Origin of the sequence: Acinetobacter rudis (assembly GCF_031157835.1) — a bacterium.
Taxonomy (GTDB): domain Bacteria; phylum Pseudomonadota; class Gammaproteobacteria; order Pseudomonadales; family Moraxellaceae; genus Acinetobacter; species Acinetobacter rudis_A.
Window position 1 is genome coordinate 1 of sequence record NZ_JAVIDR010000001.1, and the last position, 57,671, is coordinate 57,671.

General features: G+C 38.0%; 53 protein-coding genes and 1 pseudogene. 18 read left to right on the top strand and 36 right to left on the bottom strand.

Annotation, left to right across the window (positions count from 1 at the left end):
- The first annotated feature begins 87 nt into the window (after positions 1 to 87).
- Both RFH42_RS00005 and RFH42_RS00010 read left to right on the top strand, forming a co-directional pair.
- On the top strand, positions 88 to 348 hold the full coding sequence (locus tag RFH42_RS00005) for a GNAT family N-acetyltransferase (RefSeq protein WP_374990800.1): 261 nt from the start codon (positions 88 to 90) through the stop codon (positions 346 to 348).
- A gap of 140 nt (positions 349 to 488) precedes the next feature.
- Complete coding sequence (locus RFH42_RS00010) at positions 489 to 1,223, top strand: nucleotidyltransferase domain-containing protein (protein WP_308973494.1); 735 nt, start codon at positions 489 to 491, stop codon at positions 1,221 to 1,223.
- Between the two features lie 105 nt (positions 1,224 to 1,328).
- On the opposite strand, the pseudogene RFH42_RS00015 reads toward RFH42_RS00010, so the two are convergent.
- A pseudogene (locus tag RFH42_RS00015) lies at positions 1,329 to 3,188 on the bottom strand (ExeM/NucH family extracellular endonuclease); the annotation flags it as partial.
- A 316-nt stretch (positions 3,189 to 3,504) separates the two neighbouring features.
- Entirely contained in the window at positions 3,505 to 3,711 is a 207-nt protein-coding gene (locus RFH42_RS00020) for a hypothetical protein (protein ID WP_308973495.1), read from the bottom strand.
- Between the two features lie 255 nt (positions 3,712 to 3,966).
- Between RFH42_RS00020 and trmB the strand changes: the two genes are divergently transcribed.
- The gene (gene trmB / locus RFH42_RS00025; RefSeq protein WP_308973496.1) at positions 3,967 to 4,683 is read left to right on the top strand and encodes a tRNA (guanosine(46)-N7)-methyltransferase TrmB; all 717 of its coding nucleotides are present in this window, start codon (positions 3,967 to 3,969) and stop codon (positions 4,681 to 4,683) included.
- Between the two features lie 138 nt (positions 4,684 to 4,821).
- On the opposite strand, the gene RFH42_RS00030 is transcribed toward trmB, so the two are convergent.
- The 4 genes from RFH42_RS00030 to RFH42_RS00045 form a co-directional block, all read right to left on the bottom strand.
- Entirely contained in the window at positions 4,822 to 5,604 is a 783-nt protein-coding gene (locus RFH42_RS00030; protein WP_308973497.1) for a Rossmann-like and DUF2520 domain-containing protein, read from the bottom strand.
- A gap of 35 nt (positions 5,605 to 5,639) precedes the next feature.
- The gene (locus RFH42_RS00035) at positions 5,640 to 6,650 is read right to left on the bottom strand and encodes a lysozyme inhibitor LprI family protein (protein WP_308973498.1); all 1,011 of its coding nucleotides are present in this window, start codon (positions 6,648 to 6,650) and stop codon (positions 5,640 to 5,642) included.
- 214 nt (positions 6,651 to 6,864) lie between these two features.
- Positions 6,865 to 8,109: a dihydroorotase gene (locus RFH42_RS00040; RefSeq protein WP_308973499.1), complete on the bottom strand. Its 1,245-nt coding sequence runs from the start codon at positions 8,107 to 8,109 to the stop codon at positions 6,865 to 6,867.
- A gap of 9 nt (positions 8,110 to 8,118) precedes the next feature.
- Positions 8,119 to 9,135, bottom strand: coding sequence for an aspartate carbamoyltransferase catalytic subunit (locus tag RFH42_RS00045; protein WP_308973500.1), 1,017 nt, complete (start codon positions 9,133 to 9,135; stop codon positions 8,119 to 8,121).
- Between the two features lie 203 nt (positions 9,136 to 9,338).
- On the opposite strand from RFH42_RS00045, the gene RFH42_RS00050 reads away from it, so the two are divergent.
- Both RFH42_RS00050 and rlmKL read left to right on the top strand, forming a co-directional pair.
- Positions 9,339 to 10,784 carry a cryptochrome/photolyase family protein gene (locus tag RFH42_RS00050; protein WP_308973501.1) on the top strand — a complete coding sequence of 482 codons (1,446 nt, stop codon included), beginning with the start codon at positions 9,339 to 9,341 and terminating at the stop codon, positions 10,782 to 10,784.
- Positions 10,785 to 10,930: 146 nt separating this feature from the next.
- A complete protein-coding gene (rlmKL, locus tag RFH42_RS00055) occupies positions 10,931 to 13,135 on the top strand; it encodes a bifunctional 23S rRNA (guanine(2069)-N(7))-methyltransferase RlmK/23S rRNA (guanine(2445)-N(2))-methyltransferase RlmL (RefSeq protein WP_308973502.1) in 2,205 nt (734 codons plus the stop codon).
- 64 nt (positions 13,136 to 13,199) lie between these two features.
- Here the strand turns inward: rlmKL and RFH42_RS00060 are convergent, their stop codons facing one another.
- The 3 genes from RFH42_RS00060 to RFH42_RS00070 form a co-directional block, all read right to left on the bottom strand.
- Positions 13,200 to 13,661 (bottom strand): hypothetical protein, encoded by a 462-nt coding sequence (locus RFH42_RS00060; RefSeq protein WP_308973503.1) that lies wholly within the window; start codon positions 13,659 to 13,661, stop codon positions 13,200 to 13,202.
- A gap of 154 nt (positions 13,662 to 13,815) precedes the next feature.
- Complete coding sequence (clpB, locus tag RFH42_RS00065) at positions 13,816 to 16,395, bottom strand: ATP-dependent chaperone ClpB (RefSeq protein ID WP_308973504.1); 2,580 nt, start codon at positions 16,393 to 16,395, stop codon at positions 13,816 to 13,818.
- 294 nt (positions 16,396 to 16,689) lie between these two features.
- Entirely contained in the window at positions 16,690 to 17,121 is a 432-nt protein-coding gene (locus tag RFH42_RS00070) for an OsmC family protein (protein ID WP_308973505.1), read from the bottom strand.
- Between the two features lie 151 nt (positions 17,122 to 17,272).
- On the opposite strand from RFH42_RS00070, the gene crp reads away from it, so the two are divergent.
- Positions 17,273 to 17,977: a cAMP-activated global transcriptional regulator CRP gene (gene crp / locus RFH42_RS00075; RefSeq protein WP_308973506.1), complete on the top strand. Its 705-nt coding sequence runs from the start codon at positions 17,273 to 17,275 to the stop codon at positions 17,975 to 17,977.
- A gap of 120 nt (positions 17,978 to 18,097) precedes the next feature.
- Here crp and tsaD read toward each other — a convergent pair whose 3' ends face one another.
- Positions 18,098 to 19,114: a tRNA (adenosine(37)-N6)-threonylcarbamoyltransferase complex transferase subunit TsaD gene (gene tsaD / locus RFH42_RS00080; protein ID WP_308973507.1), complete on the bottom strand. Its 1,017-nt coding sequence runs from the start codon at positions 19,112 to 19,114 to the stop codon at positions 18,098 to 18,100.
- 144 nt (positions 19,115 to 19,258) lie between these two features.
- On the opposite strand from tsaD, the gene rpsU reads away from it, so the two are divergent.
- Positions 19,259 to 19,474, top strand: coding sequence for a 30S ribosomal protein S21 (gene rpsU, locus RFH42_RS00085; RefSeq protein WP_001136722.1), 216 nt, complete (start codon positions 19,259 to 19,261; stop codon positions 19,472 to 19,474).
- 31 nt (positions 19,475 to 19,505) lie between these two features.
- Positions 19,506 to 19,952, top strand: coding sequence for a GatB/YqeY domain-containing protein (locus RFH42_RS00090; RefSeq protein ID WP_016656868.1), 447 nt, complete (start codon positions 19,506 to 19,508; stop codon positions 19,950 to 19,952).
- Positions 19,953 to 19,955: 3 nt separating this feature from the next.
- Here RFH42_RS00090 and RFH42_RS00095 read toward each other — a convergent pair whose 3' ends face one another.
- From RFH42_RS00095 to RFH42_RS00150, 12 genes are all read right to left on the bottom strand, one after another.
- Positions 19,956 to 21,398: a M48 family metalloprotease gene (locus RFH42_RS00095; protein WP_374990796.1), complete on the bottom strand. Its 1,443-nt coding sequence runs from the start codon at positions 21,396 to 21,398 to the stop codon at positions 19,956 to 19,958.
- Between the two features lie 301 nt (positions 21,399 to 21,699).
- A complete protein-coding gene (locus tag RFH42_RS00100) occupies positions 21,700 to 22,668 on the bottom strand; it encodes a 2-hydroxyacid dehydrogenase (protein ID WP_308973508.1) in 969 nt (322 codons plus the stop codon).
- A 140-nt stretch (positions 22,669 to 22,808) separates the two neighbouring features.
- Positions 22,809 to 23,480 (bottom strand): hypothetical protein, encoded by a 672-nt coding sequence (locus tag RFH42_RS00105; RefSeq protein WP_308973509.1) that lies wholly within the window; start codon positions 23,478 to 23,480, stop codon positions 22,809 to 22,811.
- A 133-nt stretch (positions 23,481 to 23,613) separates the two neighbouring features.
- Entirely contained in the window at positions 23,614 to 25,503 is a 1,890-nt protein-coding gene (locus RFH42_RS00110) for a M48 family metalloprotease (RefSeq protein ID WP_308973510.1), read from the bottom strand.
- Positions 25,504 to 25,609: 106 nt separating this feature from the next.
- Positions 25,610 to 27,151: an amidophosphoribosyltransferase gene (gene purF / locus RFH42_RS00115; RefSeq protein WP_308973511.1), complete on the bottom strand. Its 1,542-nt coding sequence runs from the start codon at positions 27,149 to 27,151 to the stop codon at positions 25,610 to 25,612.
- A gap of 24 nt (positions 27,152 to 27,175) precedes the next feature.
- Positions 27,176 to 27,763 carry a CvpA family protein gene (locus RFH42_RS00120; RefSeq protein WP_308973512.1) on the bottom strand — a complete coding sequence of 196 codons (588 nt, stop codon included), beginning with the start codon at positions 27,761 to 27,763 and terminating at the stop codon, positions 27,176 to 27,178.
- 6 nt (positions 27,764 to 27,769) lie between these two features.
- Positions 27,770 to 28,777 (bottom strand): quinone-dependent dihydroorotate dehydrogenase, encoded by a 1,008-nt coding sequence (locus tag RFH42_RS00125; RefSeq protein ID WP_308973513.1) that lies wholly within the window; start codon positions 28,775 to 28,777, stop codon positions 27,770 to 27,772.
- Positions 28,778 to 28,867: 90 nt separating this feature from the next.
- Positions 28,868 to 29,350 (bottom strand): type II secretion system protein GspM, encoded by a 483-nt coding sequence (gene gspM, locus RFH42_RS00130; protein WP_308973514.1) that lies wholly within the window; start codon positions 29,348 to 29,350, stop codon positions 28,868 to 28,870.
- Positions 29,350 to 30,492 carry a type II secretion system protein GspL gene (gene gspL, locus RFH42_RS00135; protein ID WP_308973515.1) on the bottom strand — a complete coding sequence of 381 codons (1,143 nt, stop codon included), beginning with the start codon at positions 30,490 to 30,492 and terminating at the stop codon, positions 29,350 to 29,352. Before gspL ends, gspM begins: the two co-directional genes overlap by 1 nt.
- A gap of 37 nt (positions 30,493 to 30,529) precedes the next feature.
- A complete protein-coding gene (gene sixA / locus RFH42_RS00140; RefSeq protein ID WP_308973516.1) occupies positions 30,530 to 30,985 on the bottom strand; it encodes a phosphohistidine phosphatase SixA in 456 nt (151 codons plus the stop codon).
- 148 nt (positions 30,986 to 31,133) lie between these two features.
- The gene (locus RFH42_RS00145) at positions 31,134 to 32,204 is read right to left on the bottom strand and encodes an NAD(P)H-dependent glycerol-3-phosphate dehydrogenase (RefSeq protein WP_308973517.1); all 1,071 of its coding nucleotides are present in this window, start codon (positions 32,202 to 32,204) and stop codon (positions 31,134 to 31,136) included.
- A 73-nt stretch (positions 32,205 to 32,277) separates the two neighbouring features.
- Positions 32,278 to 32,853: a nitroreductase family protein gene (locus RFH42_RS00150; protein WP_308973518.1), complete on the bottom strand. Its 576-nt coding sequence runs from the start codon at positions 32,851 to 32,853 to the stop codon at positions 32,278 to 32,280.
- A gap of 255 nt (positions 32,854 to 33,108) precedes the next feature.
- Between RFH42_RS00150 and RFH42_RS00155 the strand changes: the two genes are divergently transcribed.
- On the top strand, positions 33,109 to 33,492 hold the full coding sequence (locus tag RFH42_RS00155; RefSeq protein WP_308973519.1) for a hypothetical protein: 384 nt from the start codon (positions 33,109 to 33,111) through the stop codon (positions 33,490 to 33,492).
- A gap of 104 nt (positions 33,493 to 33,596) precedes the next feature.
- On the opposite strand, the gene RFH42_RS00160 is transcribed toward RFH42_RS00155, so the two are convergent.
- On the bottom strand, positions 33,597 to 35,300 hold the full coding sequence (locus RFH42_RS00160; protein ID WP_308973520.1) for a M61 family metallopeptidase: 1,704 nt from the start codon (positions 35,298 to 35,300) through the stop codon (positions 33,597 to 33,599).
- Between the two features lie 171 nt (positions 35,301 to 35,471).
- On the opposite strand from RFH42_RS00160, the gene RFH42_RS00165 reads away from it, so the two are divergent.
- Positions 35,472 to 36,746 carry a D-alanyl-D-alanine carboxypeptidase family protein gene (locus RFH42_RS00165; protein ID WP_308973521.1) on the top strand — a complete coding sequence of 425 codons (1,275 nt, stop codon included), beginning with the start codon at positions 35,472 to 35,474 and terminating at the stop codon, positions 36,744 to 36,746.
- Positions 36,747 to 36,955: 209 nt separating this feature from the next.
- Entirely contained in the window at positions 36,956 to 37,441 is a 486-nt protein-coding gene (locus tag RFH42_RS00170; RefSeq protein WP_308973522.1) for an FKBP-type peptidyl-prolyl cis-trans isomerase, read from the top strand.
- A gap of 72 nt (positions 37,442 to 37,513) precedes the next feature.
- On the opposite strand, the gene yaaA is transcribed toward RFH42_RS00170, so the two are convergent.
- Positions 37,514 to 38,287, bottom strand: coding sequence for a peroxide stress protein YaaA (gene yaaA / locus RFH42_RS00175; RefSeq protein WP_308973523.1), 774 nt, complete (start codon positions 38,285 to 38,287; stop codon positions 37,514 to 37,516).
- Between the two features lie 128 nt (positions 38,288 to 38,415).
- Between yaaA and RFH42_RS00180 the strand changes: the two genes are divergently transcribed.
- Together RFH42_RS00180 and RFH42_RS00185 are read left to right on the top strand one after the other, a co-directional pair.
- The gene (locus tag RFH42_RS00180) at positions 38,416 to 39,075 is read left to right on the top strand and encodes an alpha/beta hydrolase (RefSeq protein ID WP_308973524.1); all 660 of its coding nucleotides are present in this window, start codon (positions 38,416 to 38,418) and stop codon (positions 39,073 to 39,075) included.
- Positions 39,076 to 39,294: 219 nt separating this feature from the next.
- A complete protein-coding gene (locus RFH42_RS00185; protein ID WP_016656888.1) occupies positions 39,295 to 39,489 on the top strand; it encodes a hypothetical protein in 195 nt (64 codons plus the stop codon).
- A gap of 335 nt (positions 39,490 to 39,824) precedes the next feature.
- Here the strand turns inward: RFH42_RS00185 and RFH42_RS00190 are convergent, their stop codons facing one another.
- The 4 genes from RFH42_RS00190 to RFH42_RS00205 form a co-directional block, all read right to left on the bottom strand.
- Positions 39,825 to 40,181: a hypothetical protein gene (locus RFH42_RS00190; protein WP_308973525.1), complete on the bottom strand. Its 357-nt coding sequence runs from the start codon at positions 40,179 to 40,181 to the stop codon at positions 39,825 to 39,827.
- Between the two features lie 124 nt (positions 40,182 to 40,305).
- Positions 40,306 to 42,552 (bottom strand): bifunctional prephenate dehydrogenase/3-phosphoshikimate 1-carboxyvinyltransferase, encoded by a 2,247-nt coding sequence (locus tag RFH42_RS00195; RefSeq protein ID WP_308973826.1) that lies wholly within the window; start codon positions 42,550 to 42,552, stop codon positions 40,306 to 40,308.
- Positions 42,553 to 42,561: 9 nt separating this feature from the next.
- Entirely contained in the window at positions 42,562 to 43,671 is a 1,110-nt protein-coding gene (gene pheA / locus RFH42_RS00200) for a prephenate dehydratase (RefSeq protein WP_308973526.1), read from the bottom strand.
- 215 nt (positions 43,672 to 43,886) lie between these two features.
- Positions 43,887 to 45,236, bottom strand: a complete 1,350-nt coding sequence (locus RFH42_RS00205; RefSeq protein WP_308973527.1) for a dicarboxylate/amino acid:cation symporter — start codon at positions 45,234 to 45,236, stop codon at positions 43,887 to 43,889.
- A 415-nt stretch (positions 45,237 to 45,651) separates the two neighbouring features.
- On the opposite strand from RFH42_RS00205, the gene RFH42_RS00210 reads away from it, so the two are divergent.
- The gene (locus tag RFH42_RS00210; protein ID WP_308973528.1) at positions 45,652 to 46,650 is read left to right on the top strand and encodes a glycosyl transferase family protein; all 999 of its coding nucleotides are present in this window, start codon (positions 45,652 to 45,654) and stop codon (positions 46,648 to 46,650) included.
- Positions 46,651 to 46,718: 68 nt separating this feature from the next.
- On the opposite strand, the gene RFH42_RS00215 is transcribed toward RFH42_RS00210, so the two are convergent.
- From RFH42_RS00215 to RFH42_RS00225, 3 genes are read right to left on the bottom strand one after another with little or no spacing between them, the layout of a single operon-like run.
- Entirely contained in the window at positions 46,719 to 47,246 is a 528-nt protein-coding gene (locus RFH42_RS00215; RefSeq protein WP_308973529.1) for a hypothetical protein, read from the bottom strand.
- Between the two features lie 21 nt (positions 47,247 to 47,267).
- On the bottom strand, positions 47,268 to 48,575 hold the full coding sequence (locus RFH42_RS00220) for a glycoside hydrolase family 19 protein (RefSeq protein WP_308973530.1): 1,308 nt from the start codon (positions 48,573 to 48,575) through the stop codon (positions 47,268 to 47,270).
- Positions 48,568 to 48,987 carry a hypothetical protein gene (locus RFH42_RS00225; protein WP_374990732.1) on the bottom strand — a complete coding sequence of 140 codons (420 nt, stop codon included), beginning with the start codon at positions 48,985 to 48,987 and terminating at the stop codon, positions 48,568 to 48,570. The genes RFH42_RS00220 and RFH42_RS00225 overlap by 8 nt, the downstream gene beginning before the upstream one ends.
- Positions 48,988 to 49,055: 68 nt before the next feature.
- Here RFH42_RS00225 and RFH42_RS00230 point away from each other — a divergent pair, with 68 nt between their 5' ends.
- Positions 49,056 to 49,751, top strand: a complete 696-nt coding sequence (locus tag RFH42_RS00230; RefSeq protein ID WP_308973531.1) for a hypothetical protein — start codon at positions 49,056 to 49,058, stop codon at positions 49,749 to 49,751.
- Between the two features lie 96 nt (positions 49,752 to 49,847).
- Here RFH42_RS00230 and RFH42_RS00235 read toward each other — a convergent pair whose 3' ends face one another.
- Together RFH42_RS00235 and RFH42_RS00240 are read right to left on the bottom strand one after the other, a co-directional pair.
- On the bottom strand, positions 49,848 to 50,114 hold the full coding sequence (locus RFH42_RS00235) for a YeaC family protein (RefSeq protein WP_308973532.1): 267 nt from the start codon (positions 50,112 to 50,114) through the stop codon (positions 49,848 to 49,850).
- A gap of 2 nt (positions 50,115 to 50,116) precedes the next feature.
- On the bottom strand, positions 50,117 to 51,022 hold the full coding sequence (locus tag RFH42_RS00240; protein ID WP_308973533.1) for an NAD(+) kinase: 906 nt from the start codon (positions 51,020 to 51,022) through the stop codon (positions 50,117 to 50,119).
- A gap of 185 nt (positions 51,023 to 51,207) precedes the next feature.
- On the opposite strand from RFH42_RS00240, the gene mrcB reads away from it, so the two are divergent.
- Positions 51,208 to 53,580: a penicillin-binding protein 1B gene (gene mrcB, locus RFH42_RS00245; protein ID WP_308973534.1), complete on the top strand. Its 2,373-nt coding sequence runs from the start codon at positions 51,208 to 51,210 to the stop codon at positions 53,578 to 53,580.
- Between the two features lie 114 nt (positions 53,581 to 53,694).
- Complete coding sequence (locus RFH42_RS00250) at positions 53,695 to 54,246, top strand: tetratricopeptide repeat protein (RefSeq protein ID WP_308973535.1); 552 nt, start codon at positions 53,695 to 53,697, stop codon at positions 54,244 to 54,246.
- Positions 54,247 to 54,254: 8 nt separating this feature from the next.
- Here the strand turns inward: RFH42_RS00250 and RFH42_RS00255 are convergent, their stop codons facing one another.
- Positions 54,255 to 55,160, bottom strand: coding sequence for an NUDIX domain-containing protein (locus tag RFH42_RS00255; RefSeq protein ID WP_308973536.1), 906 nt, complete (start codon positions 55,158 to 55,160; stop codon positions 54,255 to 54,257).
- 131 nt (positions 55,161 to 55,291) lie between these two features.
- Here RFH42_RS00255 and hemP point away from each other — a divergent pair, with 131 nt between their 5' ends.
- Positions 55,292 to 55,462: a hemin uptake protein HemP gene (hemP, locus tag RFH42_RS00260; protein ID WP_016656909.1), complete on the top strand. Its 171-nt coding sequence runs from the start codon at positions 55,292 to 55,294 to the stop codon at positions 55,460 to 55,462.
- Between the two features lie 95 nt (positions 55,463 to 55,557).
- Here the strand turns inward: hemP and RFH42_RS00265 are convergent, their stop codons facing one another.
- Both RFH42_RS00265 and RFH42_RS00270 read right to left on the bottom strand, forming a co-directional pair.
- Entirely contained in the window at positions 55,558 to 56,916 is a 1,359-nt protein-coding gene (locus RFH42_RS00265) for a sensor histidine kinase (RefSeq protein ID WP_308973537.1), read from the bottom strand.
- Between the two features lie 7 nt (positions 56,917 to 56,923).
- Positions 56,924 to 57,592: a response regulator transcription factor gene (locus tag RFH42_RS00270; RefSeq protein WP_308973538.1), complete on the bottom strand. Its 669-nt coding sequence runs from the start codon at positions 57,590 to 57,592 to the stop codon at positions 56,924 to 56,926.
- Positions 57,593 to 57,671 lie beyond the last annotated feature (79 nt).

The following is a 57,671-nucleotide window of genomic DNA, read 5'->3' on the forward strand; positions in this document are numbered from 1 at the left end:
CAACCTTGGTTGAATTATATGGCGGTGATGATTATTTAGATGAAGAACTAATTTCAACCATATAATGCAAATAGCCAAAATAAAATTATTGCGGCCAGTATTGGTTTTAAAAAACCTTGGAATCAAGGCATAGAATACTACATTGATGAATTTTTTATTCACCCTGATTATCAAGGTTTAAAAGTAGGTTCAAGACTGATGCAATATATTGAAAAAAAATGTCAAAATGAACAACTTAATGCCATTATTTTAAATACTGAACGAGGGTATCCATCGGAGCTATTTTATAAAAATAATCAATTTACTGAACATGAGGGCTTGATCATAATGTCAAAATCAATTGAATAGATCAGAAACAATTAATACCTTTTATAACATTATTCCAGATTAGTTAAACATCAAAAATTTACCCTTATGTATTTTCAATTTTTCAAAAGCTACAACATGTAATATAGTTAGACTTAATTTATTGTCGCTGATGAATATATTTGAAAAATACAATAATTCAAAACACCTTTAAACCCGTGCTTGAAGATGTTATTCAAGCATGTGTACTCACATATCATCAAGATGTGCATAGTATTTATGTTTATGGGAGCGTAGCTAAAGGAACAGCTAAAATTGGCTACTCCGACTTAGATATTTGTATTTTATTTAAAGTAGTAAAAACTGAACAAGAACAACAACTAATTGAAATACAGCAAAAAATATTAAAAAAATACGCTTTCCTACCCAAAATTGATTTCGATATAGGTTATGTTGATGAAGTATTACTTGAAAAGAATGAACTCTATTGGGGAGCATGGATCAAGTTTTTCTGTGTCAATATATACGGGAAAGATTTATCTTCAAATTTTACACAAGTTGTAATAAGCCCTAAAGTCATACAATTAATAAATTCTGGTTATGAAAAAGAAATTTCACAATATCTGCTCACTCTAAAACATAATAAAAAAGATAAAATAGAGTTACTGAATATTAAAAAATCATTAATTAAAAGAATGATTCGCTTATTACCATTAACACTAAATCAGCTAGATATAACAACATGGCCCCTTAGTATTGAGGAAACAATAAAACAAGCCATTCAAGCACACCCAGAGCAAAAAAATGATATTCTTTATTTAAATGAACAATTAAATAGTAACAATATGGCAGATTCCATTTTAATAAAGAATTTAACCGATATTTATATATGGATTGTAGAGCATATTATTGAATAAACACTTCTCTATATTATAAATTCAGTATTAAAAAAAGATGGTCATGTTATAACGATCAAAAGTTTGATGAGCTTAATGTCATTTCACTAAGCTCATCTCGGCTTATTAATTACGTCGGCGCCAAACTGCCAATCCAAGTAGAGTTGCCAATCCGAGTAATGATGTTAACCCCATACTACCACCACCACTTTTTTCTGACTCTACCTCTTGAATTGGTTTTGCTGGATTAAAATCAAAATCTACAATAACAGGGTCATGATCTGATGATCGATAAGCATCAGCTTGATAGAAAGCTTCTATTTGCTCCTCACTCTTATAATCATGCTCATAACTTAATGCTGTCGGCTCATCTGCATTAATCGCCCATGTAAATGCTCTCTTCACAAAAGGGTAAAGGTTTTCATCGCTAATTGCATGGTCAAGATTACCTGCTCCACCATATCCCTCAGCATCAGATGAAACACCAAAAACATAACTATATGCTGTCTGACCTTGACCAATTTTTTGATCATTTAATAAGACCTTATAGTTGGCCTTTTCAAAGGCCAATATTGGATCTTCTTTCGCATAACTATTCATATCACCTAAGATCAGAAAATTAGGTTTGTCTACTTGAGTTGGATTTTTAGCTATCCATTGAATTTGCTGTTGTACTGCTTTTAAACGTGTTGGATTCCAACAACTTTGGCCATCTCGTTGATCTTGATCTATGCCTTCCGCCCCTTTACATCCCTTAGACTTTAAGTGATTTGGCATTACAGTAAAGATCTTTCCACCATTTATTGCTTGAAAACTTTGTGCCATAGTTACGCGATTTTTTTCTGATTGATCATCAAAAATTGCCGTTGTTCCCACAGGTTTTACCCGTTTAACATTATAAATAATCGCAACTTTAATGACATCAGAACCTAAATGTTCCACATTATTGGGCACAATATAACGCCAATCTACACCTAGGCTACGTGTTAAATATGCAACTGCACTTTTATCATCATAGCCATTATTTGCAATTTCCATCAAAGCATAAACATCTGCATCGATACTTTTCATTGCACTCATAATTTTGGCATGTTGCTTATCAAACTCAGCTTGGCTTTTTGCACCGCGCTCTGTTGGAAAACCATTACGGCCATTGTCATAATTCAATACATTAAAGGCAGCAACACGTAATTGTTGATCATTTTTTGCAGCTATTGCGGGTCGTGGATTATGAGTACTTAATATCTCAGGCGTTTTACCTGTAATAGGTTGAATCCGCCATGCGTCGTAACGATACTCTAAGATCCCTTCAACATTTTTAAGTTCATAACCTGTTCTTAATGTATTTTTCGCACTAAAATTTGTTGGTAACCAAGGTGTTTTATTTTGCTTACTAAACCCATCATCTAAAATTATTTTAGATAATAAATTTTGTTTCGCTAAATTGGTGGCTTCTGTAGATTTAGCTGGAAATAAATTCGTTGGAATATATAGGCGATTTAAGCTTAACGAAAGCTCTCCAAAGCGAGCATAATTGTAGTTTTCACTCACAGTTAAGGTTTGTGGTAATTTAACCAGCATTCCCTGATAACGTCTTGGTACATGACCTGTCTCGGCATCTAAACTTGTAAAAGGTAAATTTAAATCGAGTGGTTTAACCCAACTTTCTACTGCCTGATTACAAGAAATTGGATCTTGTGTAAGGTTATCAAGCTGTAATTGGTTTTTGTATAAACTTAATCGGCCATTTAATATAACCTCATCACCAGCTTTTCCACCCTTAAAGTTACTGTTATTAGGTATATAAACAAATATCGCATTACTTAAATTTGTTTTTGCTTTGTTGTCTGGTGTCTGTAAATAAAATCCCGAGAAACCATCTTTATAACGATAATCCGCTGTTACCACCCCACGGACAGTATAACGTTGCCCTTGTTGTGAGGTTTGTAAATCAGCAATGCTGGTATCTCGACTACTACAACTTAGCGGCGCATTCTCAGCAGCTCTTGCTTGCCCCATCTGATTCGTCGTTTTAACATCTACACTTTGAGCAAACATCTGCTGAGCTTGACTCGAAAAAGAAGCACCCAGCATGATAAAACTTAATGCTAATTGATGTAATTTTAATGCTTTCATAATTTTAAACTAAATTGTTTGATGTCAAATTAACATAATTCTATAAAATGACATGGCCATGAAGTATTTATGACAATCTATTTCACATCCCCCTATCATCAATCTCATTCAGCTTTAAAAACTACAAATTAATCTCTAAGACAAATCAGAGATCATCAGCATGAGGCTATTGTCTTTTTTGTATATCTTCAGCAATTCGTCTATTTCTTTCTATATCTCTTAAACCAGCTTCAGCATTTTTTTGGGCTTCCCACCTTTTCCATTCCTCAACATTATTGTTTTTTACCACAGAGTCTTGATAATAACCCGTTGGCTCAGATAGTGCACAAGCGCTTAAAACCCCAAACGAAATAAAAATAAATAGGTTTTTCATATATTGCTTACTCCCAATGGGCAAATCATCTACATATATTTGTTAAAAATGATCTAAATGCTCAAAATTCAACTTTTTTCTTTGATCATTCTAATATAGGTACAAAATCTTTTATTTGGTTCGTTACATTTTTATTAAAATTGCCCCTCGCCCTAAACAATATTGTTTTATGCCGCATTAGATAAATCTGACAGGGTTTGACTTCGTTCCGTAAAGAATTAAAATAGCGCTTTTAAAAATATATAGCTCCTCGATATGTCAAATGATCACCTAGAAGCGCAGCCAGTAGAATTGGAACATTTGCCTGAACAACGTGAAATTGTAACGTTCATGCGTCGATCTTCTCCGCTCAACACTTCTCAGCGATCTGCGCTTGAACAATACGCCCACCTTATTTTGCAATATCCAGTAGCAGATGTGCGTCAACATTTCCCTCACCCAGAACGCCCTTTAACAGTCGAAATTGGTTTTGGTATGGGACGTTCCTTGGTACTGATGGCTAAGGCCAATCCTGAACGTAACTTTGTTGGCATTGAAGTGCATATTCCAGGTATTGCACAGTGTGTCTATGAAGCAGGTATGGCTGAATTAGACAACCTACGTGTATTAGATGCCGATGCAATTCAAGTACTTAAAGAGATGCCGGACAATAGCATTAATTGTGTACAACTCTACTTCCCAGATCCATGGCAGAAAAAACGTCACTTCAAACGCCGTTTTGTAATCGATGAGCGTATGCAATTGGTTGAACAAAAACTTGAACTTGGTGGTACTTTCCACGCTGCAACCGATTGGGAACCTTATGCCGAATGGATGCTTGATGTACTCGACAACCGTCCTGCACTAGAAAACCTAGCAGGTAAAGGCAATAGCTATCCTCGTCCAGACTGGCGTCCACAAACAAAATTTGAACGTCGTGGTTTAGAGGAAGGCCATAAAATTAATGACTTTATCTTTAAGAAGATTAAGTAATTCGAATTATTATTCACATTTTTCATGTTCAAAATCTTATTTCACCCTGCATGTAGTCAGGGTGAAATAGTGATTCATTCGCGTTTGACTAACTTTATTTTAATCATTTTTCTGCACGTTCAATTCAATATCATCTAATCAGTCATCACCATGATGACGACGTATAATCGCTTGACTCATTAACTGATATATTATGGCCAAATCAGGGCGTTGGGCTTGATCTAGTAGCTGTTGATGTAAAGATAAAATATTGTCATCCTGACGAACAGCTGGCCCTGTCTGCATTTGTTGTGGTGAATGCTGTGTTGCTTTAGTTGCTGTCTCCAACATCAACGGATACAGCAATTGAAAATCAACTTGGGCACTGTCTAATAGTTGGGCAGCAGCATCATAGCAGTAGTTGGTAAAATTGCAGGCAAAGACTGCTGCCAAATGCAAGCTTAAACGTTGCTTAGAATCATAACAATACACACGAGCACTCAAAGCAGCAGCAAGAATTTTTAAAAGCGCTAAGTCATTTTGATGAGCAGCTTCCAATAATAGTGGGGTTGTCGACCAATCTACTTCACGTTCTAAACTAAAGCTCTGTAAAGGATAAAATACACCAACACGTGTCAACAAAGAGCCAAACACATCAATGGAAGTACTCCCCGATGTGTGTATGACCAGTACATGTTGCATATGTACGGGTAAAGCCTGTACGACAGATTGAATGGCTTGATCACTTACAGCAATAAAAAGCACATCAATCGTATTATCTAGATCGTCTAGATGACTAATGGCCTTAGCCTCAGCAATTTGGGCAACACGTTCAGCATTTTCCAAGGTAGGACTCATAACCTGTACAATCTGATGTTGATTGCACAATCCTCGTGCCAAGTGGCTTGCCACTCGGCCTGCACCAATAATACTAATTTTCATGTCTTACTCTAAAATGAATATTACAAATTATTCAATTAATTGAGTAACTCTTCACGGCGTTCGATGGTCTTTTCAATAAAACACTTATCATACTGCATTGCTTGATTCTGCTTACGCATGTCAGCAGTCCAATAATCTGCTTGCTTTTGATAAGTTTCTTTTTCGTGATCCCTCAAATCGTAAACATCTCGTTGTGATATCACTTTACATTCCACATCACGTTTTTCGAACCATTCTTTCTGCTCTTGTTTAAGCGCTTGGCGTATATCTACACTCAAGCTTTCCCACGTTTCATTTAAGAACTCAACTTGACTGGCTTTTTCAACGCTTAACTCTTTTTGACGAATATTCATCGCAGCTTGAGCCAATGCTTGTTGTTTATTATGCTCAGCATCATTTTCTTTTTCAGAATCACGGATAGTTTTGTTTTCTTTGGCATATGAGGCAAATTGTACAGCCTTCATAACCATGAAACTTAAACCATTAAGTACTTCATTTTGTGAATCCATATGCAAACGATAACCATCTTTATCTGTTTTAGTGAGTTCATATTTAAGTGGGCCACTCAATTTATTCTCAGACATATGTACAGAAGCTCCGCCAGCTTCTAAATAGTCTTGTAAAGTCTGATTCTCCTCACATTCCTCACAGTCTTTATTATGTTCGGCAAAAGCATTTGTTGCCCGTTGTTGTAATCCCTTTGGTAAATTAATCACCAATTGTGCTTCACAACTTAATTTTGTTGCATCTTTCGCTTCAGTGGTTACTGTACGAATTTCAGTAACATTAAACTTTAAATTCTGATTGATTGTTCGAAGGAGTTGTTGATCCGCTTCATAATAATGACTTTCACGTAAATCACGATCAACCTGTTTTACATATTGTTCATTTAATTGCTTCTGTAGGCTTGTGATATTTTCAGGGCTAGTACAGCTCCATGCTGTTGCCACTTCTTCAGTTTTGTCTTTTTTATTTTTAAAATAATCACAACCAGAAAGTAACATCCCTGAACTAATCAATAATACAGCTGCTGCTTTATTTTTCATCTCTTACTATCACTAGATCCAATTTTGCTTTATTTAAGCAAATTTAACCTTAATAATCGAGAATATTTGTCTAAATAATAACGCTATTTTCAGTATTTACCTCAAAATTCAGTATAAAAAATCACCCGATATAAATACAAACTATCCGTATTTATATCGAGTGATTATAAATCTCTATCATTAATAGATTAGAGATATAGACTAAAAATCTATTTTAGGCTTTATTATCCACAAAGACTGCGATGACTTTACCCTGCAGTTCTTGGTGAATTAATGGAGTATTCTTACCATGGGACAAAATCGAATTTTTATCCAAAGTCCACTTCATTTCTGGATCAACCAATACCCAACCCGCTTCTTTTTCCCAACGCTGTTGCATATTCGCCACACGTGCTGCGGATAAACTAACTTTTTCAACCCATTGTAATGGCGTCAATAAACCTTCACGTACTAACTGAACACCTAACGCAACATAGCTATCAAATGCACTAATACCAGGTTCAGTTTCTGCAAATGGCGCCAACTTCGCTGAGGCACTTAATGGTTCATGATGCGTACAGATTGCATCAATTACACCAGATTGAACTGCTTCACGTAAAACTTGTTTATCTTGTTCAGAGCGTAATGGTGGACGTACATGAGCAAGAGAGTTAAAACCATCAATTAATGTGTCAGTTAAATGCAGCTGATGCATCGCCACATCACAGGTCACAGCTAAACCCTTCGCTTTTGCAGCTTCAATTAAAGCAACCGAAGCACCACAAGACAATAAACCAAAGTGTGCACTTACACCAGTTGCTTCAACCATCAACAAATATTTGGCAATTGCGATAGTTTCTGCCAACGGCGATATCATTGGTAAACCCTGACGTGAAGCAATGAAACCTTCGTGTACACAGCCATCAGTCGCAATTTGTGCTTCTTCTGCATAGAACACGACAGTCAAGCCCAAACCTGCTGCATATTCTAAGGTACGCAGTACCACATCATCATTTTCAAAAGCAGCATTGGCATTAGAGACCGCACCACATCCGCCTTTTTTAAGTCCCGCCATATTTGATGGCTGCTTACCATTTAGGCCTTGTGTTTGTGCACCAATGACTTGTAAATAAATGCCCCCATCTAACCATGCTTTTTCCACTAAACCATGTACCAAAGCACCGTTATCTTGTACGATCGGTTTGGAATCTGGCGGTGTAAAAACGTGCAAAATACCATTTTCACGCGCAGCACGCCCTTCCGAAACTAAAGTACCATGTTGTTGCTGACCTGGTTCACGTAAACGCGCACAAAGATCTACCATGGTTGGCATTAACCATTTACCTTGACCATCAATCTCTGTACTAATTTCAGTTGTAGCTTCAACAACACAACCGTTTTGCAGATAAATATCTTGGACTTGATCGCGTTGTAATACAGGGTCCAATACACGAACATTGCTAATTTTTACTGTAGACATGACGATCCTTTATACACTAATAGCTTCAATAAGACCTTTTTCTTGCAATTGGCCTTGCATTGACAATGCCAATACTGCCATACGTACAGCAATACCATTGGTCACCTGATGTAAAATCACCGATTGAGGGCCATCGGCAATACTTGAATCAATTTCCACACCACGGTTCATTGGACCTGGATGCATCACAATACACTCAGGTTTAGCAAGAGCTAAACGTGCTTGGTTAAGGCCAAACAGTTTATAAAATTCAGACTGTGAAGACAGTGCTGGTGAATTTATACGTTCATTTTGAATACGTAAGGTAATAATTACATCACAGTCACGAATGCCCTGCTCCATATTATTAAATAAGCGAACACCTTCACCATATTCACTAAAACCAAAAGGAAGCAATGTATTTGGCGCAATAACACGTATGTCTGTACAGCCCAAAGTCTGTAATGCAGCGACATCAGAACGTGCCACACGTGAATGTTTAATATCACCAATAATTGCAACACTAAGTTGCTCAAATGGTTTTTTAGTTTCACGGCGAATAGTCAACATATCCAACATTGCTTGAGTTGGATGCGCATGACGCCCATCGCCTGCATTAATAATCGCAATATTGGGGCACACGGTTTCAGCAATGAAATGTGCAGCACCAGATGATGAATGTCGTACAACAAAAATATCGGCTGCCATTGCTTCAAGATTCCACAATGTATCACGCAAAGTTTCACCTTTTGATGTACTTGAACGTGCAATATCAATGTTAAGTACGTTAGCTGACAAACGTTTTGCTGCAGCTTCAAAAGTAGTACGTGTACGTGTAGAGTTCTCAAAGAACAAATTCATCACGGTGTGGCCTTGTAAAATAGGCGTAGTCACCAGTTGATTTTGATCATTAATAAAGGAATGGGCGGTATCTAGAATTTTTGTCAGGGTCTGTTTGGAAAGCCCTTCGATGGTCAAAAAATGTTTCAACTGACCATATTGATTGAGTTGAATCTGACTCGGAGTATGCAATGCAGCCACGTGCATGAGAGATTCCTGATCTGTTAAGTTGAACTATTATACAGAGATTCACTTCAAATGCTCGCTTATGTTTTAGCCAGTTATGCAATACCTAGCTAGAATGCATAATGCTTGAACATTCTTGATACATTACAATAAATCAAAATAATTACGACCATAATATTTCATGTTAGTTTAAACAAGATGCCTGATTTAAAGCTATTTTCATTATGCCGCCTTTGCAACTTATTTGGTTTAGACAAGACTTACGTATACATGATCATGCTGCTCTTTGGCATGCTCGCCAAGCGGGTCCATGTATTGCCTTAGTCATACTTAGTCCTGCTCAGTGGCAACTGCATAATGACGCTACAATTAAAATCGATTTTTATTTAAGACAACTTAAGGCACTTCAGCAACAATTGCTCTTACTTAATATTCCTTTAATTATTGAACATATTGACTATTGGCATAATGTTTCCCCATCCTTACTTATATGGCTCAATAAACTCAATATTCAGAATGTACATGCAAATATAGAATATGGTGACAATGAACATCATCGCGATCAATTCATCTCTGAGCATCTTGCCCAGCACAAAAAAACACTCTTTCTCTATCATGATCGCAGCATATTTCAGGTAGGAAGTATATTAAGTAAATCTCAACAGCCCTATAAAGTTTTTGGTGCATTTAAAAAGACTGTCTACGAGCAACTGAATATTTGCTTGCCACAATGTTTCCCTAGCGTTGATTCACAACATCAACTTCAACTCAATTGCACCCTGCCTAATAAGATTCCCACTCTAACTGAACTCGGTTTTAACGATATTGCTCCAGAACAACAAGCGTTATGGCCGATTACTGAAGGCTATGCATGGAAAAAACTAGATGATTTTATTCAGCATGATGTTTTAGATTACGATCAAACTCGTGATTTTCCAGCCGCCCAAGGCAGCAGTCAATTATCCCCCTATTTAAATATTGGTATCCTCTCTGTTCGACAATGCTTACATGCTTTGTTTTCATCTAGTCATGGTCAATTTCATCTACGCCATCATGGTCAGCAAATTTGGTTAGACGAACTGCTTTGGCGTGAGTTTTATCAACATATATTATTCCACTATCCCCAAATTTCTAAAGGTAAAAGCTTCAAGCCTGAACTACAACAGCTAAAATGGCGTGAGGCTGAATCAGAGTTAATCGCTTGGCAACATGGACACACAGGTATCCCTATTGTTGATGCAGGCATGCGTCAATTATTGGCCACAGGCTGGATGCATAATCGAGTTCGTATGATTAGCGCCATGTTTTTAAGTAAAAATCTACTCATCGATTGGCGTTTAGGTGAACAGTGGTTTATGCAGCATTTAATTGATGGTGATTTAGCAGCCAATAACGGCGGCTGGCAATGGTGTGCATCTACTGGTGTTGATGCCGTACCATATTTTCGGATTTTTAACCCAATGACTCAGTCACAACGTTTTGACCCCCATGGTCATTATATTCGTCAATGGTTGCCTGAATTAAAGCATTTAGATAACAAAACAATCCATATGCCCTACCAGTATCAACCCAATATTCAATTAAATTATCCGAAACCTATTGTTGATTTAAAACAAAGTCGTTTACGCGCCATTGAACATTTTAGACTGCACGTAAATCAAATAAACTGACTTATTGATGACATGCAATTCTGCAACAATATACTGTCTGGCTTGTCTGAAAAACAAGCTAAGCCACCTTGCATAAAATGTTGCACAAGTTTTCCCCTTAAAAATACGTTAAAATAACTGATTGCTCAGCAGCTTTGGAAATTTACATGAACTCAAAACCGCGTTTATCAACCTATTGGGTGACCTGTGCGGATGGATTAGAAAACCTACTCCAAGAAGAAATACATGATTTAGGGGTCAGTGAGGTTGAGCGTTTTCCAGGGCGCTTAGTATTTAAAGGTACGCTTGAACATGCCTATAAAATCTGCATGTGGTCACGTTTAGCTTCACGTGTATTGATGCCAATTCACAGTGTAGAAATTGAACGTACTCATGACGCACGTGATGTCGCAGAAGAGCTTTATGAAGCCGCTATTGCTTTTGATTGGTCATTGATTTTTTCTGCCCAAAGTACTTTTGCCATTCGTTTGCATACTGAACGTGAAATTAAAGTGAACACCCAGTTTGCAACCTTACGTGCCAAAGATGGTGTAGTTGATGCATTTATGGATGCTGTAGGACGCCGCCCAAGTATTGATACTAAAGCTCCAGAAATTACACTCTTTGTCCAAGCGGGTAAAACTGAACACCATTTCTGTCTTGATCTGTCTGGTGATTCTTTACATAAGCGTGGATATCGTCGTTATATGACGGATGCGCCAATTAAAGAAAACTTAGCTGCTGCAATCTTGATGCGTATAGGCCTCGCTAAAAAACGTCCTGATATTTTTGTTGACCCAATGTGTGGTTCTGGTACGTTCATCATTGAAGCTTTAATGATCTTAACTGATCGTGCACCTGGTCTAGTTCGTCGCTTTGGTTTTAATGGTTGGCAAGGTCATGATCATGAACTTTGGATGAATATTAAAGCTGATGCTGCTACACGTCACCAACATGCACTAGAACAAACACTACCTGCTTTTTATGCTTTCGATGCAGACTGGGAAGCAATTAAAGCAACCAAACAAAATATTATTGCTGCTGGTTTTGAATCGGTACTCGATCATATTAAAATCGAAGAGCGTACTTTAGCCGATTGGCCTGATTTTCATACTGAAAATAAAACAGCGGTATTGGTAACAAACCCACCATATGGTGAGCGTTTAGGTGAAAAAGCATCTAACCGTGCACTTTACCAAGGTTTATCTGCACGTCTACAACAATATTTCCCAAATCAAACCGTTGCTATTATTGCTGCTCAAGTTGAACAGGCGGATGTTTTGGCATTGCATGATCCTCAAACCATGCGCTTGATGAATGGTAAACTGCCTATTTATATTCGCTCTGGTGTGGTTAAAGCAGCAACTGTCGTAAAACCATGGTTAGAAACTTGGCAACCACAAAGCTTTGAGGCAATTGAAGGTGCTGAAGACTTTGCCAACCGCCTACAAAAAAATCTACAAAGCTTAAAAAAATGGGTCGTTAAAGATCAAGTACATTGTTTACGTGTATACGATGCAGATCTACCCGACTTTAATTTGGCAGTTGATATCTATGGTGATCGCTTGCATGTACAAGAATATGCACCACCGAAAAAGATTGATCCAGAAAAAGCCAAAAAGCGTTTTAATTTAGCGCTTGCTGCTATTCGTGCAGTAACGGGGCTAAATCGTGATGTCATCTTTATTAAAACTCGTGCTCGTCAAGAAGGTAAAAACCAGTACAGCAAACAATCTACAGCTTCGAAACGTTTTATTGTACAAGAAGGTCAAGCAAAGATTTTAGTGAACTTAACGGATTATCTAGATACTGGATTATTCTTAGACCACCGTCAAATGCGTTTACGCATTGCTAAAGAAGCAAAAGGTAAGCACTTCTTAAATCTTTACAGTTATACCTCTACCGCAAGCTTACATGCTGCCTTAGGTGGTGCTGCGAGTACAACCAGTGTTGACTTGTCCAATACTTATCTGAACTGGTCTAAAGAAAACTTTGTGCTCAATGGTCTAACTGTTGATCATGCTGATGAGCAACACCAGTTTTTTGCCAGTGATTGTTTTGAGTGGCTTAAAGAAGGTCATGAACAATATGATCTTATCTTTATCGACCCACCAACATTCTCAAATTCGAAAAAGTTTTATGGAACTTTTGATGTGCAACGTGACCATAACTCTCTGTTAAAACGAGCCATGAACCGTTTAAGTTCAGGTGGAACGCTCTACTTCTCAAACAACTATCGTGGTTTTGAGTTAGATGAGGAAGTTCAAGCCATGTTTGAAACAGTTGAAATTACCCACGAAACCATTGGTCCTGACTTTAAGCGTAATCAAAAAATCCACCGCGCTTGGAAAATCACACATTATGGTGTGTAAACCATCATAAAAACCACAACCTGAAAGTTTAGGCTTTCAGGTTTTTTTATGTATTTAAAATGCCTTAATGTTGTATGCTCGACTGTTTCGCCTCTGGGTTCACCCAAATCGTTACTTTTTCAGGCGTATCAATCACCACTGTATTGCCATGATGACTTAAACCTATTTCAACTATTTTAAATTTTTGAGGTGGATCGACAATTTTAGTCACGGTTTCAATGGGTTTTAATTGTTTCTGTTGCTGATGTTGGTCATAAACAGTTTGCTCAATAAGCCAGATATTATGTTGATCAGAATAAACTTGACTTAAATCTTGAGTAGTAACAGGAGAAGCCGTCTGAGAGAGTGATAGCACATTAGAAATAGCTTGCTCAGTAACCCAAGATGTACCTTTCAGCTCAGCATCTTGTAGGTGAAAAAAAGAGACTGGCTCAGCCATTGCTGCTGGCTGATAACAACAACCAATAAGAACTAAGATCCCCCACTGCTTGCAAATATTGTTGTTTTGACGAATTAATCTGTTCATATAAGCTATCCATTTCTTACGTTCCTACAATGAACCTAGCAACTCCTATCCCATATTACAATTATGTCATTCAATTTTCAGACCAATGGAGATAGGCAAAAAAAATATCGGCTATAAAGCCGATATTTTGTGTATACAGAATAAAATGTTCAGATTAACTCAACTTTGTTTTCACAAATTGAAGTTGACCATGATCAGCAGTCACCTCAATGCGATCACCAGGTTGGAACTCACCAGCCAAGATTTTTTGTGCTAATGGGTTCTCCACTTGCTGTTGAATTGCACGTTTCAATGGTCTTGCACCAAAAATTGGGTCATAACCTGCATCTATTAACAAATCAAATGCGTTATCTTCCACATTAAATCGTAAATCACGCTCTTCTAAACGCGAACGTAGACGATTTAATTGAATGTCGGCAATACCGCGGATCTGTTCTTTTTTCAATGCATGGAAAACAACAAGTTCGTCAATACGATTAATAAATTCTGGACGGAAATGCTCACCAACAGCAGCCATCACCACTGCACGAATAGCCTCATCACTTGCACCATCACCTAATTCACGTACATCTTGTGAACCTAGGTTAGATGTCATAACAATGACTGTATTTTTAAAGTCAATCGTACGCCCTTGTGAATCAGTCAAACGCCCATCATCTAGAACTTGCAGCAAGATATTAAACACATCTGGATGTGCTTTTTCCACCTCATCGAACAACACCACACTATACGGTTTACGACGTACAGCCTCAGTTAAAATACCACCTTCCTCATATCCAACATACCCTGGAGGTGCACCCACCAAGCGACTCACCGAATGTTTTTCCATGAACTCACTCATATCAATTCGGATCATGGCATCATCACTGTCAAACATAAAGTTTGCCAAAGCCTTGGTCAACTCAGTTTTACCTACACCTGTTGGTCCTAAGAACAAGAACGAACCACTTGGACGATTAGGATCTGATAAGCCTGCTCTTGAACGACGAATTGCATTCGATACCGCAACTACAGCTTCATCTTGACCAACCACGCGTTGATGTAAAAATGATTCCATTTCAAGCAACTTTTCACGTTCGCCTTGAAGCATTTTTGCAACAGGAATACCAGTTGCTGCACTCACGACTTCAGCAATTTCATTATCAGTTACTTTAGTACGAATCAACTTAGGCTCTTCAGCCTCATCTACTTTTTCAACATGCTCTAAACGTTTTTGCAACTCAGGAATGACGCCATACTGTAAGCGACTTGCTTCTGCCCAGTCACCGTCACGCTGTGCCTTCTCTTGCGCAATACGTGCTTGATCTAGCTCAATTTGAACCTTACTTGTGCCTTCAACTAAAGTTTTTTCAGCACGCCATACTTCCTCAAGGTCGTTATACTCTTTTTGCACTTCTGCAATTTGCTGTTCTAGATGACTAACTTCGACTTTACTCACCGAATCCTCATCTTTTTTCACAGCCTCTAACTGCATTTTCAACTGAATCAAACGACGGTCGAGACGATCAAGTGGTTCAGGTTTAGAGTCAATTTCCATTTTGATACGTGATGCAGCTTCATCGATCAAATCGATGGCTTTATCGGGCAATTGGCGATCAGTAATATAACGGTGTGACATTTTTGCTGCAGCAATAATTGCTGAGTCTAAGATCTGTACACCATGATGCGTTGCATACTTCTCTTTTAAACCACGTAAAATTGCAATGGTATCTTCAACACTTGGCTCATCAACCAATACTTTTTGGAAACGACGCTCTAAGGCAGCATCTTTTTCAATATATTGGCGGTACTCATCCAAGGTAGTGGCACCAACACAACGAAGTTCACCACGTGCTAATGCAGGTTTAAGCATATTACCTGCATCCATAGCCCCATCACCTTTACCAGCACCCACTAGCGTATGTAATTCATCTATAAATAAGATGACACTACCTTCCTGCTTTGCCAAATCTGTCAAAACAGCTTTGAGACGTTCTTCAAACTCACCACGGTATTTTGCACCAGCCAGTAATGCACCTAAATCTAAAGATAAAACTCGTTTATCTTTTAAACTATCAGGTACTTCACCATTTACAATTCGTTGAGCTAGACCTTCAACAATAGCTGTTTTACCAACACCAGGTTCCCCAATTAATACAGGGTTATTCTTTGTTCTACGCGACAAAACCTGAATAGTACGACGGATTTCTTCATCACGACCAATAACAGGATCTAATTTACCCATCAAGGCACGTTCATTTAAATCAATCGTATATTTATTCAGAGAGTCACGTTGATCTTCATGATTGTTACTCATTACTTTGTCATTTCCTCTAATTTTATCGATCACTTGACGTAAAGTTTCAACATTTAAACCAGCATCACTCATTAATTTTTTAGTGGCGCCAGTTTGTAACAATCCCAATAACACCCAATCTGTTGATAAAAATTCGTCTCCTGCTTTTACCGCAAAACTATCTGCTAGATTTAATGCTTTTACCGCATCAGGGCTTAAATTAATATCGCCTGTTACTTGACCCAAAGTTGCTGCCTGATTTAATGCCTGCTCAAGCCCACTTTGTAATTCTGGTAAACGCGCACCAGCTTGCTGTAACAAACTTAAATTTGAAGGCTCTTTTAATAAAGCAGATAGAATATGGATACCTTCAATCGCTGCATGATCTTTGGACATTGCAAGTGATTGAGCATCTGACAGAGCTTGTTGTAAGCGATTAGTAAATTTTTCAAAACGCATTATTGTTATTCCTCGCAAGAAATTTTTTGATTGATTTATAAATGGGTATGGTTAGATAAATTTCAAACGTTTTTTTAAAAAAAATAGAGATATTTCAGTTTATTAACGATATATATCAAAAAATATAAATCGGCATAAATATGGTGGTGATTTTATTGCTTTTCAAGTCAAATATGTAAAGTTTATTTTAGAGTTTATCAATCAAAAAAGAATACATCCAACGCTTTGAATCAGGCCCTTATCATGCGATTCAAATACCCCAGTGAAGCAATAGCTTCACTGGGACTTAACAGATTATACGCCTGCATCTGCTTCGATAATTTCAAAATCGTGGCTAATTTCAACCCCACCAGCTGACAACATTTTGCTCGCGGAACAATATTTTTCAGCAGATAATTCAATTGCTTTGGCAACTTGCTTTTCTTTGACATTGCGGCCAGTAACAACAAAATGTAAATGAATTTTGGTGAACACAGCAGGAACTGCATCAGCTCGATCAGCTTTAAGCTGACAAACAACATCCGTCACATCCTGTTTGGATTTCTTTAAAATAGTTACAATATCGAAAGATGCACAACCACCAAGTCCCATTAAAATTAGCTCCATAGGACGCGGTCCCAGATTTTGACCGCCATAAGCAGCAGAACCATCCATAACCACTCGGTGTCCGCTTTCAGAATTTGCCTCAAAAGCAACATTCTCTAACCAATGTACACTTGTTTGCATTGCAACCACCTAAAAAAATCTATAAATTGACGGGGTAGCGGTAACACTAGCATAAAATGGGTTGAGAAGGAATTTCACCTCGTTGCTTCTGCTTTATGAGCTCATTCTAGGTCTATAGATCTATTTACTATCCAGTTTGGAATTTATAAGCATGGCTTCCAATTTATCATATCTAAGTACTGATGCCTTATCTCCAGGTCAACTCCCGGAATCCGTAAAGGCATTACTCAAACGCGCCCAAATCAATCGTTTTCCGAAACGAATGACTATTATTGATGAGGGTAGTGAATCAAAATCACTCTATTTGATTTTAAAAGGTTCAGTTTCAATCATATTACGCGAAGATGATGATCGAGAAATTGTCGTCGCATACCTAAATCCTGGTGACTTCTTTGGTGAAATGGGCTTGTTTGAAGCAAATCCACAACGTACTGCCGAAGTTAGAACTCGTGATACATGTGAAATCGCAGAAATCAGCTATGAAAACTTCCATGAATTAAGTCGAACTTATCCCGACTTAAGTTATGCTGTTTTTGCACAGTTAGTTAGACGTTTGAAAAACACCACCCGTAAAGTAACAGACCTTGCATTTATTGATGTTTCTGGTCGTATTGCACGTTGTTTAATTGATTTATGTGCTCAACCAGAAGCGATGATCCTTCCAAATGGTCGTCAAATCCGTATTACTCGTCAAGAAATTGGCCGTATTGTTGGATGTTCACGTGAAATGGTCGGACGCGTTTTAAAAACCCTTGAAGAGCAAGGTATGATCGAAACTGATGGTAAAGCTATTTTAATATTTGATAGCTCGCTTGAAGAATCGGCACAAGATGACAATGCTACTGATGTTGAATAATCAATAACATATAAAAAATGCAAATCTTATGATTTGCATCTCTTCCCACTAAAATAGTTAATCGCTCAGTGTTCATCTCTCCCATAAGCAAAAACACTGAGCTTTTTCAATCCTATTTTCCTAATCTTCTGTTGGTCGTGTTAATTCTGTCATTGGCCAGCGTGGTGTCGTAGATACAGATAAACCATCCTTTTGCCCAGCTTTTAAACGTTGATAACCTGCAAAAGCAATCATTGCACCATTATCGGTACAAAGTGCAGGCTCTGCATAATAGACCTCTGCTCGAATTTTCTTTAAATCCTGCTCTAGTCGTTCACGCAAACGTTTGTTTGCACTTACCCCACCAGCAATAACCAACTGTTTGAGCCCAGTTTGTTTTAAAGCTTTTACAGATTTTTTAACAAGAGTATCGACCAGAGCTTCTTGGAATGAGGCAGCAATATCAGCATCACGTCCCAATGCTTCTGGCTTTTTCAGTTGTACTGAGACTGCTGTTTTTAACCCACTAAAAGAAAAATCTAAACCTTGGTGTAACATAGGACGAGGAAAATCAAATGCAGTTGCATCACCTTGTTCAGCTAGTTTTGAAATATTCGGCCCACCTGGATACGGCAAAGCAAGCATTTTAGCGACCTTATCAAACGCTTCACCTGCTGCATCATCAATTGATTCACCTAAAATCTCATATTCCCCAATTGCATAAGCAGCCATTAATTGAGTATGTCCACCAGAGACTAATAAGGCAACAAAGGGAAACTGTGGAGGAGTTGCTGATAACAAAGGTGCTAACATATGGCCTTCCATATGGTGAACACCCAATGCGGGTACATCTAGTGCATAGGCCAAAGTTCGACCAAACAATGCACCGGTCATCAATGCCCCCATTAAACCAGGGCCACGAGTATAAGCAACTGCATCAATTTGTTTCTTATCTATTTGACTTTGTTCTAATAATTCATTCAACAATGGAATCATCTTACGAACATGATCGCGTGATGCCAGTTCAGGTACAACACCACCGTATTCCGCATGCAATTTAATTTGACTGTATAACACTTGTCCTCGTAACCCTAACTCACTGTCATACAGGGCCAAACCGGTTTCATCACAAGATGTTTCTAAGCCGAGAACAATCATGTTTTTGCCTATTTCCTATTCCAAATTAATGCGCCGCTTATTATAGACTTGTGATATGAGATGTAAATGAGTAAAATACTGTCCTTCACTTGTGATCTAACACAATTATGTGTTGATCTTATCCATAAACTATGAGGATTCTTCATGCCACAAGTTAAATTGAAAGAAGGCGAACCAGTTGACGTAGCTATCCGTCGTTTCAAACGTTCATGTGAAAAAGCGGGTGTCTTAGCTGACGTTCGTAAACGTGAATTTTATGAGAAACCAACTCAAGAACGTAAACGCAAAAAAGCTGCTGCAGTTAAACGTTACCAAAAGAAATTGGCGCGTGAATCTGTACGTACAACTCGCCTTTACTAATTAATTTGTGATTGACTGCTTGGAATAAATGATGACGACGCTAAAAAACCAGATTACTGATGTACTTAAAACATCCATGCGAGCCAAAGAAATGGCTGTAGTCAAGGTAATTCGTAGTCTGCAAGCAGCCATCAAGCAAATTGAAGTCGATGATCGTATCGAACTTGATGATAATCAAGTCCTTGCGGTCATTGAAAAACAAATCAAACAACGTAAAGAGTCAGTCAAAGCATTTAGTGCTGCAGACCGACAAGACCTCGCTAGTATTGAACAAGCCGAAATTGAGATTATCTCTCAGTTTCTACCAGCAGCTATGACTGAGGAAGAACTTGATTCTTTGATTGAGCAAACAATTACAGCTCAACAAGCTACTAGCATGAAAGATATGGGTAAGGTGATGAATTCTCTACGTCCGATCATAGCCGGACGTGCCGATCCTGCTGAAGTATCAGCAAAAATCAAAGCACGCCTAAGTTAATAGTTAAATCTTTAACTGTCTCTCATACTGCATCGTTTTTAATCGATCATCAATTTTTGCACTCATTGCTTGATTATCTTTACTCAAGCGTTGAGCATGAAGCAGTGACTTAATTGCACTTTCTTCTAAACCAGACCAATATTCAGCCTCTGCACGATAACGCAATACATTAATTGCGCGCATTGGATTTTCCTGATCAATATTGGCTGCTTGCTGCATTAATTTCCACGCAATAATATCATTGTCACTTTTGCGTATAAATGGATTCACCAAACGCTCAGCTGCAGTCGCTTTTCCTTGTCGAATATAAACTTCTGCCAATTTAAAATTCAATGCTCGATTTTCGGGAATAACGCGCTGTCTTGCTAATACCGTTTTTTCAGCCTCATCGAGTTTGTTTTGTCCCAAATAAATATCAGTTTGCAGTAATACAACTAAGTTATGTTGCGCATTGATTAATTTAGCACGATCAACTTGTTGTTGTGCCAGCTTATAATCACCTTGCTTTAAATAAAAACGTGCAAGCGCCAATGTACCAGCAAAATTATTTTGTTTGGCTAATATCTGTAATTGAGTTTCTGCTGCCTGACCACTCATAACAGCGGTATACCATTTAATGACTTCAAATTCACCCAACTGATTACTATAAGGAACTTTTGGCATTTGGTTAGCACGTAAACGTGCCTCACTCATACGCTCAGTTGTCAATGGATGTGTAAGCCAAAAATCAGGTAAAAAGCTTACTCGACTGGTAGCACGGTTCATTGTCTCAAAAAAATCAGCCATCGCTTGTGGGTTATAACCTGCCCCACCCATAAAGTTCATACCAATACGATCTGCTTCTCGCTCTTGATTACGACTATAATTGAGCTGTCGATCCATCAGAGCTGCCTGAGTACCCATCATCACAGCACCACCGACATCACCATCTGATTTTGCAGCCAAAGCAGCACCAGCAATTAATCCTGCCAATGCCAATAAACCTTGCCCTTTAAATGCTTCTTGTGAGCGACTGTAATGGCGCTGCTTAACATGTGCAATCTCATGTGCCATTACTCCTACTATTTCATCCATATTACGAGCAGAAGTCACTAGTCCAGTATTTAAAGCAAAAAGTCCACCAGGTACAGCAAAAGCATTGATCTGTGAATCATTCACCACTACAAGTGCAATGGGTTTCCCCAGCTCTGCTTGGCTCAATAAATTGGAAAATACCAGCATGAATTGATCCTCTAGCCACGGATCACGCAATATTGGCATTTGTCGTTGTACTTGACGAAAAACCTTTTCACCAATCATTTTTTCTTTTTGTTGATCAATTAAACCGACACCCCCACTAATATCTGGAATCTCCAATTGAGGTGCACTATTATTTTGAGTAAAAATTTGAGCTGAATGTGCAGAAGTAGTAAAACACAATGCTATGCTGAGTATAGTTTTCTTCAAGTCATACACTCTAAAACGAACTGTATTCACTATACCATTGAAAATGAAATCAGTTACACAGAAACAATGTTCTATAATGTAATTAATATCAACATATTAGGATTAAGCTGAACGACAATAATGCACCATTCAATCGCATTATGAATATCGTTTTTAGCACTTAGTATCCTCCACCTAAAACAGGAGTAATTCCTACCCTTAGACACTCCTGTCAAAGTGCAAGCATGTTCTTAGTAGCGTTAAATCACCTTAATTTAAACTTCCACAATCCCATACTCGTATTGGCAAGCTTGTTCTTCTTTCAGAGTGACTGGCTATTTACCAAATAGCGAGGTTGATGACCTGCCAATGCATCAACCAATTGCTGATAGGCTAGCTCAGCCATCTTTTTACGTGTCTGTGCTGTCGCAGAACCCACATGGGGCAAAGTCACAATATAATCCAAATCAAATAGATCACTCTGTTTTAATGGCTCATGTCGATAAACATCAAGACCCGCTGCAAAAATAGTTCGCTGCAAAATAGCATCTCGCAATGCAGTCTCATCCAATACTGACCCACGTGAAATATTCACTAAAACTGCATGTTTTTGCATTTGAGCCAAAGCAGCTGCATCTATTAATTGATTAGAATCAGCATTTAAATCAACAGCTAACACCACAAAATCAGACTGTTGCAACAATTCATTTAAACTACAATAACGCGCATTTAAAGCTGCTGCACGTTCAGGGCGTTGTTGACGGCCATGATATAAAATATTCATATTGAAACCATGAAATGCACGACGTGCAATTGCCTGACCAATATTACCTAAGCCCACAACACCTAAGGTACGACCAAAAATTTCTTGTCCAAACTGGTCAGAACCAACTGTACGTTGCCAGTGGCCTTGTTTAGTCCACTTATCTAACCGTGTTACTTGTTTTGCTGCACTCATTAAAAGTGTAAATGCTAAATCTGCTGTGGTTTCAGTTAAAACATGTGGTGTATGTGCTAACCAGATGCCTTGTTTACTGAGGTAATCTACATCATAGTTATCATAGCCCACACTAACAGAAGAAATTACTTTTAAATGTTTTGCAGATTGAAGATGACTTGCATTTAGTACTCGTCCAGCGCCAATCATGCCATCCGCATCCACAACTGCTTCCTGAATTTGTGCTTGCACATCTCCTAATTTAGGATTAATTACAACCACATCATAATCTTGTTGTAAGCGTTGTAAAATTTCAGCATCAATTTGACTAAACACAACTACTTTCTGTTTCATCACTTTTCCCTGTACTTTTAAATCATTATTGTTTCAAATACCAACATACCGCAAAATACACTGCTTGCAAGCCAAAATAAAATATCTAATTATTCAATAGAATAGAATCAAAGCACTAAGGATAATGCCATTTAAGGAAATCAATTTCCCTGCATCACATGCCAAAGTTTTCGTTTCAGTAAAGGCTGATCTAACATTTCTTGCAGACTTGGCATTATTAGAAGTTGTTTACTTAGCGTGATAGGAAGCTGCCCTAAAGCAACAATGCTTTGTTCTTGCTGCAATGCTGCTAAAAAGCCAGCAACATAAGCACTAACACCTCGGCCATCTTGCAAATGCACTAGCGCAAAAGGCCATTTTAATTGATAACTTTGACCTGATTGCGAAGCCTGAATATTAGATAACAACGTCTGTTGCTCAGCATTCAATTGTGTACTATCCAGAACTAAAATATGCCGTGCAAACACCACTGCCTGCAACTCAAATGCCTCTACAACAAGCTGTTCATCCTCAACAACCAATACTTGTTCTAATTCGAGCGAAGTTTCTGGCACGTCCTTTACAACATTCGGACTTGGAACTACTTTTTCTGGTTCAGAAATAACATGCTTTGCATTTAAATCACGGTGCTCTACAACTTGTTGCAAATTCGGTAAGTTTATAGCAATAGAAGAATGATGTTGATCAACCACGGAATCGCGATAAAGTACATTTTCTATAGTTTTTAGATGAGATTGATCTTTAGCTACCCATAGGTCAATTCCCATGTATGCCAACATCTGTCGTTGTTGCGCTAAAGCATGTACATCCATAAAAAATCAACACCCTACCAATAATTAAAACGTCTTCTTAAAACCCAGCTATTCTAACCTGAGTTGGACTGAATTACTCATGCTAATCTAGATAGACGTTTTTTTAATATTCGACTAATTCACTGCAATCAAATTATATAATCATCATACTATTTTTCTTTTGCATCTCTTCAACAATTTGACGATGCTCAAAACCCAATCGCCAATACAGTAGTGCCAATACATCAAGCTCATCTTGAGTAATGATACGATCATTCCACAAACAAATTTCAGCAACACCTAATATACTCAGTCGATCACGCAACAATAGTCCACTTATATCATTTAAGATTTCACCTAAATCTATAGGCTCATCAGAAATAACCTCATAAAGTTCCAGTTCTTCCTCGTTCAATACTTTTTTTAATATGCGTTCACGCACATCCATTTGATTCGCACTATTAATTTGTTGAACGTGTAACAAAGCATCAATTAATCTTACAATCTGAGGCTTCACATTTTCCAATGAGGTCGGTGTATGCATAGGTAGTAAATTTAACTGTGCCTTCACGCGCTCCAACAACAAAGCATCCAATAAACCAATTTCACCATCTTCTTGAATAATTTTAGCCAGTTTAGTCAAAAATTGGCGCGAGATTGTGGCTGGAATATTTCCCAATCTCTCACATGCATCATGAAAAATTTGAATATGTAATCGACCATCTATATTGAGTAAAGCATCAATAATTGCTCTACTCACTTCAGCACCAACGGGTATAAATTCACGATACTGCCGAATCATTAAAATTGCGACCATCAACTCTCTTGAACCGCTTGAGGTCTGGAGCGCTCGTATAATGAGTTCTGGACGCTGCATTTGTTTACGAATATCGCTATTTAAAGGTTTGATTGCATCTTTAATAGCAAAACTAATTGGTGATAAACGCAGTAATGGTAAAGGTTGTGGTGCCAACCAAGGGTTATAGCTTTCCCCACTACTTTCATCTAAAACATGCATTAAACTTAACCATGTTTTACTACTAATTTTAGTCAAATTTTCTAGCTGTAAATCTTGTAATAACGTGGGATTCAGCTCATACAAACGTGCTTCAATACTTGGATGAATATTCAACCAGCTTTGCGGACCCAAAGAGTTTGCAAAACACATATGGGCAATTGCCTCAGAATACTCGCTATGGATTTGAGAACCCGCATGGTGTACATAAATTCTTAATAGCGTTTGAATATTAGCTTGATGTGATGATAATTGTTTTGTTTGATAGTCATTATCAAAGGTTCGCCCACGCAAAGTTAAGTACTTAATAAGACGAGTATTTAAGACTCCCATACTACCTGTCAACCAAATCAAACCACCAACAACAACGAAAGCAGTCTCAAACTTATGACGCGAATGTGCTGAAGCCTGTTTAAAACCCTGTTTTGCAATCTTGCTTCCCCACTGACTAAAACTGGTTAATCCACTATATAAAATTTTTAGTCGGGTATTTTCCGTTGCCTCTCCAGTTAAAATCTGATTAAACTCATGCGCGAGAAGTCCATATAATTCTGTTTCATCTAAATTTTGTAATGCACCCCAAGTCAGAATTATGACTGTATTTTTAGTATAAAACCCCGCAGTTAATGCATTTACTCCAATTTCATCAGGCAAGACATAAACAGCAGGAACTTCAATAAAAAAACGTTGCGCCAAACGTTCCACCAACTCTAAAGCTGTATGCTCTTCGGGTGTACTTTCTAATTTATTCAAGCGACGAGCACGTAATTGTTTAGCTAAAGAATGTCCACCAGCACGAAAGACATAAAGCTCATAGAGTACAGACCAACCAATAATCGAGATTAATAACACCAATAAGTAAGGGCTTAAACTGTGCCATAAAATATTTTGGCTTTGATCAAAATAATAGACCAACAAACCCAAAATAGTATTTAAAATAAAAATCGTCAGTAACATGGCCAGCAAACTCATACTGACTGACCAAAAAATTTTCTTATGATTTTTTAGATAATAACCCACATTTTTCAATGTAAAGCGCCCCTATTATTTCTGCTCCCTATCATAAATGAAAAAAGTGGGAACAACCCACTTTTTTCATTTTGCTTGCAACAATATAAAATTAAGCCAATTTAACTCAAGATTCTTTAATCCCAGTCAAATCAACTGATGCCGCATCAATATTCACATCAATATAACCATCTTTGTCTTTTTTAGCCGAATCACTGCGACTTTTTTCCAAGCGATCTAGATAGTCTACATCAATATCACCTGTCACATAGATACCATCAAATACAGAACAATCAAACTCAGTGACCGTAGGTACTTTATCAGTACGAACCGCATTTTTAAGATCTTCAAGGTCTTGGAATATAAGACGATCCGCCTCAATGATATCGCGAATTTCTTCTACGTTACGGTTTGATGCAATAAGCTCAGCTTTCGCTGGCATATCAATACCATAAACGTTTGGATATTTCACCATTGGTGCAGCAGATGCAAAAAATACTTTTTTCGCACCAGCATCTCGTGCCATTTGAATAATTTCATTACACGTTGTACCACGTACAATCGAATCATCTACCAAAAGTACATTCTTACCTTTGAACTCAAGTTCAACAGGGTTCAACTTTTGACGAACTGATTTTTTACGTTGCTGTTGACCAGGCATAATAAAGGTTCGACCAATATATCGATTCTTCATGAAGCCTTCACGGAATTTAATTCCCAACGTATTAGCCAACTCCAATGCAGAAGTTCGACTTGTATCTGGAATTGGAATCACAACATCGATTTCGTGTTGTTCACCCCATTCAGCCAATATTTTATGTGCTAATTTCTCACCCATTTTTAAGCGAGCTTTATACACAGAAATACCGTCTATTGTTGCATCTGGACGAGCAAAATATACATATTCAAAAATACATGGGCGATAACGAGATTCAGCTGCGCATTGCTGGCTGAATAGTTCACCATCTGCATTAATATAAATTGCTTCACCTGGTGCAATATCACGCTCAACTTTAAAACCAAGTGCTGTAATTGCAACAGATTCTGAGGCGATAATATATTCTGTTTGGCCCGTTTCAGTTTGGCGAGAACCATAAACCAATGGACGAATACCATTCGGATCTCGAAAACCTACCAAACCATGACCTGTAATCATTGCAACTACACCATAAGCACCTTTACAACGCTCATGTACACGACCAACCGTATGGAAGATATCTTCAGGTTGTGGGTGTAAAGTGGCACGCTTTTGTAGTTCATGTGCAAAAACGTTGAGTAATACTTCTGAATCAGAGTCAGTATTCATGTGTCGAAGATCAGAACTAAATAAATCTTCGTGGATTTCCGCTGCATTGGTCAAGTTACCATTGTGCGCCAAGGTAATACCATAAGGAGAGTTCACATAAAATGGCTGCGCTTCGGCACTGCTTGATGAACCTGCTGTCGGATAACGCACATGGCCAATACCATAGTTGCCAAGTAATGCGCGCATATGACGAGTATGAAATACATCACGCACCATACCATTATCTTTACGCAAAAATAATCTGCCATTGTGACAAGTTACAATGCCGGCTGCATCCTGTCCCCGATGTTGTAACATCGTTAAAGCATCAAATAACATTTGGTTGACAGGTGATTTACCTGCTATACCAACGACTCCACACATAGCTACCTCGCAGACCAGCTCGGATTAATAAAACGGATTTTTTGTGCCATTATTCGTCTGTTCTGTAGCTTGTACAGTTGTATCAGTACGATTACGGTCACTTTCGGTATTTGATGACGCAGGCTTAATTTCATTCAAAGCCTGATTCGCTACATTCTTACTCAATTCTGTTGCCAATGGTGCATATGGCAATAAACTTTGTACCAGCTTAGACTGTCTCCAGTAAGGTGAACTTTCGACCCAAGGCCCTAAACCTTGCATCGTGATCAGTACGATAAGCAACCCTTTAACCCCACCAAACAGACCTCCTGCTAGGCGGTTTAGCGGTCCAAGCTTTAAAGTTTTCAATAAACTATCTAGAAAAGTACTCAGAATCCAAGATAACACGACAACGAACAAAATAATCACAGCAAAAGCCGCAATTTTTTGTACGACAGGATCCATACTCAAAACTGACATTGCAGGTGCTACGGTTACTGCATATTTAGCAGCTAAAATGAGTGCCAAGACCCACCCCAGCAAATTTGCTAAAGCCTTAACAAATCCTTGGCGCAAACCGTTTAGCCCTCCCATGAGCAAAATCAGTAATATGGCGATATCTAATCCATTCATAGGCAATTAGTGGGCCAATGCTTCAGCACATTCCTTAACCAACTCAGGACCAGTATAAATTAAACCACTATATAACTGTACTAACTGTGCACCAGCTTGTTGCTTCGCCACTGCATGTTCAGCAGCAACAATGCCTCCAACACCAATTAAAGCAACTTTACCTTTTAAACGTGGCGCAAATGCTTTAAGACAAGCTGTGCTCTTTTCAAAAACAGGTGCACCAGATAAACCACCTGCTTCATCAGCGTGTGGCTGACCTTCAACACCCTCTCGAGATAAAGTTGTATTTGTAACAATTAGGCCATCGATCTTAAATTGAATCAACTGTGAAGCAATAAAATCAATATCTGTAGCGCTTAGGTCTGGTGCAACTTTAAGCACCATTGGGACATAATGCTGATATTGCTCTGCCAATTCCAATTGTTTTGCTTTTAGGCTCTCAAGCAATTCAGTCAATGCATGACCACTTTGTAAACTACGTAAGTTCTTAGTATTTGGAGAAGAGATATTAACGGTTACATATGAGGCGTAGTTATAAACTTTTTCAAGACAAATCAAATAGTCTGAAGTCGCATTTTCTACTGGAGTATCGGCATTTTTGCCAATATTAATACCCAAGACCCCTTTAAATTTTGCAGCCTTAACATTTGCAACAAGTTGATCTACACCATCATTATTAAATCCCATACGGTTAATAATGGCTTTTGACTGCGCTAAACGAAATAGTCTTGGCTTTTCATTCCCAGATTGTGGGCGAGGAGTCACTGTACCCACTTCAATAAACCCGAAGCCCATACCTGAAAGTGCATCAATGTATGCACCATTTTTATCTAGACCTGCTGCAAGACCTACAGGGTTTGGAAATTCAATTCCCATACAACTCACTGGATTGGCTGCAATCTTCTGTTGCATCATGCCCATTTTATGTGCAGTTTTCAGCATCGATAAGCTGAGCTCATGTGCACGCTCTGGGTCCATAGAAAACAATAACGGGCGAGCGAGAGAATACAACATATTTTTGTCTGTCTACTGCTTTAAAGTCGCCAATAGTATAGTCATAGCCCCCAAAAAACGCCATGCTTACACAAGGTTTATTTTAAAGACTTAATGAATCACTGCTGTTAATTTGATCTGACTCTCCTGCTTTTGCATATCTAACTGATCGACACTCACTCCCATTTGTGCAATCTGCGTTAAAAAATTAGCTAAAACAGCATAGTTTTCATGTTGTGCCGTTAACTGAAAAGCACGCTCACCTTGCTGTTGAGTGGCAACCGAAAGTCCTTGTTGTTGAGCAACACGTTGTACCTTATCTGTTGTACTTAATGCCAAATCATCTGCAGGTTTCATACTTTCCACATTGCTTTGCATCCAAACCATGGTTTCTTTTAGTTCGACCAAACGCTTATTTTGATTTTCTGCAGCTAAATGCATATACCACAGTGCAGAACCTATTGAAGCAACAATGATTACAATACCTGCTACAATCACCATAATTCGCTCACGAACTGTGAGTCGATCTAAATACTCATTAATACGATCAAACATCTGATCAATTTTGTTTTGAATAGCACTGAAGTCTTTCATTATTGTATATTCACCGCACCAATCACTGACTCGCCTTGAGTCTGTATATTTCCAAGCTTCGCTTTAAAACCTTGTTGATTTAACTGTTTTACCAAAGCTTGCAATGTTTCAGATGATTGGCCAACAAGATCCATATTTAACCCTGTGCCATCATAAACAACCCGATTCGCAACAATTCTTTGCTGCATCAAAATAGGACCAACTCGACTAATTAATTGTAAAGCCTGAGTATTAGCATTCTGACTTTGCTCTAATTTTTTTGAAAATTGCTCTTTAAGATTATGCTCATTGACACTTCGAGTCTGACCAAACCATGACCGATACTGATCCAATGCCATAATAGCTGTTTCATCACCTAGTTTTTTCAACTTTACCCAGCGTAAAACGTCATAACTAAACTGGGTCAATAACAGTACCAAAAACAAGACAGCACTTGCTTTCCAGTAACCTGACCACTTTTGATCTTTATCTTTTTGTTTTGGCAATACATTAAATGGATGCTGTTTAAAACGTTTATTTACAGTAAACACATAATCAAAGCTTTGTCTTCGCTCTGCGGTTGTTGTTGCAGCCAAACTTTCAAATTGCGAATCACTCAATTGACTATACAAAATCGTTTTTTCAGCATCTAAAAGTTCTAATGTAAGTGCTAAATCATCTACTGAATTACCTACATACTCTGTTTCACGGACCAATAAACGACCATGAATATTTGCGATAACCACTTGATCAACTGTTGGTGTGGGTAATAATAAATAGTCTGGTAATAGAGCAATAATTTTTAAAGGTAAGAGACTTAGGCTATGTTGCATCGTCGTCACAGCATGCTGAGCAACGCCTAAAACAGTGACTTGATCAGGGCTTTGAAAATGTGAAAACACCTTCATCTGATCAATAGAAGAAATAATATACTCTTCGAGTAAATAACGAATACCAGTAGGTCCGAGTTGTTTATACTGCGACTTCGTCAAGCGCTGTTCTAATAATTGAACCTCTCGACTAGGAAAAAAAACAACCGCTTCCATTCCCTTGTCGAGTTGCAATTCTTGTATTAACTGTTCAAGACTTGTGGCTTGCATCCATTGTTCGCCACGCGACCAATACCAGTCCCCGTTGGCCTCGGGCATCCATAAATACAACATGAATTATGCTTTAACCTTGATTAATTTTATTTTCATTTTAAGCTGTTGGAATAAATACACTTTGTTGAGTAGATAAACCATTGGCAATCACTGCTTGCTGATAAATACGAGCCTCAGCTAAAGCAAAGGGATGATAATGCTCTCCCGTTAATTGTGCAGCAATATGGCCAATCACATTCATATGACACACAACAGAAATGTGTTCAAAAGGTAGTTTTTCTAACCATGCGATAGCATCTTCTGCTGCATCATCGGGCTTGATCTTATCACAGATTAATACAGGTACAGTAGGAAAATAAGCCTGAATAAATGCCAAAGTTTGTTGAGCACGTAACAACGGACTAACAACAAATACATCTGGTGCCAATTGTTGTTTTAAAAATTGTGCAGTTTGTTGTGCTTGCTGTTGCCCACGTTCAGTAAGTGGGCGCTTATGGTCATTGCCATTTTGAGCAGGTGCTGCTTCACCATGCCGAACAAGGGTCAGTTGCATTCATATTCCTTCTTTGATTTATCGTTAAGTATAACGAGGCTTTGTTACAATTGTAGCGACATCAGCCTCATTTTTACACAAATTACTGTTACTCAACTAGAATGTGAAACGAACCACCCTATCGCAATCAAATAGATGTAAATTTCACTTATACCGCATGATGAGGTAAAACAAACTCAACATCACTGCGATGTCCATTTTTCATTAATGCAACGGCAATTTGTAAAGGCGGCGCACCTTCAAAGATCACCGCATGTAACGCCTCGGTAATAGGCATATAAACATCTAATTGTTTCGCTCGAGCATTGACCTGTACGATGGTATTAATGCCTTCTGCCGTTTGCCCAAGCTCTTTACTGGCTTGTTCCAAACTTTTACCAGAGCCCAAAGCGAATCCCATTTGGTAATTGCGACTAAGAGGGCTATTACATGTGGCGAATAAATCACCAACCCCTGAAAGACCTAAAAAAGTGAGAGGGTTTGCACCTTGTTTGACTGCAAAACGGCTCATTTCAGCCAATGCACGTGTCAAAATCATACTCTTGGTATTTTCACCAACCTGATATGCTGCTGCAATTCCCATCGCAACTGCATAAATATTTTTTAATGCACCACCCAATTCCACCCCATGCACGTCATCACTGGCAAAGACGCGAAATAATGCACTATGTAATGCTTGTTGTACCGCATAGCGAACCAATTCTGAATCACTCGCAATGACCGTTCCAGCTGGCATACCTGCCATAATTTCTTTTGCTAGATTAGGGCCTGAAAGAACACCAAATGGGACCTCTGGCAACTCTTCCTGAATGATATCACTCATAAAACTGAAACTTTTAGCTTCAATACCCTTAGTCAAGGAAATGACAGCTTGAGCAGTAATAAACGGTTTGATCTGTTTCAATACATCACGAAATGAATGGCTTGGAATAGCGACTAAAATAATATCTCGATCACGTACAGCAATTTCTAAATCAGATTCAGCCACTAAACCTGCTTCTAAAGTAAAATCAGGCAAATAACGTTGGTTAATATGAGTACGGTTAATTTCATCTGCAACTGCAGCATCACGTATCCAGATTTTGGTGTCACAGCCATTACGTACAGCAGTATTCGCCATTGCAGTACCAAAACTACCACCACCCAATACAGTTATGCGCAGTGCAGTTTTTCGATCAACTACAATAGGGTCAACCAAATCCTTAAACATGTCAGACATTATCATTATCCTAAAAACATTCGTTTATGCTATTTTGCTTAAAAGTTGCAGCACTAAAACTGCAAAACAACAATCATTTTCCCCAATAACTGAGATAAAGTTGTGGATCAATTGGCGCACGGGCAGCGATTTCTTTTGCTGCTGTGCCAATATATATAATTCCAGAAATGAAATCTTGTTCTTTTAAGCCAAGTGACTGTTTTAAATGCGTTGATTCAACAACGGGCCCACTGCGCCACATAGCAGCAAAACCTTGTGCATGTAAAGATAACAATAAATTTTCAATTGCTGCACCACTGCTCAATAGCTGTTCAAATACTGGCACCTTAGGATGCTGCTGAACATCAGTTACCGCCAAAAGTAACATTGGTGCACGAAAAGGATGTTGTTTTACACGTTCAATTTGAGCAGGATCTGACTCTCCCATTGCAACCATTGACTCAGCAAGCAATTCACCAAAAGCTTGGCGTTGCTCTGCTGCAACTGCAATAAAACGTGTAGGTTTTAAGCGATGATGATCTGGTGCAGTTAAGGCTGCATGCAAAGCACGTTGCAACTGTTCACTATTTGGTGCAGGTGCAATTAGCTGCCCAATAGATTGACGTTGATGAATATTATCGTGAACGATTTGACACGGCGATACAGACATAGCACTCAATATCTCTGAATTAACAATACGATTTAGCTTAACACAAACAGATTCTTTTACAGCAAGCTCTCTTTCAGGGCCATCAGTTTTTTATACAACAGCTCTCATCCACCATTTTGTACTACAGCAATAAATATTTAAAATTCACAAAACCACAAAAGAAACTTCTTATTTTTCTGAGATGTATCGCATACAATTAAAGAGTATATTTAACAATCATTATTAATTCATTTATTTTAACTACTAGGAAATACGATGAAAAAATTATTAGCACTTAGCTCTACATTAATCGCAACAATGGTTTTAACTGCATGCGCAACCCAGCCAACACAAGGTTTAGCAATTCAAAAAGAAAATAACCAGTATGAAGTTACAGGAACAGGTAAAACTCAAATCATTGCTCGAAATAACGCTATTAGTGCAGCCAATACCACCTGTGGGAAAAAGGCTCAAGCAGTTGTGATTGATGAAAAATCAGAATATACCGGTGCTCTTAAAGGCGTTGTTAGTGACCAAACTGGTCAACTTATTACAGCAGCAGCGGGTGTTATTGGCACGATGGTAGGTAAAAACAATAGTCTAGAAAAAGATACTGACTACCAAACCACACTCACTTTTAGCTGCAAAGCCACTCAGTAATTTATACATATACCGTTTTGGTACGCATTGCGATTATTCCTGACTAAGTGCCAAAAAAAGACGAAGCCTAAACTTCGTCTTTAATTTTTCCAGTGCTTATTGAATCACGGTGTTAACCAAGCAGATAGCTTTTCCTGATCAAGCACTTTAAGTTCAACTTCAGGTAAAACAGTTTCATCGCTCTTAAACTCAAAGCTTAACAACTCATCACGTCTAAATACATGCACTTGACATGCCTTTCCTTGCTTAGCCACTTCAAGCATCATTGCTTCAGTCGCCTTTAAACCATCAATAGCCACAATCACATCAAGCGCAGAAATACCAGCCTGAGCTGCCACCCCCTCTCGACGTGCCTGAACCACATGCACACCATCAGGTTTTTGTTGCAACTTTAATCCTAGTGCTAAAGCTTTATCTTGTTTCAACTGATAGCTCAAACCAAACTCAGGTAACACCTGCTCTAAAGGTAACTCATCAGTATGATTAATTAAGAAGTTTAGACGATCACTCCAGTCTTGGCCGGTAAGCTCCTTACACAGCTCGTACATTGTACGTTCATTGACTTGAATCCCTTGTTGGGCACGACGATAAAGCAATCGTAATAAGTCATCCAAACTTGAACCATGACTACGTAAACCCAAGTCTAAACAAAGCGCCACCAAAGCGCCCTTATTGTAATAACTGGTTCCTGCTTGATTAGAATTTTCGTCTGGACGATAAAACTTAATCCAAGCATCAAAACTAGACTCAGCAACAGATTGAATAAAACGTCCAGGATTCTGTAAATAACGGTCTATCTGGGCTTTTAATAACGTCAAGTAGGAAGTCTGAGAAATTACACCACTACGATATAAAATTAAATCATCGTAATAAGACGTTATACCCTCAAAGATCCATAATAATGAGGTATAACTTTCCTGCTTTAATTCATAATTTACAAAATTTTCTGGTCGAATAAATTTCACCAACCACGCATGAAAATACTCATGGCTACATAAACCAAGAAAACGTTGATAAGCACTAGATGGTTCTGCCGCTTCATTTTGTTTTGGCAAATCATCACGAGGAGTGAGTAAACTGGTACTATTTGGATGCTCTAAACCTCCATAACTATTTTGTGTTGCCATAGTCATGAAAACATAGTGATCAAATGGTGCCGAACCGAACAATGCAATTTCAGTAGTACAAATTTTCTCAATATCCTGTTGCATACGCTCAGCATTCATTTGATGCTGGCCTGATACAACAAATTCATGCTCAATACCCTGTGCACTAAAGCTAAAACGTGTCTGTTCAGCAAGCTCAAGGGGACTATCAATTAATTGCATATAGTCTTGGGCATATAAGGTATAACGCCCTTTCACTAAGCTTTTATGTTTAAGCCCTGTTGCCAATTGAAAATGGGTTAACTCTGGAGGTAAAAAGACTTCTAGCTCTGTGGTTTTGTGTTCCTGACCTTGTAAAGCAAGGCAAACACAAGCAGGGTTCACATATAAGCGAGTTTGATCAACATATGCTCCACGCACTGAAAGATCATAGGCATAAACATCATACTCTACTGTAATCAATTCATGATCTGTATTAAATAAACGCCACTGATTTTTGGAAATTTTTTCAATGTCCAATTGACGACCATCTTCATCAAAAGCACGTACCGATTCAATGTGTTTAGCAAACTCACGAATGAGATAACTGCCAGGTATCCAACTTGGTAGCCAAAGTACCTGTGTTGGATCAGCAAGAAAGCGCAATGAGACATGGATTAGGTGTTGACGATAATCATCAAACTCAATTTGGTAATGCAACATAAATTATTTTCTATATGCTTCGCTGAAAGTTGTTGGATAGAGTAGCATTTTTTTACAAAGTGATGCGTTGTTCGTAGCGTTTGTCTACATCACACACTAGTCACGTTAACAAAAAAAGCATAGCATGCCGTCTGTTTTATGTTTCTACCCCTATGTGGAAAAGGTATCCGCTTGAAATTTTTTAATTCGCTCATCGCACTTGGTTGCTTCTGCTTTTCCACCTTCATTCATGCAGACTTGCTGAATATAAACCCTGCAACAGTTGAAGCTGAATCTTGGACTATTTTAGATACACAAACAGGCCAAATCATTGCTGAACATAATGGTCATGCACAGCGTGCCCCAGCATCATTAACAAAGATGATGACAGCTTATATTGCTTTAAAAGAAATTAAAGCAGGCCGTCTAAATGTAAATGAGGTCATTACAGCGACACCGATTGTTAGTATTGTTCAGCCTGATGAATCACAGATGTTTTTAAAACCTGGAGAAAAAATTAGCGTTGATCAACTCTTAGCAGGCTTAATTGTGATGTCTGCCAATGATGCGGCGGTTAGTCTTGCAGAGAAAATTTCAGGTAGCCTACCTGCTTTTGTTGAACGTATGAACCAAGAAGCCAAAGCGATTGGAATGCAAAACACACATTTTGCAAATCCGGCTGGGATTACAATGGATCAACATTTTTCCTCAGCACACGACTTAGCGTTATTAGGCGAAACCATAGTAAAACAAACTCCAGAATATCTTTCTTATTCTAAACAACCTAGCTTTAGTTATAAAAACAAAGAACACCATGCTACAAATCTAGTGCTTAAACTCGATCCAAGTAGTGATGGCATGAAAACAGGTTTTACTAAAGCTGCTGGCTATAACCTAGCACTAACAGCACATCGTCCTAATAGCCAACAAGGTCTTGCTGAACGTCGTTTAATGGTTGTAGTCATGGGCACTAAAAGCGCAGAAAAACGCGCTGAAGTGGCGTATAGATTACTTGATTTAGCTTTTTATTACACACGCAACCAAGTAGGCCTTGAGGGCAAGCAACTTATCGCTGAACTCCCTGTTAACAAAGCAACCAGCAAACTGTATAAAGTAGAAACTAAACAAAGTCAGCTTGTGACAACCAGTCTTTACTCACAAGCAAACGCAATTGATCTTGGACTCTTTGATTTAAACCAACACAAATTAATGCAAGCGAATGCACAAGGTCTCATGACAACCATTGCACCTAATATGGATGTTGTGACACATATGAATGTTGCTTTAAAACAGAAAGATTTAACTGCGCCTTTAGATCAAACAATGCAACTTGCTCAAGTGAATATTTATCAAGGTGATCAATTATTACAAAGTTTTGATATTGAAGATCAAGTTCATATTGAAGAAAGTACGTGGTATCAACGTTTTTGGGCATGGCTACAAGAAAAATTTCCTTTTTTAGCTTAATAGGTTAAATAAAGCCCAAGCATTGTTATAAAATTTTGTTACACGAATTTAGTCTTAGTTAAGAATCGGCATTGAAAATTTTCAATGCCGCCCCAATTGTCCAAACAATCATCATATTGTTGTTAAAAATGTGTTTTTTGATAGAAATATTCTACAAGCTGTAATTTTCACTTTATGATATACCCCTAAATACTCAATGGATCAATACAATGACTGATGCAATTGCAAATAACCATGTAGTTTCTTTCCACTACACTCTAACAAATGCTGAAGGTGAGACACTTGACCAATCTCAAGGTGAACCACTAGCCTATTTGCATGGCGCAGGTAATATCATCCCAGGTTTAGAAAAAGCTTTGGCTGGCAAAACTGTTGGTGAAAAATTCACAGTAAACGTTCCTGCTGCTGAAGGTTACGGTGAATACAACCCTGATCTTGTTCAGGAAGTGCCTAAGCAAATGTTCCAAGGTGTTGACAACATCGAACCTGGCATGCAATTCCAAGCGCAATCTGATGATGGCGTTCAAATCGTTACTGTTAAAGCTGTTGAAGCTGAAAACATCATTGTTGATGCTAACTTCCCACTTGCTGGTCAAGATTTAACTTTCCAAGTTGAAATCGTTGAAATCCGTGATGCTTCTGCTGAAGAACTTGAACACGGCCATGTACATGGTGCTGGTGGTCATCACCACTAAGATCGTTTTCGATCAAAAGGCCATCTCTTGATGGCCTTTTCTATTCTCGCTATTTAACTTTACTGTACTTTGTTATTGTTCATCACGTAAGAAAACCATGTTTTGAGCTGTCGATTGGGCAGCATCATAATAATACCCTTCAAGATTAAAATCTTTAAGTTGCTCTGCATGTTGTAACTGGTTTTCCACGATATAACGAGCCATTAAACCACGTGCCTTTTTCGCATAAAAACTAATAATTTTATACTTGCCATTTTTTTGATCCAAAAAGACAGGTTTTATAATTTCAGCCTGAATTTTAGCTTCATTTACCGCTTTATAATATTCATCTGAAGCAAGATTAATCAGTTGTGTAGACTGAGCTTGTTTTAAATCCTGATTAATTACCTCAGTAATTCGATCACCCCAAAACTGATATAGATTTGTACCACGTTCATTTTTAAGACGTATACCCATTTCTAGACGATAAGGCATCATCAAATCTAATGGTCGTAGTACACCATACAAACCAGATAACATACGCAAGTGTTGTTGAGAAAATTCAATTGCGGTATCAGATAAATGATAGGCATCTAAGCCACTGTATACATCCCCTTTGAATGCAAAAATTGCCTGACGCGCATTAGAAAAATCAAAATCTGCTTGCCAATCTCGAAAACGCTCTACATTTAACTGTGCTATTTTTTCACTCACGGTCATCAAGCTCATGATCTCCGAAGCAGACAACAGCTGTGCTTTATCAATTAGCTTCTGTGACTGTTCCAATAACCGTGGTTGAGTAAAAACATCTGTTGGCAACGCTGAACTATAATCTAAAGTTTTGGCTGGAGACAGTAATGCAAGCATAGTAGTCCTTATATATTCATGATCTATTCAGCACTATAACAGTACACATATTTTTATACCAATTCATGTTTTTAATCAGCACAATCGTTAAACTAAAACAGATTTTTTACTGAAATAAACTTAACTGTATGACTGATACCATTTTTTTTACTGGCGCAGCTGGTCAAATTGAAACTTATGTCGACTACCCTCAAAATGAAGTACGTGGTTTTGCATTGGTATGCCACCCTCACCCTCTCGTTGGTGGTACTCCGCAGCATAAAGTTCCTACGTTATTAGCTCAGTTATTCGTTGAACAAGGCTGTATTGTCTATCGCCCTAACTTTCGCGGTGTTGGCCAAAGCCAGGGTGATCATGACCATGGTATTGGTGAAACTGAAGATATGTTAGGTCTGATTGTACAGTTACATCAGAAACATCCAGATTTAGCGTTTTATGCCGCAGGGTTTAGCTTTGGTGCTCATGTCATTGCAAAATGTCACACTCAGCTCACTGACCATAATAAAGCCCGTCAACTCATTCTATGTGGGTTACCTACTGCCGATGTAGAAGTTGCAGGACTGAGACGTTATGACACACCTAACATACAAGGTGATCTCTTACTCATTCATGGAGAGCTAGATCAAATTACTAAACTCGAAGATTTGTTGAAATGGGCAAGACCACAACGCCACCTGATTACGGTGCTCCCAGGAGCAAATCATTATTTTACGGGTTATCTCAATCAGTTACGACTCGCTATTTCACGATTTTTACATGTTATTCCCCGTACACACACGCAGCAATAGCTAAAATGCATAACACTAAATAACCATGGATAGACAGGCTCAAGTACAGCCCTTTACTTGAGCTCGATTGACCCCTTTTTTTTATTTCATGCTCTTTATACTTCGCAATCCCTCTACGCTGCATAAAAAATAAATATTTTACAAGGACTTGCTTTATATATATATTGCATATATATTGTATATACATTTTTGCAATCACCTTATTCGGGAGATCTCTGTATGACTGAACAACCCAAAAAAAATAAGGTGAATAAAAAAGATGGTCAGCTCTTGATTCGCATTAACAGTGCTGAACGTGATCAATTTATTCGTCTTTGTGATGAACTTGATACCAGTGCAGCACGCGAACTCAGAAAATTTATTCGTGAATTTGTTAAAAAAAATCAAATCACGGACTTAACCAGTAAGGAGTAACATCATGTCTAAGCAGACTAAAGCGTTGAAAAAACAGATTAAAACCCGTCTTGAAAAAATTTCAAAACATCAGGGTAAAATCCAAAAACTTGAAAAAGAGTTGAAAAAGCAAAAATAAGCCACTGGCTTTTGCATAAATAAGTGAGCTATATCCATAACAATAATGGAAGATTGTAAATTGCTAGCAGGGATATAGCCTACTTAATCTATTGAAATCAAACACTAGATTTCAAAAAAATGTCCAATATGATTATACATTGGGCATTTTATTTATCTAATTAAATCAAGATATTATAAAAATAATACTCAAACTCCCTATGAGTATCATATATAAATTAGTACTTCCACTTTAATACATTTAAAGAATGATCTTGTCGCAAACTACATTCCACTGCCTGAGCCAATTGTCGAATGGTACTTTCTGATTTAATTTTCCCAAACCAATTTTGCTGTTCTTGATGCGTATTAGAAATTTCACATACCAAACTACCATCATCAGCATTAATATGACAACTCACTGCTAAAGCAACTTTTTCATCATTTACATTTACTGAGATGGCATCTTTTTGCTCATGTACTTGCGTTCTAAAGCCATATTGCGGTAATTGTGTTGCCAATAAAGCAGTCACATAATGTGCAGGGCATTGTGTAACCCCGGGTTGCTGAATTGCTAAAAATTCTAGTTTTCTCATGAAATCCCCCTATATCCATAATTATTATCAGGGTTTAGCATAAGCAATTTTAACAAAACAGCCAAGCCTTAACTTCGCTGTTTTTTTTCACACCTTGGTCTAATAAGATCTTTAATATTGAAAGTTATTCAATCACTTGAATATTCAGACCTGCTTGTTGAGTCAGAGCCGTGAAAGTCGGGAAACTTGTTGCAACTGTTTCTGTACCCTGAATAATGATCTCACCATGGCTCCGTAGACCTGCAATACTAAAACTCATTGCAATACGGTGATCATGATGTGATTCAATTTCAGCACCATTAAAAATGGTAGACCAATCGCCAGATTTACCTTTACCTTCAATGATGATGCCATCTTCTGTTGGTGTACACTCAATACCCATTGCTTGAAGCCCATCAGCCATGACTTGAATACGGTCAGACTCTTTCACACGTAATTCTGCCGCACCAGTCAGTACGGTACGCCCTTCAGCACAAGCAGCAGCAATAAACAACGCTGGGAATTCATCTATTGCTAATGGAACTTGATCTTCAGGAATATGAATACCTTTTAAAGTACGAGTTGCACGTATACGAATATCAGCAATCGGTTCACCGCCAGCAATACGCTCATTCTCAACGGTTAAATCAGCACCCATTTGTTTCAAAATTTCAATAATACCTGTACGAGTCGGATTAATACCTACCGCCTCTAAAGTAATATCTGCATTTTGACAAATTGCAGCACCCACCATAAAGAATGCTGCTGAAGAAATATCAGATGGTACTTGAATATGCGTAGCGCTCAGCTTGCCACCACCTTGTAGTGAAATACGATTCCCTTCTGTTTTCACATCATAACCAAATGCACGTAACATACGCTCTGTATGATCACGTGTTGGTTCTGGTTCAGTAATTGAAGTTTCACCTTGAGCCCAAAGCCCAGCCAACAATAATCCTGATTTCACTTGTGCTGAGGCCATAGGTAAATCGTAATGAATACCTTTTAGTCCAGTGCTTGCAGTAATCGAAAGTGGTGGTGTACCACGCTCACCCGTTGATTGAATCTGAGCACCCATCAAACGCAATGGTTTTGCAATACGTTCCATTGGACGTTTAGAAAGTGAGGCATCACCAGTCATAACTGAATCAAACTGCTGCGCAGCCAACATACCTGAAAGTAAACGCATTGAGGTACCAGAGTTCCCCATATACAACGCACTCGCAGGTGCTTTTAAGCCATGCATCCCTACACCGTGAATGGTAACTTCACCATTTTTAGGGCCTTCAATCGCTACGCCCATATCACGAAATGCCTGGAGTGTCGCAAGTGCATCTTCACCCTCAAGAAAACCTGTTACTTGAGTTGTACCTTCAGCTATCGCACCAAACATAATGGAGCGATGCGACACAGATTTATCACCTGGTACGCTAAATTTTCCTTGAAACGTATGTGTTCCTGGTGAAATACGAAATTGTTGTGTCACCTTAGTATTCTCCATCAAAGGTTTATTGGCCAACATATGATTAAAATGCTGTCTAGCTGCTTGAGCATGCCCAAGTCGCCCCATCAAGGCTTGTGAATCTTCAGTTTCAATCAGCTTTCTAAATACTGCCAATTGTGCTTCAAAGCCATCAATTGCTTTTAAAATTGCAGACTTATTTGCAAAGAAGATATCATGCCACATTTGGGGATCACTGGCAGCGATACGTGAGAAATCACGAAATCCGCCAGCAGCATAACGAAAGATATCAAGATTATCTTCACGATTAGCCAACTGCTCAACCAAGTTAAAAGCCATTAAATGAGGTAAATGGCTAGTATGTGCCAATACCTCATCATGTTTATCTACATCCATACAGATGACATCTGCTTCAGCTGCTTGCCACAATTGTGTCAGCTTTTCTACAGCCCAATCTGCACTTGTCGGCAAAGGTGTTAAAATCACTTTATGCTGTGCAAAAAGATCGACTCGACCAGCATATACACCTGTATGTTCTGCCCCCGCAATTGGGTGCCCAGGTACAAAACCTGCTGGTAAGTTTTCACCATATACAGCTTTGGCTGCCGCAACCACATTACCTTTGGTACTACCAACATCAGTAATAATTGCATTTTCCATTACATATGGACGAATACGCACCAATATTTGCTCTGTTGCACGAACAGGTAAGGCCAATACAATAAGGTCGGCATCTTGCACCGCATCAATTGGGTCTTGAAAACCTGCTTCAATAAGCCCCATGTGTAAAGCTGCATCTAAGGTTTTTTGTGACCGTGTAGATGCAACAATATGTTCTGCTAAATGCTGTTGTTGAATGACCCTAGCTAGACTTGAACCTATAAGGCCAAGTCCAATAAAAGCAACTTTTTTAAATAACGGTTGATTGATCATTTTGGCTTATAACACCGCCACAGGGTACGAACCAAGAACACGAACTTCTTTAACTAATGGACGAATATCATTAATTGCAGCTTTAACATTGTCTTGTTCAACGTGACCTTCAAGATCTATAAAGAACACATAAGCCCACTTTTCAGGTAAAGCAGGACGTGTTTCGATACTGGTTAAACTAATATTATGCTTAGCAAATGGCGCCAAGATCTCAAGTAAAGCACCTGCACGGTCATGTGCAGAGATCAATAGTGAGGTTTTATCATTACCACTTTGTGGTACTTTCTCACGACCTATAACCAAGAAACGTGTAGTATTTTCAGGGTTATCTTCAATATTGCTGTGTAAAATTTCTAAGTCATACAAACTTGCAGCTACATCTGAAGCAATTGCAGCAGAATGCCATTCATTACGAATACGGCGTGCTGCTTCAGCATTTGAACTTAAAGCAACTAACTCTACACCAGGATAATGCGCATCAAGCCACTTACGACACTGTGCTAGTGTTTGTTGGTGTGCATAAATTTGTTTAATACTATCTTTACGTGTATTTGCTGAAACAAGGAATTGATGATGAATTCTTAATTCAACCTCACCAATCACATTTAAGTGTGAAGATTTAAAACAGTCGAGTGTGTGGTTTACTACACCTTCAGATGAGTTTTCTACAGGCACTAAACCATAATGCGCACTACCTGCCTCAACTTCACGGAATACTTCATCAATGGTTGGTAAAGGGCGAACCAATGCATCATGACCAAAATGTTTTAATACCGCAGAATGCGTAAAGGTCCCTTCTGGGCCTAAAAAAGCAATACTTTGTGGTGCTTCTAGTGCTAAACAAGCAGACATAATCTCACGAAATAACCGCGCCATCGTTACATCAGAAAGTGGACCTTCATTACGCTCCATAATGCGGCGTAAGACCTGTGCTTCACGTTCTGGACGATAAAACATTGGGCTTTCTTCCGACAAAAACTTAACTTTAGCAACAGACTCCGCCAGTTTGGCACGGCGATTGATTAATTGCTGGAGCTGTTGATCGACCGAATCAATTTCATCACGGATTTGGTCAAGATTGAGTGAGTTCGAAGAATGCTGATCATCATGGACCATATGTGCTACTGCCCTTTTTCCAGTTGTGTAATTTTAAACCCAAGCAAGTATAACAAGACTTTAATTTAAAATGTCACACTTCAAAAATTTAATCTTTTACATATCATTAGTTCTATTTTCTCTTTCATACGCATCACGTTCATACGACCAAAAAAAATCCAAAGTTGCTGGAGCAACTTTGGATTTTGATCATTCAATATATGTGCTGAATGAAATTAAGCTGTTTTCACTTCTGTGCTTTCTTCAAGCATTTGACGATCAAGTTCTTCTGGATTATTTAAAGCGTTATGCAACTTTTCTTCATCCAAATGATCAACAATTTTTGCAACAACAATAGTCGCTAAACAGTTACCAACCAAGTTAGTCAATGCACGAGCTTCTGACATAAAGCGGTCAATACCCAATATTAAAGCTAAACCAGCAACTGGAATATGACCAACAGCGGTTAATGTCGCAGCTAAAACAATAAAGCCTGAACCCGTAACACCAGCTGCACCTTTAGATGAAATCAACAGCACTAAAAGCAAAGTGATTTGATGTGTTAAATCAAGCTGTGTACCTGTAGCTTGAGCAACGAAAATCGCAGCCATTGTTAAATAAATAGAAGTACCATCAAGGTTAAAGGAATAACCTGTAGGAATTACAAGACCAACAACTGATTTTTCACAACCCGCAATTTCAAGCTTTTTCAGCATACGAGGTAATACAGACTCAGAAGATGATGTACCAAGTACAATCAATAACTCTTCACGAATCATGCGAATAATCTTAAAGATGCTAAATCCACAGAAACGACTAATTGAACCGAGCACAATAAAGATAAATAGAACACAAGTAAGATAGAAACATAAAATTAATTGAGCTAACTGCGCCAAACTACCAATACCATATTTACCAATAGTAAAGGCCATTGCACCAAAAGCACCAATTGGAGCTAACTTCATGATCATATTCACGATGTTAAAGAACACATGTGCAACTTGATCAATTAACTTTAATACAGGTTGTCCAGCAGCACCTAAGCGATGTAGAGCAAAACCAAAAAGAATCGCAAATAATAAGACCTGTAAAATCTCACCATTGGCAAAGGCACCAACAACTGTATCTGGGATAATATGCATCAAGAAATCAATGGTCGATTGCGACTCACCTGACTTCACATACTTATCAATACCTGCTGTTGAGAGTGTACTGACATCAACATTCATACCAGCACCTGGCTTCCAAACGTTGATTACAAACAATCCAATCAATAAGGCAATCGTAGATACAACCTCAAAGTATAACAGGGCAATACCACCTGTTTTACCTACAGATTTCATGCTTTCCATACCCGCGATCCCACTGACCACGGTACAGAAAATCACAGGTGCAATAATCATCTTAATGAGACGAATAAAAGCATCCCCTAGAGGCTTTAACTGCTCCCCTAACCCTGGAATATTCTCTTTAACACCATCAACGAGTTGTGTGCTACTTGGATAGAAGTGCCCCACCAATACACCCGCAATGATCGCGACAATCACTTGAAAATAAAGTGATTTATAAATAGGTTTTTTAGCCATTTGCTCAACTTCTTTAGATTCTGACGGTCTACACTGTTCTGAACTCTAATCCTTGTTTTAAAAACAGAGTCACCAGCCAGATAAAGTGTGTGGCAGTATTAAAACCAATGAATTATATCAACCCATAGAACAGGCAACGCCTTGGAGCTAGGCTAAGGTCTAACTTCAGAGCTGCTTGCTGATTTTGTATACTGAAAAATTTTAATTATTTTAATGAATAAAAAACTTAACAGCGCAAAAGAATTGTTAATATTGACTAAATATTAAACACAATCTTGTTAGACCTTAGTCTTATACTTGATATTTATCGTGCATTTTCCAATATTTAACGATCTATAGCGCCTCTATTTTATTATTTATGGCATAGTAGATTTATTCCAAAGATTAAACCCTCTATTTACGATGAAGCTTCAGAATGAATACTACTCGAGTTAATATTTATCAAGATTTTGAACACCCCTTTGCTCAGTACATTCGTCTTATTGGTAAAGGCAAAACAGGTGCACGTTCACTTAGTTATGATGAAGCGTATCAAGCATTTACCATGATTCTACAACGTGAGGTTATGGATGTTCAGTTAGGTGCATTTCTTATAGCGTTGCGTATTAAAGAAGAATCAGTAGATGAACTCTGCGGTTTTGTTCAAGCAACAAAAGATCAACTTGACTACACGCCCATGCAAGTTGACCTAGACTGGCCAGCCTATGCAGGTAAACGTAAACATTATCCTTGGTTTATATTGGCTGCGTTAACACTTGCTAGACATGGTCACAAGATCGTCATGCATGGTGCAGCTGGCCATACTATAAATCGGCTATATACAGAACAAGTATTAGAATACTTAGGCTATTCAATTTGCCATACACAAACGCAAGTTCAACAACAACTTGATCAATTCAATTTTGCCTACTTACCTCTACATGCTATTTCACCTGTATTAAGTGAATTAATCGATCTCAGAAATGTTCTAGGTTTACGCTCACCGGTACATACTTTAGCCCGCCTCATCAATCCTTTTCAGGCCAAAGCAACCTTACAAGCGATTTTCCACCCTAATTACCGTCGTTCGCATCAACAGTCTGCCTATCAATTGGGTTACCAAAATAGTGCTGTTATTAAAGGAGAAGGTGGAGAGTTTGAGCGTAACCCTGATGCACGTACCTTAATTTGTGGGATCAAGGCTGGCGTATTATACGAACACGAGTTGCCAAAACTTACGGAGCTACGTAGTCCAGCTGAAGAACAACTTGATCTCTCAATATTTAAAGCAGTATGGGAAGGTCAACAATCTCATGAGTATGGTGAAATAGCTGTGATTGAAACACTCTCTATTGCACTTTATACCATGAACCTTGCAGCTGATTTTGAGCAAGCCAAACAACTCGCAACACAATTATGGAATCAACGTTTTTAATTTCTAAGCGATAGGGTTTCTCTTTTTTATGATTTTAATCAAATTAAGAAGAAACCCTTTTGTCACTTTTAATAATGCTTATCAAGCCACCTTTTTATTGAAGCGATATTTTTATATTTGAAATGCATATAGTCATCCGAAACACCTTCAAGTCCTGTACTATTTCCATTCAAAATTTTAGTTATTTCCTCTATCTTAATATTATTATCAATATTAAACACTTTATATAACTCTATGGTATACAACTTGCCACTAGGTTGAGGGTAACAACAATAGTTCTCAACATATAACATTATCAAAACGGGCTCTTTATATTTTTTCTTATAGATACTCGCAGCCAATAATTCAATACCAGCTCCCCCACCATTTCCTCCATATATTTTATTTACAATAATCTTTTTTTGTCCTACTAATAAAAAGCTTTCAATATACTGATTATCGGCATTTAAATCACAATTTTTTGAAGACAATCTAATATCATCTCTAGAGTAAATATCTAATTTAACATTTGTATAGTTACAATGATTTTTATCATCTTGAGCGTATGACTTTTGGTAAATTGCAATTAATATAATAATAAAAAGTAGGCTTCTCAAAATACTATCTCTTAAATAAGTCTAAATAAAAATTCTTCTGGCTTGGCTAAAATAAACTCGTCTATCCACTCTATTAGGAGCAAATTGATTTATTATTTTTGTTATTCTATCAACCACTAACTCTGTTGCACCGCTATCAGCCACCATATATAGCTTCTTCTCTAACCAAAAGACTATCGCTGATCTAACTGCATATTTCGATTTTTCTAATAATTCTGGAACTTCAGTAAAATCTAAATTGGCTTCTTCAGGCCAAATTTTAGGATATATCTTCGTTAATACATAATAATTGTACCTTCCTGTTGTTTGCTTTAACCCTCGCCCTAAAAATTTATATCCATCCCCATCTCTAATATTACCTAACGCTAATGATTTAGGTCTATTTTTATCCATATACCACTTATTAGTAATGGTTTTTATTTTCAATTCATTTGGTTGTAGTTTTGCATCTTCTTTAGCTTCATTCTGATGCGCTTTATAATAAGAAGACAGGCCAATTAAGTTATTCATAGTGTAATTTGAGATATCCTCTCTAAGACTAAATTTAGCACCAATCTCCCCCATAACCTGTGCCATAAAATGCGATTGTCTTAAACGAGTATTTAATTTATAGACTTCTAAATTACGATTAAGCTCATCCAAAATTGGCTGCATTTTAGATGCTGCAACTTTTGGCCACATTTTTTGCATTTGCTCAATGCGAATAGCTAAATCCTTTTGTGGAAGCTCTGATGTGGTTGAGCTCGGTTTATTAACATCCAAGCTCGAATCAGCACGGATAGAGGGTTGAATAACCGTAATTTCATTGTTTATTTTCTTGGTAATAATCTCATCAACATGAGTTCTATGCATTGGCTTTTTTGTCATAGGATCAAGAAGTTGAAACCTTAAAGGTTCTCCTATCAAGGCCTTTAATTCTACTCTCCCCATCTGGTCTGCGACTTGAACTGTATTTTTCCCCATATACCCGATTTGAATGTGTGCTTTAGCAACTGGCTTCGGTGGGATGCTCATATCTTTTACAATCAATATCACTGTTGTCAGATACGCATCAATAGAATGTGTCAGCGTGATCTTTTTGCGTGTCTGATTAACTTCATTAGTTGCTTTAACGACTAATTCTTGTTGATAATGACCATCAGGTTTTAAAACAGAAATATGATAGATCTCTCCCACTTTTAAAGTTAATTTGCACGTCCCTGATGTATCACATATTTTAAGTTCTTGATCTACTGCTTGATTCAATCCAATTTTAAAGGGGAAATTTTTAAATTTTTTTTCTTTTGAATCAACAATTAATAAATAAAAATCAATATTATCATTATCCACTCGCCTCACCACCTTCATCATCTTCATGTATGTTCATCACATCTAAATCTACAAACACATGAACGATTGCATCTACAGATTGATCTGTATAAAAACGGTTTGTTTCAATTTGCTGTGCTGAATTTTTAGTATCTAGACGTTCAAAAAATATAGGCTGAAAATCTCCAGCATTTAAGCCTAAAATATGTGTCACTTGTCCAATCTGAATGTTGGATTCTGTCGGCTCCATCGCTGTGGGAATATAAAATTTACGACTATAATCATGGGGTAAGGTTGGTAATATCCGTACAGGTTCAATTGCTTTCTCCCCTTCTTGAAAAATATGTTGACCCGCCTTAAACTCTGTTTTTCCGGGTGTTGTAATTGTTATTCCTTGTGCATTAATCACAATTTGTGATCCACCTGCCATCATTTTTACTCTTTTTTTGGCAATCTCGAAAATTCATACTACAAAATAAAAACAGCCTGAGCAATGATCAAATGACGATGATTCTTTGTGCCCATGTCGGCGACTATATCCTTCTTGCAGCGGATAAACGCTCAATGCTGTGTAATCTAAAAACAAGCTCCTTACAGCCCTATTCTGACCATGAGCAAAAAATTAGACGATGGCCCTATGGTGCAATTACAACAACAGGAGAAGTTACTTTTTCAAATAGAATCGAACAGCATTTTATAAATCATCAGCAATATGACTTCAGACCTTTAGATTTTATTTATGATGAACTACAACGGCGTACATTAGAAGGTATTCCTATTGAATACTTACAGCATTGTGCTGTCATTTATTCCTTGTTTAATGGTAGAAAAACACAGTTTTATTCAATTAATATAGCTTCTTTTTTTAATATTATGACAAAAAATGGGCAAAATGTAATACAACCTCAAATTAAAGAAATCACCAAAAATCAAATCAACATTCATTGTTTTAAACTTCCAACCGACCTAAGCCACCTACAAAGTTTCCAACAAAAAATTAAACCTTTTTATACTTTTAAACATGATATAGAAGCAATTCACTTTTATAGTAACTTGCTTAAGCAAATTTTTATTGAGCATGCTTGTATAGACCCAAGCATTAGCACTACATTTGATCTATATATACAATCTTGTCGCACTGGGAAAAATATAATATTGCGTATTAAAAATTTCCCTCAAGCTCAATTCATCAATTAACAAGCCTATTTTCGTGCTAGTAACTTAAATAAATTGACCCACTTGTCATGTATATAATCGATATACAGATAAGTGGGTTCTAAATAATGACAACATTCAAACAAAGCGAATAGGCTTTACTTCATGTTCTTCATGAGTGTGAGAAGAACAGCTGTCTTCTTCTTTCTTTGGTTTCGCAATATAACCTGTACGTTCAGTTGGATCTACGTGTTGGTGTTCCCAAGCAATGACTGCTTGCATACATGTTTGACGCTGTTCTTGAGTCAGTACCATTCCATTAGGCCACTTCCCAATTTCAACAGCTGTTTTTAATCGTTCAACGATGTTTTCATCTAACATCGAAAGCATTTGATCTATGTTCATATTTAATCCTGTTGATGCAAAGCTTCAAATTCTTGATTCCACCCAAGTTTAGTTCTACATGCCATATAAAAATCATAACCTGGTGGATGTAATAAAGTAAGTTTATACGGGTGCTTACGAATATATAAATTATCTCCGATGTTGAGTGCTACACTGTGTTGTCCATCAGCGCTGACCATTGGCATCACTCTGTTTTCACGGATACGAATCTTAATTTCACTTTGTCCGCCCACAACAATTGGACGTGAAGATAAAGTATGTGGATGCATTGGAACCAAAGCAATCGCATCCATACTTGGATGTAAAATAGGCCCACCCCCAGATAAGGAATATGCGGTTGAACCTGTGGGTGTAGCAACGATCAAACCATCACTATGTTGACGATAAACATATTGGCCATCAATATTTAATTCGAAGTCGATCATATGAACGGACTTACCTGAATGTAATACAACATCGTTTAACGCAATCGCATCAAAGATAAGCTCATTCTTACTACGAATTTCTAATTCCAATAGGAATCGTCGATCTAACTGAAATTGACCTTGTAATACTTGATCTAATTTCAGTAAAACGTCGCTTGGATTAATATCTGTTAAAAATCCTAATCGACCTCGGTTCACCCCTAATACTGGCGTACCATATTTAACTAAAGCGCGTGCTGCATGAAGTAACGTACCATCGCCACCCACAACAATGACTAAATCTGTGACTTCGCCCAGTAAGTGACGACTCACTGTTTGTGTATTACGATATGGAACAAATTTGGCTGTATCTGCATCTAAAACTGGATTTAAGCCTAGTTGTAACAGATGATCATGAATAAGACAAAGAGACTCTACGGCTGAAGTTTTGTCTGGTCGCCCAATTAAACCAATATTTCTAAATGTTTTTGGTAAAATTTGCACGTATGATCAGACTCCGTAGGGATTTTGGCTATAATAGCACTAATATTTTCATTTTAAAAAAACAATACGTTGCGAAATCACATCATATTGTGGTCTTTATCAGCAACATTTCACAGTTTAAATATTGCAAATTAAAGAAAAGCTTCGCATGATGGTCAAAATTCATCAGGCAATCTCTGACATTTATGAAGTTTCAACGTGGTATTGGCTTAATAGCGCTTATATTTTCTCTGCTTGTCATCGCAGCTGCAATTGCTTTCAGCATCTATGTGGTTCGTTTAGATAATGTTATCCGCGACAAATTTGAAGGTAATCGCTGGGATATTCCTGCAAAAGTTTTTGCACGCCCGCTAGAAATTTATAGCAATGCGCCAGTGAATCAGGCAGATGTAGAACAAGAGTTAAAACTACTTGGTTATAAACAAAGTAACAACTATGAGAAATCAGGTAATTATGTACAAAAAGATGGTGCTCTTTATGTCCATACCCGTGGTTTTGACTTCGGTGATAGTGTTGACCCCGAACAAGTTTTACAAATTTCCTTTGCCAACAATCAAGTCAACGATGTCCGTGCAACCAAACCTTCAAGTACTGGAATTGCACGTCTTGAACCTCTGTTGATTGGTGGTATTTACCCTCAACATAATGAAGATCGTGTTTTAATCAAACTCAATAAAGTGCCAAAACCTTTAATTGAAGCTTTAATCGCCACTGAGGATCGTAATTTCTATAAACATCACGGTATTTCAGTGCGTGGTACTGCACGTGCCATTGTTAGTAATATCACAGGTGGACGACGTCAAGGTGGTTCAACACTGACTCAACAATTGGTTAAAAACTTTTATTTAAGTCCAGAAAAAACACTAAAGCGTAAAGTCAATGAAGCCCTAATGGCATTATTACTTGAATTACACTATAGCAAAGATGAAATTTTAGAAGCTTATCTAAATGAAGTGAATTTAGGGCAAAATGGCAACTACTCAATCAACGGTTATGGCCTTGCTGCACAATTTTATTTTGGATTGCCATTACGTGAGTTAAATACAGCACAACAAGCATATTTAGTAGGTCTTGTTCAAGGTCCAACCCTATATAATCCATGGAAAAACCCAGAAGGTGCGCTTAAACGCCGCAATGTCGTCTTAAACAACATGTTGGTGATGGGTTACCTCACACAGGATCAATATGAAACTGAGACAGCTCGTCCACTTGGCGTTGTGGCCAAACCAACGACTGGGCCTTCTCGTTTCCCAGATTTTCTTGATATTGTCCGTCGTCAACTAAAAACTGAATATCAAGAATCTGCGCTAACCAACCAAGGCTTGCGTATTTTTACCACACTCGATCCAATTGCGCAGACTCGAGTACAAAACAGCTTCCGCCAAACTGTTGCACGTCTATCCAATGCCAATCCTCAACGTTTAAAAAACTTGCAAGGTGCAGTGTTAGTCACACACCCAGAAAATGGTGAATTAATAGCTGCTGTCGGCTCAACCCAAGATTTTACTGGCTTCAACCGTGCCCTTGATGCAAAACGTCAGGTTGGCTCACTTTTAAAACCGATTATTTACTTATCAGCTCTTGAGTCTGGTCGTTACACTTGGGCCAGTAAAATTGAAGATAGTCCAATTAGCTTAAATACAAGCAATGGAAATAATTGGACACCTAAGAACTATAGTGGCAACACTTATGGTTCAGTTCCAATGGTGCAAGCGCTTGCAAACTCTTATAACTTATCTGCCGTTCGTTTAGGTAATGAGTTTGGAGTCTCTAGTTTTACTAACCATTTGGTTAAATTTGGTGTTACATCCAAAGTTCCTAGCTACCCATCTATTTTCTTAGGTGCTGTAGATATGTCTCCAATGGAAGTACTCAGTATCTACAGTAATTTTGCAACAGGTGGCTTCAAATACCCAATTAAATCAATTCGTTCAGTTGTTGATGATAAAGGCCACGTGTTAGATCGTTACAGTTTGAGTGTACAACAAACCATCGACCCAACCTCTGCATATTTACTCAACTATGGCTTACAACAAGTCATGAGTTCAGGGACTGGGCGAGCAAGTTACAATACATTCTCACCAGAACTTAAATTGGCAGGTAAATCTGGAACAACCAATGATGCTCGTGATTCATGGTTTGCAGGTTATTCAGGTAATCATGTTGCTGTAGTCTGGTTAGGTCTAGATGATAATAAAATCACTGGTCTAACAGGTTCGAGTGGTGCTCTTCCTGTTTGGATTAATGTCATGAAACAGCTCCGACAAAAACCCGTTAACCTGAAACAAACAGGAGATATTCAATGGCATTGGATTGATCTAGAAAGTGGCAATTTATCAGCACAAGGTTGTGGTGGTGCATTGTATATTCCAATGACTCAATTTAGTGTGCCACGTCATGCAACTGCATGTGGTTTACCCTATTATGAAGTGCAACCTACGTATATTCCTGATGCAGAAAATACTATGGGGAATGGTGATGAACAAAATATGCCAAATACACCAAACGATGAAGAGCAGTTTATGCAACATCAAGATGCGAATCCTTTAAGCCAATAATCTTCAGAATTAATCACATCCAAAGCCCCACTGACAATTCATTGCACAGTGGGGCTTTTCATTTACTCATCACTATGATTATGCTTATGGTCATTTTAACCGCATTGATTCACTATGAAATTCAAACAATCCCTTATACTCAGTAGCCTTGTTGCCAGTCTAATCGCTTGTAATAGTGTTCCAACTCCTCCTACAACCAAACCTACACCAACTCCTACCCCAGTCCAACCTAAAGCGCCTACAGGTGTGACAACCACTCCATATGAGCAAGCAGAAATCAAACGTCAACCATTCGTTGTTCAACCACCTCAACAAACTGCGCAGAAACAGCATTTTGAGGATGGTTTACAGCTCCCTGCATTTAAACAACTTATGCAACAAAGCCAACAAGCCTTACAAAAAGGCCAGCTTGACCAAGCAGAACAATATGCAATGCAAGCACAGCGCCTTGCTCCCCAATCGGCTGAAAACTTTCTCTACCTAGCACAGATTGCACAGCAAAGAAACCAGCTCAATAATGCTGAGTCTCTTGCACGTAGAGGATTAAGTTTTGCTCAAAATCAAGCAGTTGAAAAACAACTTTGGCAAGTGATTTTAAAAACGGCGCAACAACAAAATAAAAGCAAAACTATAGCTGAAGCACAAACACAGCTACAACGCCTCTAAAATAAGCACTAAAAGTTTCGTATACCAGCAACGCCATAAGCATGATGTTGCTGTGCCAGTATATCGTTCTTAGGATGCATGCCACCAAGTGCGAAAACAGGAATCTGCGTTTTAATGGCTAATTGACTAAACAATTCCCAACCCAGCCCCTGTTGTTCAGGATGTGTCGGTGTCGATAACACAGGGCTAAGACTAATTGCATCCACACCAATATGGTTGGCATGTAAAATTGAAGCTTCATCATGACAAGCCGCTAGGCTACGAACATGTCGTGGTAAATCTTTGCTATGCAATTGCATGAGTTGTTGTTGTTTGAAATGTACAGCTGCAACCTGAGATTGCTGCACTTGAGACAACCTTGACCAAATATTGATATTTAAAATTAAACGTGAAAGTAAATCTTCACCCACCGATTGAAGTTTTTCAAGCAGCTCATTCTGTTGAGAATGATCACAACGTAGATATAACCAACGGTCATTTTCAACATGTTGAAGCTTATGCCAATCGGATGAAATTTTAATGAGTCTCGGCCAAAGTAAACGCTGAAGAATAGCTTGATTAGCTGCAGGAAAATTCAAATCAGATAATTGTTCCCGTTTATACCATGCCCATGGCTTTTGGATTTTATCCAATTGTGAAAGATCAATTTGGCTGCTAAACACATGTAATTTTACTATTAAATCATCATATTGATGTTCAATCAGATCTACAAAATGCCAGTGTGGTAAATCAATACCCACTTCTTCTAAAACTTCACGGCGACAAGCATCTTGGGCATTTTCACCCTTCTCAATTTTCCCACCAGGGAATTCATACTTATTCCCCTGATGCTGTTTGGCACTACGCCAACCTAACAATAATTTAGATTGGTAAAATACAAGACCAATTGCAACCTCAACAGACTTAAGAGACATAAAATTTTGCACTAAACTATGGGGTCTCTAGTCTAAGCAATTGCTTTTTGATAAACCACAAAATTATGTTGACAGACTCATTCGATAATGATTATCATTTAAAACAATAAAAAACACCACGGAGTAACGCCATGAACGCACCATTTAGCCTATTTACCCGCAGCCACGAACAAAACCATGCTTTACCTATGTTACATTCAAGTAATCTATTCTCACTAGGACGAGAAATCCGTATTATGCATGCAGGTGAAGAATATCGTTTACGTTTAACACGTAATAACCGCCTAATTTTAACTAAGTAATCAAACTAAACGTAGATCATAGACTCAAACGTGGGAGCGGCAGTAATTATAACGATATAGATACTGCCCTTTTATATTTTATGAGTTATTGTATTTTACGTATTAGGTAAAATAAGACGTACGACCAATCCACCACTTTCCGCTCGATTAAATTCTAATTGCCCTTGATGTAGCTCTACAATTTTTTTACAAATTGACAATCCTAAACCAGAACCTTGTGTTTTACTTCCTAAAGCTCTATAAAAACGTTCTCCCATACGCGCCAAGCTTTCAGCTGTCAATTGATGACCTTGATCTTCAATCTCCAAAATACTCTGTGTAGCTACCCATCGATAGCTTATCTTGACTTGGCTTGCGGGGTTACTATATCGAACCGCATTATCAACTAAATTTCGTATGCATATATAAAGAAACTCACGCTGTGCCCAAATCAATCCGTCTTCTGGCACATTTTTGGTAACATCCACTTGTATCTCAACATGTTTTTCCTCAATAAATGGCTCTAAAGAATGTATAACTTCATGTAGTAATGGATATAAATCAAATCGCTCTTTATGCAACTGCTGTTGTTCGGTAGGATCTAGGCGTGCTAAGAGCAAAAGATTTTCAAGAACTTGAATACCCCGATTAAGATCACGTTGAATTGAATCCAATTCAGGCTGTAACGCGTTGAGTTGCCCTGCATATTTACGCTGTAAGACTTGTAAGCGCATTTTCATCGCTGACAATGGGGAACGTAACTCATGAGCTGCATCTGCAGTAAAGCGCTGCTCAGCAGCTAAACTATGCTGCAACCGTGAGAGTAATAAATTAAGTTGCTGTAAAATAGGTTGTAATTCAACAAATTCAGGTTCAATACTTTGTATTGGGCTAAGATCATTAATATCTTTAGCGGCTATACGTTGTGAAAGACGCTTAATTGAGAAAAACTGTTTACGAATAAGAAAATTGAGTAAAAATAACTGTAATAGCCATAAAATAATAAGCCCTGCACCATAAATTGTAATACTTCCCCAAATACCTTCAAATCTCTCTGTCAAAGGTTGGAAAAGCGTAACCTGCATATGACGTTGCTTATCTTCGACTTGATAATAACGCCACAATTTTTTTTCAGACCAAGCATATGCATAGTGATCGTGACCATAACGCCAAATCAAAGGGGCTGAATCTACTGGGAAATCTTTAGACTGCGTTAAGGTTTGTTGATCCAAATTAAGTTGATAGTAAACTTCAAACTCATTACTCAAATCATCAACTTGTATAGTATGGTTTTGGCTGATATCTCGACTCAACAACGTATCGGCTATCTCATCCATCATATCATCTTGCATATTCATACTTTGATAAATAGAAAATGATAACAAGAAAACAAAAGCGAAAATCCCAGCAATAATTGAACTTAACATTGCTGTTTTAATTAAACGACTTTGCAGCGATACATGCGTTGATTTCATTAAAAAATTACTCTTTTGCTTCTGCGTTCATTCTGTAACCTAAGCCACGTATTGTTTTAATCATTTTTATACCGATTTTTTTACGAATTTGATAAATAAAAACCTCTATCGCATTGCTTTCAATTTCATCCCCCCAAGCATAAAGTGACTCTTCTAATTGCTCTCGCGTCATAACATGTTCAGGTCGTTGCATTAATTTATGTAATATTTGAAACTCTTTAGCAGTTAAATTCACCATACTCCCTGCTTGAGTTACCGTTTTAGCTTGTGGATCTAAACATAAATCGGCAAAACACAGTTGTTGACTTTGTACAGTTTGTCTCTGGCGTAAGTGACTGCGAATACGCGCAGATAACTCCTCTAAACTAAAGGGTTTAACCAAATAGTCATCTGCACCAAGATCTAAACCACTCACCCGATCTTGAATCGAATCACGGGCTGTAATGAAAATTACTGGAGTAGAGATTTTTAGCTGTTGAATTTTTTCAAGAATTTGATCACCTGTATGTTTTGGCAACCCCCGATCCAGCAAAATGCAATCATAGACATGCTGCTCAATAGCTAAGATTGCGTGATCCCCACGTTCAACCCAATCAACGCTATAGCCATCCATTTCTAGCCATGCCTTTATACTTTCTGCTTGAGAAACATCATCTTCAGCAACTAATATTCTCATCATATTCCCCATTCACTGGCTGGATTTCATCTTTATTATTGATGTTCTACAACAAAAAAACCACAGACCATAATGATAT

What these genes read in the sequence shown, in the direction of transcription:
- RFH42_RS00205 (WP_308973527.1), bottom strand. Translation starts at nt 45,236, where the DNA reads ATGGCTAAAAAACCTATTTATAAATCACTTTATTTTCAAGTGATTGTC.
- gspM (WP_308973514.1), bottom strand. Translation starts at nt 29,350, where the DNA reads ATGAAAGACTTCAGTGCTATTCAAAACAAAATTGATCAGATGTTTGAT.
- RFH42_RS00035 (WP_308973498.1), bottom strand. Translation starts at nt 6,650, where the DNA reads ATGAAAAATAAAGCAGCAGCTGTATTATTGATTAGTTCAGGGATGTTA.
- RFH42_RS00255 (WP_308973536.1), bottom strand. Translation starts at nt 55,160, where the DNA reads ATGTCTCTTAAGTCTGTTGAGGTTGCAATTGGTCTTGTATTTTACCAA.
- mrcB (WP_308973534.1), top strand. Translation starts at nt 51,208, where the DNA reads ATGAAGTTTCAACGTGGTATTGGCTTAATAGCGCTTATATTTTCTCTG.
- RFH42_RS00190 (WP_308973525.1), bottom strand. Translation starts at nt 40,181, where the DNA reads ATGAGAAAACTAGAATTTTTAGCAATTCAGCAACCCGGGGTTACACAA.
- RFH42_RS00155 (WP_308973519.1), top strand. Translation starts at nt 33,109, where the DNA reads ATGAAAAAATTATTAGCACTTAGCTCTACATTAATCGCAACAATGGTT.
- RFH42_RS00160 (WP_308973520.1), bottom strand. Translation starts at nt 35,300, where the DNA reads ATGTTGCATTACCAAATTGAGTTTGATGATTATCGTCAACACCTAATC.
- RFH42_RS00230 (WP_308973531.1), top strand. Translation starts at nt 49,056, where the DNA reads ATGACGATGATTCTTTGTGCCCATGTCGGCGACTATATCCTTCTTGCA.
- RFH42_RS00265 (WP_308973537.1), bottom strand. Translation starts at nt 56,916, where the DNA reads ATGAAATCAACGCATGTATCGCTGCAAAGTCGTTTAATTAAAACAGCA.
- clpB (WP_308973504.1), bottom strand. Translation starts at nt 16,395, where the DNA reads ATGCGTTTTGAAAAATTTACTAATCGCTTACAACAAGCTCTGTCAGAT.
- tsaD (WP_308973507.1), bottom strand. Translation starts at nt 19,114, where the DNA reads ATGATTGTTCTCGGCTTAGAAACATCTTGTGATGAAACCGGTTTGGCC.
- trmB (WP_308973496.1), top strand. Translation starts at nt 3,967, where the DNA reads ATGTCAAATGATCACCTAGAAGCGCAGCCAGTAGAATTGGAACATTTG.
- crp (WP_308973506.1), top strand. Translation starts at nt 17,273, where the DNA reads ATGGCTTCCAATTTATCATATCTAAGTACTGATGCCTTATCTCCAGGT.
- RFH42_RS00060 (WP_308973503.1), bottom strand. Translation starts at nt 13,661, where the DNA reads ATGAACAGATTAATTCGTCAAAACAACAATATTTGCAAGCAGTGGGGG.
- RFH42_RS00125 (WP_308973513.1), bottom strand. Translation starts at nt 28,777, where the DNA reads ATGTTGTATTCTCTCGCTCGCCCGTTATTGTTTTCTATGGACCCAGAG.
- RFH42_RS00210 (WP_308973528.1), top strand. Translation starts at nt 45,652, where the DNA reads ATGAATACTACTCGAGTTAATATTTATCAAGATTTTGAACACCCCTTT.
- gspL (WP_308973515.1), bottom strand. Translation starts at nt 30,492, where the DNA reads ATGTTGTATTTATGGATGCCCGAGGCCAACGGGGACTGGTATTGGTCG.
- RFH42_RS00150 (WP_308973518.1), bottom strand. Translation starts at nt 32,853, where the DNA reads ATGTCTGTATCGCCGTGTCAAATCGTTCACGATAATATTCATCAACGT.
- RFH42_RS00070 (WP_308973505.1), bottom strand. Translation starts at nt 17,121, where the DNA reads ATGCAAACAAGTGTACATTGGTTAGAGAATGTTGCTTTTGAGGCAAAT.
- RFH42_RS00090 (WP_016656868.1), top strand. Translation starts at nt 19,506, where the DNA reads ATGACGACGCTAAAAAACCAGATTACTGATGTACTTAAAACATCCATG.
- RFH42_RS00250 (WP_308973535.1), top strand. Translation starts at nt 53,695, where the DNA reads ATGAAATTCAAACAATCCCTTATACTCAGTAGCCTTGTTGCCAGTCTA.
- RFH42_RS00180 (WP_308973524.1), top strand. Translation starts at nt 38,416, where the DNA reads ATGACTGATACCATTTTTTTTACTGGCGCAGCTGGTCAAATTGAAACT.
- RFH42_RS00235 (WP_308973532.1), bottom strand. Translation starts at nt 50,114, where the DNA reads ATGAACATAGATCAAATGCTTTCGATGTTAGATGAAAACATCGTTGAA.
- RFH42_RS00170 (WP_308973522.1), top strand. Translation starts at nt 36,956, where the DNA reads ATGACTGATGCAATTGCAAATAACCATGTAGTTTCTTTCCACTACACT.
- RFH42_RS00105 (WP_308973509.1), bottom strand. Translation starts at nt 23,480, where the DNA reads ATGGATGTACATGCTTTAGCGCAACAACGACAGATGTTGGCATACATG.
- RFH42_RS00045 (WP_308973500.1), bottom strand. Translation starts at nt 9,135, where the DNA reads ATGCACGTGGCTGCATTGCATACTCCGAGTCAGATTCAACTCAATCAA.
- RFH42_RS00050 (WP_308973501.1), top strand. Translation starts at nt 9,339, where the DNA reads ATGCCGCCTTTGCAACTTATTTGGTTTAGACAAGACTTACGTATACAT.
- purF (WP_308973511.1), bottom strand. Translation starts at nt 27,151, where the DNA reads ATGTGTGGAGTCGTTGGTATAGCAGGTAAATCACCTGTCAACCAAATG.
- RFH42_RS00040 (WP_308973499.1), bottom strand. Translation starts at nt 8,109, where the DNA reads ATGTCTACAGTAAAAATTAGCAATGTTCGTGTATTGGACCCTGTATTA.
- RFH42_RS00145 (WP_308973517.1), bottom strand. Translation starts at nt 32,204, where the DNA reads ATGTCTGACATGTTTAAGGATTTGGTTGACCCTATTGTAGTTGATCGA.
- yaaA (WP_308973523.1), bottom strand. Translation starts at nt 38,287, where the DNA reads ATGCTTGCATTACTGTCTCCAGCCAAAACTTTAGATTATAGTTCAGCG.
- rpsU (WP_001136722.1), top strand. Translation starts at nt 19,259, where the DNA reads ATGCCACAAGTTAAATTGAAAGAAGGCGAACCAGTTGACGTAGCTATC.
- pheA (WP_308973526.1), bottom strand. Translation starts at nt 43,671, where the DNA reads ATGGTCCATGATGATCAGCATTCTTCGAACTCACTCAATCTTGACCAA.
- sixA (WP_308973516.1), bottom strand. Translation starts at nt 30,985, where the DNA reads ATGCAACTGACCCTTGTTCGGCATGGTGAAGCAGCACCTGCTCAAAAT.
- RFH42_RS00120 (WP_308973512.1), bottom strand. Translation starts at nt 27,763, where the DNA reads ATGAATGGATTAGATATCGCCATATTACTGATTTTGCTCATGGGAGGG.
- rlmKL (WP_308973502.1), top strand. Translation starts at nt 10,931, where the DNA reads ATGAACTCAAAACCGCGTTTATCAACCTATTGGGTGACCTGTGCGGAT.
- RFH42_RS00030 (WP_308973497.1), bottom strand. Translation starts at nt 5,604, where the DNA reads ATGAAAATTAGTATTATTGGTGCAGGCCGAGTGGCAAGCCACTTGGCA.
- RFH42_RS00100 (WP_308973508.1), bottom strand. Translation starts at nt 22,668, where the DNA reads ATGAAACAGAAAGTAGTTGTGTTTAGTCAAATTGATGCTGAAATTTTA.
- RFH42_RS00270 (WP_308973538.1), bottom strand. Translation starts at nt 57,592, where the DNA reads ATGAGAATATTAGTTGCTGAAGATGATGTTTCTCAAGCAGAAAGTATA.
- hemP (WP_016656909.1), top strand. Translation starts at nt 55,292, where the DNA reads ATGAACGCACCATTTAGCCTATTTACCCGCAGCCACGAACAAAACCAT.
- RFH42_RS00020 (WP_308973495.1), bottom strand. Translation starts at nt 3,711, where the DNA reads ATGAAAAACCTATTTATTTTTATTTCGTTTGGGGTTTTAAGCGCTTGT.
- RFH42_RS00185 (WP_016656888.1), top strand. Translation starts at nt 39,295, where the DNA reads ATGACTGAACAACCCAAAAAAAATAAGGTGAATAAAAAAGATGGTCAG.
- RFH42_RS00225 (WP_374990732.1), bottom strand. Translation starts at nt 48,987, where the DNA reads ATGATGGCAGGTGGATCACAAATTGTGATTAATGCACAAGGAATAACA.